Genomic DNA, 57,671 nt, shown 5'->3' on the forward strand with positions numbered 1-57,671 from the left:
AATGGCAAAGAAAAGGCATCGATGGATTTATGATTTGGGAAGGCACAAAACATTTCAGAAAAACCAGAAATTATACCGATTACGAAATGCAATGGATTGGAGATTTTAATCCAAGAATGATTAAAATTGCCGAAAATTTAGAAACGAAAGTCACGAGAAAACTCGCGACTTATCGTTATATTTTTGACCGAAATCTTTCGTTTGAAAGACATAAAATGCTTTAGTCTTTAAACACTTCAGTAGCAATTCTTTTTACCACTTCACTTTTTCCCATAGAATAATAATGAAGAACTGGAGCGCCATTTTTCATTAAATCTTTGCTCTGCTGAATGCACCAGTTGATGCCGATTTCTTTCACTTCTTTGTTGTCTTTTGCTTTAGCAATTGCAATAACCAACTCATTAGGTAAATCTACCTTGAAACGATGCGGAATCATGCTCAGTTGAGACTTGGTAGTAATTGGTTTTAATCCAGGAATAATAGGAACATTAATACCAGAAGTTCTGCATTTTTCTACAAAATCGTAATATTTTTGATTGTCGAAAAACATTTGCGTCACGATATAATCTGCGCCTGCTTCTACTTTTTTCTTGAGGTGGTAAATGTCCTGTTCTAGACTGGCTGCTTCCATGTGTTTTTCAGGATAACCCGCAACACCGATGTTAAAATCAGTGCAGGCAGAATTTTCTAAACTTTCGTCTAGGTAAGTTCCGTGATTCATTTTCACGATTTGCTCTACCAAATCTTTGGCAAAAGCATGTCCGTTTTTCTCGGGTTTAAAATAGGTTTCCGTTTTCACCGCATCTCCTCTTAAAGCCACTACATTATGAATTCCCAAAAAATCGATGTCAATTAAGAAATTTTCGGTGTCTTCCTTAGAAAATCCACCGCACAAAATATGCGGAACAGCATCTACACCATATTTATTCTGAATGGCAGCACAAATTCCCACGGTTCCCGGTCTTTTTTTTACCACTCGTTTTTCCAGAAGTCCATCTTCACGTTCTACATATTCATATTCTTCACGATGGTACGTAACATCTATAAATGCAGGATTAAATTCCATCAATGGATCAATCGCATCAAATATTGACTGTATATTTTGACCTTTTAATGGTGGTAAAATCTCAAAAGAAAAAAGTGTTTTTCCGTTGGCGTTTTGTATGTGTTCTGTTACTTTCATTTGTCATTCCGAGGAACGAAGCAAGCTGTTCCTATTTTTTAAATATTTTAATTTTTTCTATTTTGGGCGTGTCTCGTAAAAATCCAAAACCTAATCCAAGCTATTTTTATGAGACCGCGCTTTTCGTTGCAATTCCTCACTCCATCGCTTTTTCCAATGCTTGTTGCGGGATTTCCACTGCAATCGCTCACGCGAAATTTATTTTCTAATTAAATTTTCGTTTACAATTTTTAAAATTGTTCCATAACCAACCACAACTCTGCCTTCACAAAATTTAAACTCCAAACCTTCATATAATTTATTTTCAAAAAGTTGAGGAGAAAGCATTGTTATTTCTGCCTCTACAGTTTCTCCAGGAGAAACCCATTCTTTATTTATAAAAATTTGTCTTCCAGAAGTTGAATTTTTTTCAAAATCAAAACAAAGTTGAGGTCTATATCCTGATTTAGCAGGAGTTGATCTTCCTCCTTCATCGAAAGAGTTATATTTTAAAAATGCTATAAAGTCAATGTTGTTTCTCATAAATTAATTAGCTAAATTCGGACTCAGCCATTTTCTCGCGAATTCTAAATCTATATTTTTTCTTTCGGCGTAATCTTTCAGCTGGTCTTCTGTAATTTTTCCTACTCCGAAATACTTCGCTTTTGGGTATGCAAAATAATATCCAGAAACAGAAGCTGTAGGGAACATTGCCAAACTTTCTGTCAATTCTAATCCAATGTTTTCCTTCACTTTCAATACTTCCCAAATCGTGGTTTTTTCCAAATGGTCTGGACAAGCAGGATAACCAGGAGCAGGACGAATTCCTACATATTTTTCGGAAATTAAATCTTCATTTTCTAGATGTTCATCACTAGAATAACCCCAAATTTCAGTTCTTACTTTTTTATGTAAAAATTCTGCAAAAGCTTCTGCCAATCGGTCTGCCAACGCTTTTACCATAATCGCATTGTAATCATCATGCTCCGCTTCATATTTTTGAGCCAATTCATCGGTTCCAAAACCAGTAGTCACCGCAAAAGCACCTATGTAGTCTTGTTTTCCTGATGTTTTTGGAGCGATAAAGTCACTCAAAGCCAAATATTCTTTGCCATCAGATTTTTTATGTTGTTGACGAAGCGTTCTAAAGATAAAAGTTTCCTCTTCTTTTTTCAATTCAATATCATCTTTCTCATTAGAATTAGCAGGAAAAATCCCGAAAATTGCTTTTGCAGTCAAAAGTTTTTCGTCTATAATTTTTTTGAGCATTTTTTGAGCATCTGCAAAAAGTTCTTTTGCGTGTTCTCCTACAATTTCATCTTCTAAAATCTGAGGATACTTTCCAAACAAATCCCAACTTCTGAAAAACGGACTCCAGTCAATAAAATCAATCAATTCTTCTAAATCTTGATTTTCAATAATTTGAACACCTAAATTTTTCGGTTTAAAGATTTCTTCTTTTTCCCAATTGATTTTGAATTTTTGATTTCTCGCTTCTTCTATCGAAATATATTCTTTGTCAACCTGTCTGTTTAAAAATTTCTCACGGAAATCTGCATAATCGGTTTTCAATTCCAAAACAAATTCTGCATTTCTATTGCTCAATAATGAACTTACCACACCAACTGCTCTGGAAGCGTCATTTACATGAACCACAGCATTTTTATATTTTGGGTCAATTTTTACGGCAGTATGCGCTTTAGAAGTTGTTGCACCACCAATCATCAATGGGAAATTGAGATTTTGACGCTCCAGTTCATTGGCAATATGTACCATTTCGTCTAAACTTGGCGTAATCAAACCGCTTAAACCAATCACATCTACTTTTTCTTCAATGGCTGTTTGAATAATTTTTTCGGCAGGAACCATCACTCCTAAATCTACAATTTCGTAATTGTTACAGCCCAAAACCACACTCACAATATTTTTACCAATGTCGTGAACATCGCCTTTTACAGTCGCCATCAATACTTTACCATTGGCTTTTTGTGCAGAATCTTTCTCCGCTTCAATAAACGGTTGAAGATAAGCCACCGCTTTTTTCATCACTCTCGCAGATTTTACCACTTGAGGAAGAAACATTTTTCCGCTTCCGAATAAATCTCCCACTACAGACATTCCTGTCATTAGATTACCTTCGATAACATCCAAAGGTTTTGCCGAAATTTTTCGGGCTTCTTCTACATCTTCTTCAATAAAACGGTCGATTCCTTTTACCAAAGAATGGGTAATTCTGTCTTGCAAAGGCTGATTTCGCCATGCTAAATCTTCTACTTTTTCTTTTTTTACAGATTTATGTTTTTCGGAATAATCCAATAATCTTTCCGTAGCATCATCTCTTCTGTCTAGCATTACATCTTCTACCAGCTCCAACAAATCTTTAGGAATTTCGTCGTAAATTTCTAACATTGCAGGGTTTACAATTCCCATATTCATTCCCGCTTTGATGGCGTGATAGAGGAAAACCGAGTGCATCGCTTCTCTTACCGTATCATTTCCCCTAAACGAAAACGAAACGTTAGAAACACCACCAGAAACCGAAACGTAAGGTAAGTTTTCACGAACCCATTTTGTTGCTTCAATGAAATCCAATGCGTTTCTGCGATGTTCTTCCATTCCAGTTGCAACTGGGAAAATATTTAAGTCGAAAATAATATCTTCCGCAGGAAAACGGACTGTGTCCGTCAACAGTTTATAACTTCTTTTACAAATTTCTATTCTGCGGTCGTAATTATCAGCTTGTCCATTTTCATCAAAAGCCATTACAACTACTGCAGCACCATATCTTTTGATGGCTTTAGCTTGACGAATAAATTCTTCTTCACCACCTTTTAAACTGATGGAATTCACTACGCATTTCCCTTGAACCACTTGCAAACCAGCTTCTAAAATTTCCCATTTTGAAGAATCTATCATCATTGGGATTCTGGAAATATCAGGTTCTGAGGCGATTAAATTTAAGAATTTAACCATGCAATATTTTCCGTCTAAAAGCCCATCATCAAAACAAATGTCTAAAATCTGTGCGCCACCTTCCACTTGATGACGAGCAATATCTAGAGCTTCAGAAAATTTTTCTTCTTTAATCAATCGGAGAAATTTCTTAGAACCTGCTACATTGGTTCTTTCTCCAATATTGATAAAATTGGATTCTGGAGTTATAATTAAAGGTTCTAGACCCGAAAGTTTTAAATATTTCATATTATAAATGAGATAATTAGTTAATTTGAAAATAAGATAATGCTTGTGAAAAGCATCACATTAACTCATCATCAAATTATCACATCAACTTTTCTTGGTTGATAATTTTTAACAATTTTAGCGATTGCAGCAATATGGTCAGGAGTTGTTCCGCAACACCCACCCACGATATTTACCAATCCTTTTTCTGCATATTCACGGATTTGTTCTGCCATAAATTCTGGTGATTCATCATATTGCCCGAAAGCATTCGGTAAACCAGCATTTGGATAAGCAGAAATGTAAAATTCAGAATTATTAGAAATGGTTTCTAAATAAGGCGTCAGTTGTTTCGCTCCTAAAGCACAGTTGAATCCTACACTCAATAAATTAAGATGAGATATTGAAACCAAAAATGCTTCTGCAGTTTGTCCGCTAAGCGTTCTTCCAGACGCGTCTGTAATAGTGCCTGAAACCATAATTGGAATCTGAATTATTCTTTCTTCTTGAATTTGGTCTATGGCAAAAAGTGCAGCTTTTGCATTCAAAGTATCAAAAATAGTTTCCACCAAAAGAATATCAGAACCGCCATCTAAAAGTGCTTCTGCTTGTTGTTTGTAAGCAATTCTTAACTCTTCAAAAGTAATGGCTCTGTAACCAGGGTCATTTACATCCGGAGAAAGAGATGCAGTTTTATTAGTAGGGCCAATAGAACCAGCAACAAATCTTGGTTTATCTGGAGTTAAAGCCGTGAATTCATCACAAACTTTTCTTGCAATTTTTGCAGATTCATAATTCAGTTCGTACACCAAATCTTCCATGTGGTAATCTGCCATTGCAATGGTAGTTGCAGAAAAGGTATTGGTTTCGATGATGTCTGCACCAGATTCTAAATATTTTCTGTGTACCGCTTCAATAGCATGAGGCTGAGTAAGAGAAAGTAAATCATTATTTCCCTTCAATGGAGATTGCCAATTTTTAAATCTTTCGCCACGATAGTCTTCTTCTGTAAACTGATATCGCTGAAGCATCGTTCCCATAGCTCCGTCTAGAACAAGGATTCTTTGCTGTAAATTTTGATAAAGTATGTCGCTATTTTGCATTTCAATGTGATTAAAAAAAATGAAATGCTATAAGAAAAGTTGAGGGAATCAACTGTTTTTATGTGTTATCTATCCCAAAAATGAGTAGAATGTAGCACCTTTTCTCGTTTCAGAAACGCGAGAGGTTGCCAAGGTTTCACAGAGTCTAATCTCTCCACCTTTCTTGATAACATTTCGATTATATGAAAGAACAAATCTTCTGCAAAGCTATATCATTTTTTTCACAATAAGAAATAGTCATTGAAAAAATTAATCTAAATGAAATTTCATAGTTTTTATTTTTTTCTACCTTCGCATCATATTATTTTAAAAATAATGATTATGAATGCTGAAAAACAACGATTACAAGATATAAATTATAGAACTTGGGGACCTTATGTAAGCAATAGACAGTGGGGAAACGTAAGAGAAGATTATTCCTTTGATGGAAATACATGGGGAGCAACTGGTCATGATGATGCAGAAAGCAGAACTTACAGATGGGCAGAAGAAGGAATCGCGGGAATTTCTGATGACAAGCAACGTTTGTGCTTCGCTTTTTCTTTTTGGAACAAGAAAGATAAAATGGTTAAAGAACGTTTCTTTGGATTGAGCAACCATCAAGGAAATCATGGTGAAGACATTAAAGAAATTTTCTATTATTTAGACAATACGCCTACTCATTCTTATATGAAAATGGTGTACAAATATCCGCAAAATGCCTTTCCTTACGAAGATTTAATCAAGACAAATGCAGAACGAAGCAATAAGGAACCAGAATATGAAATTATAGATACGGGAATTTTTGACCAAAATGAATATTTCGATATTTTTATAGAATATGCCAAAATTCACCATGATGACATTTTAATCAGAGTTACTGTCACCAACCGAAATACAGAAAAAGCACCTTTGGTGATTCTCCCCACACTTTGGTACAGAAATAATTGGAGTTGGGGTTATAATTCTTATAAACCTAATTTTACAACGCGCCATCGTGGTCAAATAGAAATAGAACATGAGAGTTTGGGCATGAAAAAACTTTATTCTCGTGATAAATCCGTGAAGATTCTTTTCTGTGAAAATGAAACCAATACCGAAAAAATATTCGGAGAAAAATCTGAAAATAAATACTTTAAAGATGGAATTAACCATCATATCGTTCATCAAAAAAACACGGTAAATCCTAAAAAATTTGGGACTAAAGCTGCTTTTGTGATCGATACGGAATTAGAAGGTGGCGAAACCAAAACTTTTGATTTCAGAATGTCTCCTCATAAAATGGAGAACGCTTTTTTTGATTTTGATGAGGTTTTTGAAGTAAGAAAAAAAGAATCGGATGAATTTTATGACGAAATTCAAAAAGATTTTAACTGTGAAGATGAAAAAAATGTTCAGCGACAAGCTTTTGCAGGATTGCTTTGGAATAAACAATTTTATCATTATAAAGTTGAAAAATGGTTAAATGGAGACCCAAATTTCCCTGTGGAAAGGAATTTTGAGCATCATGTAAGAAATGTAGAATGGAAACACATGAATTGCAAAGACATTATTTCTATGCCAGATAAATGGGAATATACGTGGTTTGCAACATGGGATTTAGCCTTTCACTGTGTGAGTTTTAGTATTTTAGACCCAAATTTTGCCAAAAATCAATTGCAATTATTGACCAAAGAATGGTACATGCATCCTAATGGTCAACTTCCTGCGTATGAATGGGATTTTTCAGATGTTAATCCGCCAGTTCATGCATGGAGCACTTTTAGAGTTTTTAAAATCGATGAAAAAATCAATGGAAAACCAGATATTCATTTTTTAGAAAGTGTTTTTCAGAAATTATTGCTCAATTTTACGTGGTGGGTAAACCGAAAAGATAAAAACGGCAAAAATGTTTTCGGTGGAGGATTTCTTGGATTGGATAATATTGGTGCTTTTGACCGAAATATGCAGTTCAAAAACGGGGAATACCTAGAACAGGCTGATGGAACTTCTTGGATGGCGATGTTTGCTCTGAATATGATGAGAATTTCTATGGAATTGGCATTGTATAATCCAGTTTATGAAGATATGGCGATTAAATTTTTCGAGCATTATCTCTACATTGCAGAAGCCATGGAAAATCTTGGAGAAGGAAAAAATGGACTTTGGAACGAAGAAGACGGATTTTTCTATGACGTTTTACAACTTAACGACGGAACGGGAATTTCTTTAAAATTAAGAAGTATTGTAGGTCTCATTCCAATGTTTGCAGTAGAAGTGATAGAACACGAAATGCTTCAAAAACTGCCTAATTTTACCGAAAGAATGGACTGGATTCTAAAAAATAAACCCGAACTAGCCAAATTGGTTTCGCATTGGGATGTAGAAGGAAAAGGCAGGAAACATCTCATGAGTATTTTGAGAAAAACGAGATTGACCAAAATTCTGAATAGAATGTTAGACGAAAAAGAATTTTTAAGTGAATTTGGAATTCGTTCAATGTCAAAAGTGTATGAAAAAAATCCGTTTCAGTTAGAAATTAATGGCATCAATCACGTTGTGCATTATACGCCTGCCGAAAGTGATAGCCGAATGTTTGGCGGAAACAGCAATTGGAGAGGGCCGATTTGGTTCCCGATTAATTTTTTAATCGTAGAAAGTCTTCAGCGATTTTATTTTTATTACGACGAAAGTTTGAAAGTAGAGCTTCCTACTGGAAGCGGAAATTTCCAAAATCTAAATTATGTAGCAGATCATTTGAGTCAAAGATTGTGCAATATTTTCTTACCAGACAAAGACGGAAATCGTGCTTTTAATGGGAATGTAGATAAATTAAACCATGACGAACATTTCAAAAATTACGTGATGTTCTATGAATATTTTCATGGTGATAATGGTCGTGGAGTAGGCGCTTCTCACCAAACTGGCTGGACTTCTACCGTTGCCAAATTAATACACCCTAAATTGAAAAATTAGATTTTTTTGATTTCTTCCTTTAAGATTGAAGTGAAAAATAAAGAATCAATCTTTTAAAATTTTCAAGCCAATACTACAATTCAAGCAGTTTTTGTATGAACATAAATGTTTATGATGATACAAAAACGCTTGGGTTTCTAATGCTGAACTAAATTTTACGTTCAGTATTTTCCATGAAGAGATGATGGAATTTTTTTCAGGGCTTAAATTTTTGTAAAATTCTAAAACTTGGTCAGTTTTTTCGGGATTTATATTTTTAAAATACGTGTAAATAATAGGCAAAACTGCATTGATGAGAAGAATTTCTATAAAATCGTCAGACAATTTTTTCTCTATTTTTTCTTCGGAAGTTTTTTCGAACGTGTAGTGATTTTGCCAAAATTCTGAAGTTTTTACTTTTTCGAAAAGTGATTTTAATTCCTGAATATTTTTAGCCTTTAAAATTTTAGAAAATAAATTGGGTTGAAGATGATACAGCATCGCCAACTGAGAAAGCCGAATCGTAGGAAAAGAAGGAGGCATTAACCGCATAAATTTTACTGGAAAAGTTTGTTCTGAAATTTTAAATTTAGTTTTCAGAAAATCAAATTCTCTCTCCCATTTTTGATTTGTTTCGGTTTCTTTTTCTAATAGATTTCCTTTTCCGAAAAGTAAACTTTCTAGCTGAAATTGATTTTGTGAAATTTTTTGAATGACTTTAAAATCAATGTTTTCTGCAATGTTTTGATAAATTTCTGCATTTACTTTTAGTCCAAAACTGTAGGCTAGTTTTTGAAATAAAACGGCTTCGTAATTATTTTTAGATTGAGACAAAAGATGTTCAATTTCTATAGATTTTTCATCTAATTTTTTGAGTAAAGTTTCTTCTGAAAAAAGAAATGGAATTTTTTGAGCATCAAAAATTTTTTCACACGGAATAAACTGATATTGATTTTCTAAAGTTTGATATTTTGCAAGAATCTCCTCATTAATGTACTCTTTCAGTTCTAAAGTAGGAATTCCAGCTTCTTTGAGTTCTGCAATGTCCGTGTCATTAAAATAAACGACGTGCAGAATAACTGATTGATAGTCTTTTTGAAGGTCATGATTGTGAAAATACCAGTCTGAAGATTTCACATGAATTTCTATGTTTCCTGATAAAACGATGTTTTTCGTTTTAATTTTTGCCAAAGAAAAATCTGGTCCAGAATTGGTGTTCAAGGTTCCAAAATCTAGAATTTCGATTGGGTTTCCATCGGTATCTTTGAAGTCCAATTTGGAAAATATCTTATATTTCCAAAGATATTGGAGTAAATTTTCGTTCATGGTTGGTTAGTTTTTTTAGTTTTATTTCTCGCAGATTCTACAAAAAGTAAATCTGCGAGAATGATTATTAAGCCATTTTATGAAATTCTGCTAGTGTTTCTTCATACATTTTTTCATAAATCGGAAGAATATTGACCAAGTCAAATTCCAATGCTCTTGCTTTAGCTTTTTTCTTAATTTCTGCGAGAAGTTTATCGTCTGAAAGCAATTTTATTGCATAACTTGCCATGGCTTCTACATTTCCTACTTCTGCTAAAAATCCAGTTTCTCCTTGAATATTCACCTCTGGGATTCCACCTGCATTACTCGAAATTACTGGCGTTTCTGCAGCCATTGCTTCTAATGCTGCCAAACCGAAACTTTCTTGTTCAGAAGGCAATAAAAATACATCTGCAAACTTCAAAATTTGGTATAAATTATCTACTTTTCCTAGGAGTTTAATTTTATTGATGAGGTGCGGATTTTCATTGATAAATTCATTGATGACTTCTACATCTGGACCGTCTCCCAAAATCAATAATTTAGATTTTACGGATTTTTCAACTTTGTTGAAAATGTCTAAAACATCTTTAATTCTCTTAACAGGACGAAGATTGGAAACGTGAATTAGAATTTTTTCATCTTCATTGGCAAAATGATTTCTTTGGCAAGTTTTTAAATCTTCAAATTCCGTATTGTCGATGAAATTGGTGATTACTTCAATCTCTTTGGTGATTTTAAAAAATTTCAAAGTATCACTTTTCAAACTTTCAGAAACCGTAGTGATTTTATCTGATTGGTTGATAGAAAATTCTACCGCATGTTTGTAACTTGGGTGTTGACCAACCAAAGTGATGTCTGTTCCGTGAAGTGTTGTAACTAACGGAATATCAGCATTTTCTTCTTTTAGCATTTGCTTCGCGAAAAAAGCAGCATAAGCATAAGGAATGGCGTAATGCGCATGTAAAATATCTAATTTATACAATTTCACCACTTGATAAATTGTGGAAGAAAGTGCAATATCAAACGGTTGATGTTTGAACAAAGGATAGGTTTGTACATTTACTTTGTGGAAGAAAATGTTAGGGTCTGTCATGTCTAATCTTGCAGGCAATTCAGATGAAATGAAGTGCACTTCATAGCCTTTTTTTGCAAGAGACATTCCGAGTTCTGTGGCTACGATACCGCTACCACCGTATGTTGGATAACAAAGGATTCCTATTTTCATTTTATTTTTTGTGAAACGAAGTTTTCCGTTTCGATTATTTTATTTAGTTTGTCATGCTGAAAGCATCTCTACAAAATTATTTAGATTGACTTCGTCGAACCATTTCATTAGGTTTCCTTCGGAATGACAAAGATGATGCTTTATCTTTATTATAAGTTTTTTATAAAAATATTAAAATTATTTCTCAATTCCGCTTCCTGCTTTCAAATTTTCATTGACAATTACAGGTAACTTTCCAGAAATTTTTGTTTTTCCTAAAAGTGCTTTTGCAGATGCTTTCATCGATAAATCATTGTTTTCATAACTTACCAAAACCGTAGAAATTTTAGTGATATCAATATCTTTCAAAGCGTAAGGCGAACCAAAAACATCTAAAATCACATTCTGTTTTTTGCTTAATTCCGCCAAAATATCTTTGCTTTCCTGCGAAATTTTATACGGTTTATACGCCGTAGAATTGTCTTTGTGAAACCCAATAATCACTGTAGAGTTTTCTGGAATTTGAGCAATTTCAGTTTTTGAAATGAGCTTTACTGTAGTCCCTAAATTCAAATTTTCTACAAAAGTTTGAAACGGCGCTTCTTCCAAAGGAAGATAATAATAGGTTTCGCTACAACTTAAAGGCAAAAGATTTTTTTCGTCTTTCAACAAAGTTATTGCGTTGGAATATAATTTTTCTGAAAGTTCTGCGTGAGAAGCGTTGTTTAAATCTTCTTTAATGTTTTCAGAATTTATGGATTTTAAATTTTGAAGTCCTAATAAATATTTGGTTTTCAGAATTTTCTTTACACTTTCTGCGAGACGGTTTTCAGAAATTTCACCTTTTTCTAAAGCTGATTTTATCAATGCTTTTCCGTTTGGAACGTCTTGGGAAAAAAGCATAATGTCATTTCCCGCTTTGAAAGCTCTCAAATCTAATTCACCTGCAGGAAATTTTTTCGCTACAGCATTCATATTCAAAGCATCGGTAATGATTAAACCATTATATTGATAAGAGTTTTTGAGCAAATTGGTAATGACTTCATAAGAAACTGAAGCGGGAATTCCCGATTGTTTTTCTAAAGCTGGAACGTACAAATGTGCCACCATTACGCCACCAATTTTTTTATCCAAAAGTGCTTTGAAAGGAGCTAATTCTACAGAATTGAGTCGCTCCAAATTGTGCGAAACCACTGGTAAATCTAAATGAGAATCTGTATCTGTATCGCCATGACCAGGGAAATGTTTCATAGAAGCGAGAACGCCATTATCTTGCAAACCTTGTGCATAAGCCAAACCTTTGGCAATCACATTATTGATGTCTGAACCGAAACTTCTGTTGCCAATAATAGGATTTGCAGGATTGGTATTTACATCTACAACTGGCGCGAAATCCCAATAAATACCCATTCTTTTACAATCTTCAGCAATTTTAGAAGTCATTTCATAAATGAGAGAGTTGTCTTGAATAGCTCCTAAAGTCATTGCCCAAGGAAATTTATGTGCGGCAGGAAATCTTTGGAACAATCCCCATTCTCCATCAATGCCAATCATCATTTTTACTCTAGATTTTCCTTGAAATTCATTCAGCAATTGGATGTGTTTTTCAGCGTTGTCTTGCATGAGAATCAATCCACCAATTTTTTCTTTTTCTACGAGATTTCTAATTTTCTGAATTTCTTCTTCTCCACGATTATTGTATAAAGCTACAATGTATAATTGCCCGATTTTTTCGTCTAAAGACAATTGTTGATACAGAGAATCAGCATATTTTTCGGCTTTTTGCTCTAAATTTTTTGGAGCGTTTTTGGGGAAATATTGTGCCGAAAGATTGGCGAAAATTAAAATGAATAAATAAGTGAATATATTTTTGATGAATTTCATAAAAGCAATGTTATTCAACAAAAATACAAACATATTTTTGTGATTGCTATAGAAATAATATATTTCTAAAATTTTAAATCATTAAAATTTAAGAATATGCTCGGAATTTAGCGTTTTTGAACCAATTATCTGTGATTTCTTTTCAAAAATTCTACCATTTTTGGAATAGAATTTTGCGGAAATTCGTGTCCTGCATTTCGGTCTTCTATGATGATTTCTTTATTTTCAGAAGTTTGATAAGTTGTTATTTCGCCTTCTGTTTGTGCTGTGTTTTCATTGGCTTCAAAGAATTTTAGATATTGCTTGGAAGAGAATTTCTGAATTTTATAAGGCACAATTTTATCATTTTTTCCAAAACTGATCCAAACAGATTTTTGTGGTGCAGATTTTAGCCAATTTCCGCCGGGACCAGCAACGGTAACGAAAGCGGCAAATTTTTCTGGTCGCATTTTCCATAAAACATTTACAAACCTAGCCCCATTAGAATGTCCTACTGCATAAATTCTGTCTAAATCAATGTTGTAATTTTTAGAAATTTGAGAAAAAACTTCATCAAAAAACTTCACATCTCGGTTTTGTAATTCGTCTGGATTCATTTGCCAACCGTTGTATTTTCCTTCTTTGTCTACGATAGAATTGGTAACTCCGGGAATTCCTTGCATATAAATGACTAACGCTTCGGGGAAATTTTGATGAAAATTAAGATTTCTACTGGCGTGTTTCGCATTCCCACCATGTCCATGAAAAACAAAAACCACTGGAATTTTTTCTGAATTTATTTTTGGCTCAAAAAAAATTGCTTTTCTTTCTACTCCATTAATTTGGTAAAATTTTTCGGTTTGAGCGAATAGTTTTATGCTGAAAATCAATAAGAAAGCGATGATTGTGTTTTTCATTTTAAATGCTTTGATTCTTTGATGAAAATTAAACAATAAAGTTAAAAATTTATTTTGGCACGCAACTTGGAATGTAAAAACCATTAATCAACAAATAATTACTGATATGAAAAAATATTTTACTTTAATGGTTCTTGCGATTTTCGGAGGATTATTGATGATGAGCTGCGAAATGAACGAAGTAGTAGATAGAGATATTCAAGATAATGATACGTATCCTATGATGAAGGATGTAACGGGAACTTTTAGTTCTACTAATAATTATGCCTTAGATCAAGCGATTGATATTCCTTCTTCTGATGTAGTTTTAGTGTATAGAAATATCAATTCTAACAGTTCAGCAAGTGCAATTTGGCAACTTTTACCTAAAACTTTTTACTTGAGCGATAACAGAGAATTAGATTACAACTTTATTTTTGATACAAAAAGAGTTCAAGTAAGAACAGAAGCTAATTTTGACCAATCTACAATGACCAGTACAGAAAGAGCTACTTATCTCAACAATCAAACTTTTAGAATTGTACTGGTTCCAGCTTCTAGAGCGAATAGAACTGCTGCTCAGGTAAATTACGAGGATTATAATGCAGTAGTGAAATATTTTAACTTAAAAGAACCAAAATAATCACTAAATCATTCAAAACCATCCATATATTAATTTTTCACAAAAAAGAAATCCTAGCAAAATGAATTGCTGGGATTTTTTGTTGGGTAATAAAAATCAGATTTTTTTCCCACAAAAAGTTCTTACCTTTGTTGTCCTTTTAAAATTAAAATTATGAGTGTTCACATCAGTGCCAAAAAAGGCGAAATTGCAAAAACGGTATTACAGCCAGGAGATCCTTTAAGAGCTAAATACATAGCAGATAATTTTCTAGAAGATGTAAGATTGGTAAGCAAGACTAGAAATATTTTTTATTTTACAGGTTTGTATAAAGGAAAAGAAATTTCTGTAGGAGCAAGTGGAATGGGAGTGCCAAGTATTGGGATTTATTCTTACGAATTATTTACAGAATATGATGTAGATACCATTATCAGAATTGGGACTTGTGGTGGTTATACTACAGATCTTAATGTTTTTGACCTGATTAATGTAGATGGAGCAGCAAGTGAATCTACTTATGCTAAATTTGCTTGGGAAATGGATGAAGAAATCATGTATCACCAAGGAAAAGCTTTTGACGTAATTAATGAAACGGCTAAAGAATTAGCTCTTGAAACTAAAGCGGCAAATATTCACACCAGTGATGTTTTCTACAGAAAGACACCAGGAATTCCTGCCATTGCAGAGAAATATAATTGTCCAGCAGTAGAAATGGAAGCTTTCGCACTTTTTGCTAATGCTAAATATTTAGGGAAAAATGCAGCAACGATTTTGACGGTTTCAGATATTATTCCAACAGGTGAAGAAATTTCTGCTGACCAAAGAGAAACTGCTCTTAGAACCATGATGACTCTGGCTCTAGAAAGTGGAATTAAACTTTAAATAATTTCAAATAGATACTAAAAAAACGCTTCGAAATTCTCGAAGCGTTTTTTTTATTTTTCTGTTTCGTCATCTAGAAGATGCCCGAAATATTCTTTTTTGGTTTTCAGATATTCTTTGCTGTTTTCATTGGCTTCCATCTGAAGTGGAATTCTTTTGTTGAGATGAATTTCACTGTTTTCTACAAATTTAATTTTATCAGGATTATTCGTTAAAAGATTGATTTCTTTTACGTCTAATAATTTTAAAATTTCAATCGCTACATTAAAATCTCTATCATCTGCAGGAAGACCTAATTGAAGATTCGCTTGAACGGTATCTAGTCCTTTTTCTTGTAATGCGTAAGCTTTAAGCTTATTGATAATGCCAATGTTTCTACCTTCTTGACGAAGATAAACGATGATGCCTCCGTTTTCTTGAATAAATTTCATGGCTGCATCTAATTGCTGACCGCATTCACATTTTTTAGAATGGAAAACTTCTCCAGTAATACATTCTGAGTGAAAACGAACATTGATAGGTTTAGAAAAATCTGTGTTTTCTGCAACCAAAGCGATATGAGGCATCCAGTCTTTTTCACTATCCGAAAAAGCCATTACTCTAAAGTTTCCAAAATCGGTAGGAACTAATGATTCTGCCTGTAATGTTATCATCTAATTTTTTATGTAAAGATAAGATTTACTTAGATTCTGTACTATCGAAAGAATCTATAAGACTAATGTTTGTTTTGATTTTAGCCAAATATCTATTCAGTAATTCTAAATCGTCTTTTGGAAGATTTGTTTTCAGCGTCTGAATTGTTTTATAAGAATTGGTGTAGTTGTTATAAGCCTTAGTTTGTTCCGCTTTGTTATTCTGTTTGATAGAATAAATGTAATCAGAAATATGCAGTTTCATTTTATAAATTTCTGCATTGAGTTTTTGATTTTTAAAAACTGGAAATTCTGTAAGTGTATTGGTGATTTCTGAGAGATAATTCACCCTTTCCATAGATTTATAAGTCTCTTCAGAAAAGCTAGTTTGGGTAGAATAACTTGAAAAACTATTAGACAAAGGAGATAAATTTACTTTTTCTACCGAGCACGAAGTCAATAGAAGCAAGGCGAAAAGTAAATTTATTGTATTTCTCATTTTTATGAATTAGATTTTTGATAAAGGATAGGGTTAAGACTTTCGTCATTATACATCTTCATTTGTTTGTATACCTTCATCTTAACATCGCCGTTTTCTATATCTAAAAGTAATTGATCAATCGCTTGGCTTAAATCTTCTTTCTGCTCTAGAAGTACATTGAGCTTTTCTGTACACTTTGCTCTATGTTCTTCTGTGGCAGATTCTCTAGTAGCTTCTTGGTTCATGTGGTACACTTTCAAAACAAGAATTGAAAATCTATCAATTGCCCAAGCTACTGTTTCTGTATTGATTTTAGCTTCTGGTTTAGGCGTAATATTTTGATATTTTTGGAAAAAATAACTGTCAATATATTCCACCAAATCAGTTCTTTTTTGGTTAGAAGCATCAATTGTTCTTTTCAATTGTAGAGCTTCTACCGGATCAATATTTTCGTCTCTAATGATATCTTCTAAATGCCATTGTACGGTATCTATCCAATTCTTAGTATACAAAAGATGTTCCAAACTGCCATTTTCGAATGGATTATTTATAGGAAAGTCTACGTTATCATGTAAATGATAATCTTCAACAGATTTGTTGAAGATATTCCAAGCGTGTTCGGTAAAAGACATGTTAAGAAGGGTTTTGAGATTTATCTTCTGGTTTTTTTTCGTCTTCTTTTACAGCGTCTTTAAATTCTTTAATTCCGCTACCAACTCCTCTCATTAATTCAGGGATTTTTTTACCCCCAAAAAGTAATAAAAGTACTACAGCAACAATTAGCATATGTTGCCAAGAAAGTGATAGTATAATAATTGGTGAAATCATTTTTGAAAATTTTTTACAAATGTAAGGATTTTTTAATACGAAACCCAATCTAATGGATTAACTGGATTGGCTCCATTCCAAATTTGAAAATCGAGGGCGAAATTCCCATCAAAATCAGTTCCAATGCTTCCAATGGTGGTTCCTGCAGAGACTTGTTGGTTTTTGGCAACGTTTACATTATCTAAGTTTCCATAGATACTGAAGTAGTCTCCATGTTTAACCAATACAGTTTTTGCGCCACCACTTACCAAAATGTTGCTCACAACACCTGGGAATACACATCTTGCTCTCGTTCCGTTTGGAACTACCACCTTTATTCCGTTATTTTCAATAGTAATTCCTTTGAAAACTGGGTGCGGTTGTCTACCAAATCGTTCGGTAACCTGACCAGAAGGAACAGGGAAAGACATTTTTCCTTTATTCGCTGCGAAGTTGCTTCCTGCGGTAATTGCTCCCACACCGAAGTCTTTCATTTTTTTCTCTTCTACAGCTGCTTTTTCTTTATCTGTTTTATCTGCTAATGCTTTTGATGCATTTCTAGCTTCATCAGCTTTTGCTTTAGCAGCATTTGCTTTTTCTTCAGACTCTTTTTTCTCTTTTTCTGCTTTTGCTATTTTTTCTGCATCATTTTTTTCTTTGGCAACTCTTTCTGCTTCCGCTTTTTCACGAGCTAGTTTTGCGGCTTTTCTTTCCTCTTCTTCTGCTTTTTTCTTCGCAAGAGCAAGAGCATCAGCTTTCGCTTTATTCTCAGCGTCTATTTTTGCTTTTTCTTTTTCTGCTGCAATTTTTGCTAGTCTTATTCTTTCTGCTTCTGCTTTTTTATCTGCTTCAGCTTTAGCTTTAGCCGCTTTTATCTCTTCATTGATGAGATTTCTGATGGCATTTTCTACCTTTTTATTTTCCGCTTGCTTGGTTCTAAGTTCTGCAACCAGTTTTGCCTCGTTTTTCTTAAATTCTTCTAGAAGTACTTCTTTTTGTTTTCTTTCTACTTGAATTACAGCGAGTTCTTGTTTTTGTTTATTAAGAAGGTTTTCTTTCTCTTTTACAGATTTTTGCTTTAAACCAATAGATTTTTTGATCTGATTAGCTTTTTGATTAATCTCGGCTGCTTTTTTATCTTGATATTCTCCGTATTGCTTGATGTATTGAACTCTTCTCAATGCTTCTCCTAAATCTCTGGAAGAAAGAATGAAAGTAACTTTGTTTTGTACGCCTTTGTTTTTATATGCTTTTACTAGAATATCAGCATATTCTTTACGAAGAACTTTTAGTTCACGGTTAAATTTATTGATTTCTAACTGACGGAGATAGATGTCATCTTCTATGAATCTTTTCTCTTTCTGAGTGTTATTATAAACTCTTTCTCGGAGCGCAATTTTTTTATTGACATCATTAAGGTAAGCAAGAGATAATTTTGCTTCTCCTCTAGCTTTTGCAAGAGTAGCATTAATGGCAGCAATTTGTTTTTTTAGCTCTGAATTTTGTTTTTGCAGTTGTTCTTTTCTTCCTTGTTGAGAAAAGAAAATGCTAAAGGCTAGTAATCCTAATAATAAACTCAGTTTCTTATGCATCATTTAATTTCTGTCTTTGTATAATTAGTAGGAATGGAAAAAGGAGTTTCCATCTTCAAAAATTCAAATTTCGTATTTTCTATTAAAATTTGGTCTGTTTTCTGTGCTTTTATAATTATTTTAACACTTTTTGGGAGTTTTTGTGAACCGAAAATTTCATAATCATTATAGCTTACTTCTAGGCTATTATTGTTTTTAATATCTTGTAAAAACACCTTTTTCAAAGCCAATTCAGGAGAATATTCTAGTGAAGTTTTGTACTCACTGGTTTTACCATTTACGGTGATGATTTGGTTTTTAGCAGAATTTAGCAAATAACCGTTTTCATTTTGCAAAAAAGTATAATCTTTTTCATTAACAGGAATGAATGTTTTACCCAAAAGTAAATTTTGTAAAGCGCTGTAATCTATGAAATTAACTTTCAAAAGATTATTGATGTAATCAAAATTAGAATCAATATACGTCTTATTTATCTTTTCGTAGGCTTTGATTCCAGCAGGTGTAATATTGGCTCTTGCTTGAGACATAAAAAGGAAAGAGAAATTTGCCCAAATTTTTTGGTCATTTTCTATATAAAATGTTCCATCAATAGTAGGGATAAATCTGTCTGTCTCTGCATTGACTTTGCTAGTTATTTTTAAACTTTCAAAAGCATCTTTTTTAGCTATTTTTTCAAAAAAAGCTTTGTTAGAAGATACATTCTCTGTAATCACAGGAGTTTGTTCTACTGTTTTTCTGGCTTTACAAGATAATAAAGCTAATGATGAAATAAGGATAAGTATATAATTTTTCATATTCTATGATTGTAAATGTTACTTGTATAAGAACATTACAATTTTAACGCCAAACCACACAAAATGTTTTGTGTGGTTTGGTTATTTATTTGATTTATAGTGGATTAATCATTTCCTTTTGATAAGAAATCTAGCACCGAATAATCTCCTAAGGAAATTTCTCTAGAAACGCCAAAGTACTGTGCGTTACTACCAATCATAGAGTTGCTTAAATTACCATGATTGATGACTGTTTTCTCTTGAATTAAAGAATTTTCGATATTAGAATTCTCTACGCAAGTTCCGTTTCCTAAAGAAACATAAGGCCCGATTTTAGAATTTTTAATTTTTACATTTTCCCCGATAAAACATGGCGGAATGATAAGACTGTTTTCTATTTCTGCCGATGCTGGGAAATTTGCAAATTCTTCTTTTTCGTATTGAAGAATTTTACCATTGGTTTCTACGGTTGCATTTTTATTACCACAATCCATCCAATCATCTACTTTCCCAAGAGAGAATTTAGCTCCTTTTTGACGAAGATTTTCAAGAGCAGTCGTCAATTGATATTCGCCACCTACTTTTATATCATTACTCATGATATAATTAATTTCTTCCATCAATTTTTCTGCAGACTTGAAATAATAAATTCCAATGATGGCTAAATCTGAGACAAAAGTTTTTGGCTTTTCAACAAAATCAGTTATAAAACCATAGTCGTCTAATTTAACTACTCCAAAAGCAGATGGATCAGCTACTTTTTTTACCCAAATTACCCCATCAGAATTGGTGTCTAATTTAAAATCGGCGCGGAAAAGGGTATCAGCAAATGCTACTACCACGTCTCCTTGCATTGATTGTTCTGCACATTTTATAGCGTGAGCTGTTCCTAGAGGTTCGTCTTGTGTATAAACGCTTCCTTTTGCTCCTAGTTTTTCTGCAATTTCTATTAAAGATTGTTCAACTTCTGGCCCGAAATCTCCTATGATAAATGCTATTTCATCTATTTTTTCGCCAGCTACTTTTGCTATATCTTCTACTAATCTTTGTACAATTGGTTTTCCTGCAATAGGAATTAATGGTTTAGGAACGGTAAGTGTGTGTGGTCTTAATCTAGAACCACGTCCTGCCATTGGAACTATAATTTTCATAGTTTAATTTGGTTTAAATTTATTTGTGTTTTTAATTGTTATTTTTTTGCGACTCCTGAACTGCCAAAACCACCTTCTCCGCGTTCTGTTTTTTCTAAAGTGTTTACTTCTTCCCAAGTTGCGGTTTCGTGTTTAGCAATAACCATTTGAGCAATTCTATCTCCATCATTTATGGTGAAATCTTCGGCCGATAAATTTACTAAAATTACTCCAATTTCTCCACGATAATCAGCGTCTATTGTTCCTGGAGTATTCAGAACGGTGATTCCGTTTTTTAGAGCAAGACCACTTCTAGGTCTTACTTGTGCTTCGTAACCTTTTGGCAATGAAATAAATAATCCTGTACTGATTAATCTTCTCTCTAAAGATTTTAGCGTGATGGGTTCAGAAATATTCGCATATAAATCCATTCCTGCAGAAAGTGCAGTTTGGTATTTTGGTAAAGCGTGTTTTGATCTGTTGATTACTTTTATGGTCATCTTTTTAAAATTCTTTTGATAATGGCTTGTTCCTTAAAGGCTACAAAACCTATGAATAATGCTAAAAATAAGTTTCCTACAATATAATTGGTTCTAAAATAGTAAAACGAAATCATAGAAAGTGAAACCGAAATGACGAGATAAAGGATTACTTTCCCGGTGTTATAAGGAATAGGATATTTTATTCTTCCCCAAATGTAAGAAATTACCATCATACTCGTAAACGTTACTAATGCAGCAGTTGCACTTGCCCAATATCCATATTCTGGAATAAAAAGAACATTAATGAGCACAGTAATAGCCGCTCCGATTATAGAAATATACAAGCCAACTCTAGTTTGGTCTGAAAGTTTGTACCAAATAGAAAGATTCAGGTAAATTCCTAAAAATAAAGCTCCTAACATCACCATCGGAATAATTTCTATGCCTTCATAATAAAGCGGATTTCTCAAATATTTTTCAGAAATCCATTGAAGGTTTACCATTAACCCCATGTAAATTAAGCAATTACAAATTACGAAAACATCCATTAAAACTGCATAAGTTTTGTGATTGTTTTTATCTTTGAAACTGCTGAAAAAATAAGGCTCAATTCCTAATTGATAAGCTTGTCTGAAAACCGTAATAAAAGTGGCGATTTTGTAAACAGCACCATAAACTCCAATCTGATGACGTGCTTCTTTATCAGGAAGTAAGTATTTAAGAAACTGTCTGTCAAGGGTTTGGTTTACAATTCCAGACAAACCTGCAATCATTACTGGCCAAGAATAATTCATAATTCTTTTCCAAAGTTGAAAATCAAATTTTTTGATGCTGAAATTCACAAACTCTTTGCCAACAATCGCTAAAGTCACAATGCTCTGAACCAAATTGGCAATAAAAACGTAACCTACCCCAATTTCTGGATTGTATTTTAGCCCAAGAATTCCCTCTGGAAATTTAGGCAACCATTTGATGAAAAATACCACTAGAAAAAAGTAAACCAATGAACCGATTACTTTAGAAAGCATGTATTGGATTGGCCTCCCTTCTAATCTTAAAACAGCTGAAGGAATGGTAGAAAAAGCATCAAATGATAAAATGAATAAGAAAATAACCAAAAAATTTACTTGGTCTGGCGTTTCAAAAGCATTCGCTAATTCTTGTCTGAAAACATATCCTAAAATCAAATAAATGAACCCAACCGAAAGAATACTAAGTGCAGTAGTAGAGATTAAGGTTTTTTTGTCAATATCATCTTCTTGCGCAAACCGAAAAAACGAAGTTTCCATTCCGTGTGTTAAAAAAACCGTAATAACTCCAGCAATAGAGTACCAATCTACAAATGGTGAAGATGCAGCTGGCCCAAATGCTCGTGTAACGATAGGAGCGATAAGAAAAGGAAAAATCCTTACTAATACTGAACTTAAGCCATAAATGGCAGTCTGTCCGAATAGTTTTTTATACAATTTTTTAGCGTTTTTAGATTGCAAAAGTAAAGATAAGATTTGAGATTTAATATTTTGGATTTTACAATTTTTAGAAATCAATTTATTGAAGTGTTAATTGGGTATTAAAAAACTAAATTTCTTTGGCTTTCCTCAAAAGTTAAATTAAATTTGTAAAAATCTAAAAGCAAAATGAAAACCTTAATCAAAAACGCACAAATCGTAAATGAAGGAAAGATTTTTAAATCTGATGTATTGATTGAAAATGATTTGATTGCAAAAATTTCCTCAACTATTTCCGAAGAAAATGCAGATAAAATTATTGACGCCAAAAATTCTTTTCTTATTCCAGGTGTGATAGACGACCAAGTGCATTTTCGTGAACCTGGTTTAACGCATAAAGGCGATATAGAAAGTGAATCAAAAGCCGCAATAGCAGGTGGAGTTACCAGTTTTATTGAACAACCGAACACCGTTCCGAACGCTGTTACGCAAGAACTTTTAGAAGAAAAATATAAAATCGCTTCGGAGAAATCTTACGCCAATTATTCCTTTTCAATGGGTGGAACCAATGATAATTTAGAAAAAGTTCTGAAAACCAATCCAAAAAATGTAGCGGCCATTAAACTTTTTTTAGGCTCTTCTACAGGAAATATGTTGGTAGATAAGCCCGAAATTTTGGAAGAAATCTTCTCTCAAGTGAAAATGCCGATTTGCGTACATTGCGAAGATGAAGCTACCATCAGAAGAAATACAGAAATCTATAAAGAGCAATACGGAGAAGATATTCCTGTAAAATTTCATCATCTCATAAGAAGCGAAGAAGCTTGTTATATATCAAGTTCAAAGGCAATTGAATTGGCAAAAAAAACTGGAGCGAGATTGCATATTTATCATCTTTCTACCGCAAAAGAAATGGAGCTTTTCCGAAATGATATTCCGTTAAAAGACAAAAAAATTACTGCGGAAGTTTGTGTGCATCACCTTCATTTCACCAACGAAGATTATGAAACCAAAGGTTCTTTAATCAAATGGAATCCTGCCGTGAAAACAGAAAAAGATAAAAACGGACTTTGGGAAGCGCTTTTAGATGATAGAATTGATATTATTGCAACCGATCATGCTCCACATACTTTGGAAGAGAAAGATAATAAATATTTGAAATGTCCTTCAGGAGCACCTTTGGTTCAATATTCTTTACCAGTAATGTTTGAATATTTCAAAAAAGGAAAGATTACTTTAGAAAAAGTAGTTGAAAAAATGTGTCATAATCCTGCTATTTTATTTAAAATTGAAAAAAGAGGTTATGTAAAAGAAGGTTACAAAGCAGATTTGGTACTCATTAATCCAAATAAAGAAATTACAGTTTCAAAAGAAAAAATTCTTTCAAAATGTGGTTGGAGTCCGCTAGAAAATGAGACTTTTCATTCAGAAATTACATATACTTTCGTTAATGGTTTTCTCGCTTTCGAAAATGGTAAAGTTTCTCCTGAAAAACACGGAGAAAGATTGCTTTTTGAAAGATAAAATCCTCCCTTTTCAAAAAATATGAATGTTTAAGAAACATTTTTACATTTTTTGCGTCTAATAGAGAAAAATTAATTCAATATGATTAGAAAGCTTACTTTGGCATTTGCTGCAGTCTTAGTTTCTGTAGTTGCTTTTGCCCAAAACCAGTTTCAGTGGAAAGAAGCTTCGAGTGGCGGTTACACCTATAAATATGTAACCAATGACCCTGCGAAAGCTCGTTTTTACACTTTGAAGAATGGTTTAACAGTTATTTTAAGTCCTACGAATAAGGACCCTAGAATCCAAGCGTATGTTGCCATCAAAGCAGGAAGTAAAACAGATCCTGCTACCAATACTGGTTTGGCGCATTATTTAGAGCACATGTTATTCAAAGGAACTGATAAATACGGTTCATTAGATTGGTCTAAAGAAAAAGTAGAATTAGAAAAAATAGACGTATTATACGAACAGTATAATTCTACCAAAGACGAAGTTCAAAGAAAAGCGATTTATAAAAAAATAGACTCAGTTTCTGGAGTTGCTGCAAAATATGCTATTGCAAACGAGTACGACAAAATGATGTCTGCAATGGGAGCTCAAGGAACCAATGCTTTTACAAGTTTTGAACAAACGGTTTATACAGATGACGTTCCTAGTGCTTCTTTAGATAAATATTTAGCAGTACAAGCAGAAAGATTCAGAAATCCAGTTTTGAGAATTTTCCACACTGAATTAGAAGCGGTTTACGAAGAAAAAAATAGAACGCTAGATAATGACGGAAGAAAAGTTTCTGAAACTTTATTCTCAAATCTTTTCCAAAAGCATAACTACGGTTTACAAACCACCATTGGTACAGTAGAACACCTTAAAAACCCTTCGTTAATAGAAATCAGAAAGTATTTTAATAAATATTACGTTCCTAATAACATGGGAATCATTCTTTCTGGTGACTTTAATCCAGACGAGGTAATTGCAAAAGTGGACAAAGCGTTTTCTTACATGCAACCAAAACCATTTGATAAATACACTTTCCAACCAGAAGATGCAATTACAGCTCCAATTGTAAAAGAAATTGTAGGTCCAGATGCGGAAAATTTAACCATCGGTTACAGATTACCTGGAAATAAAGACAAGGATGCTTTGTTAGCGGACTTAGTTGGTCAAATTTTAACCAATGGAAGAGCAGGTTTATTAGACTTGAACTTGGTTAAAAAACAAAAATTATTGAGAGCTTCAGCTTTCACCTATTCATTAATTGATTACGGAATCTTATATCTTTCTGCTGCGCCAACTTCTGGTCAAAGTTTAGAAGATGTAAAAGCTTTAGTATTAAATGAAATCGAAAACCTTAAAAAAGGAAATTTTGATGACCAACTTATCACTTCTATCATCAATAACATCAAGAAAAACAAAATCTACGAAACCGAAAAATACGGTGATAGAGCTAGTGTTTTGATGGATGCATTCACTTCTGAATTAGATTGGAGAGACCAAGTTGCGTATGTAAATGATTTGTCTAAAATTAAAAAAGAAGACATCGTAGCTTTTGCCAATAAATATTTTGGTGACAATTATGTAGCTGTTTTGAAAAGAAAAGGAGAATCTCCTGCAACTGTAAAAATTGAAAAACCATCTATTACACCAGTAGAAACCAATGCAGATAAGCAATCTTCATTTGTGAAAATGATTGACGAAATGCCTGCAACTGCTGCAAAACCGGTTTTCTTAGATTACAAAAAAGATATTCAGAAATCTAAATTAGGAAAAGCAGAAGTGCTTTACGTTCCGAATAAAGACAATGATATTTTCAGATTAAGCTACCGTTACAAAATCGGTTCTTTGAATGATAAAAAACAAGGTTTAGCTTCTCAATACATTCAGTTTTTAGGGACTGATAAAATGACTGCCGAAGAAATTTCTAAAGCATTCTACAAAATTGCATGTAGTTTCAATGTTTCTACAGGAGAAGAATACACTACGGTAAATATCGAAGGTTTACAAGAAAACTTCGAAAATGCAGTGAAATTGTACGAAGAAGTGGTAAAAAATGTAAAAGCAGATGACAAAGCTTTGGCAGCACTTAAAGCAAGACTAAATAAAGCCAGAAAAGATGCTAAAGCCAACAAAGGTGCTATTTTACAAGGTTTAACAAGTTATGCGCTTTATGGTTCAGAAAATAAATTCAATAATGTTTTGACCAATGAAGAACTGAATGCGGTAACTGCTCAAGAATTAGTAGACAGAATTAAAAACCTAAATAATTATGAGCAAACGGTAATTTATTACGGACCAACTCCTGTTTATAACGTTGTTTCTCAGTTGAAAACATTGCACCAAGTTCCTGCAAATTTTGCAGTAGCAGCTCCAGCAAAAACTTTCAAACAAGAAGTTCCTGCTAAAAATCAAGTGCTTTTTGCAGATTATGATATGGTTCAGGCAGAAACGAGATGGATTAGAAATACAGAAACTTACAACCCAGAAAAAACTACGATGGTTAATGTGTTCAATAACTATTTCGGTGGAGGTATGGGAAGTTTAGTATTCCAAACGATTAGAGAAAGTAAAGCTTTGGCTTACAGTACTTACGGATATTATGTGCAACCACAGAAAAAAGACCAAGATTACTATTTATTAGGTTATGTAGGTTCTCAAGCAGATAAATTTAATGATGCTACGGTTGCAATGAATGAATTGCTAACCAAAATGCCAGAATTGCCTAAAAATTTAGAATTGGCTAAAAATCAAGTGAAAAAAGATATTCAGACAGAGAGAATTACTCAAGATGGTATCATTTACAATTATTTGAATGCTAAAAATTTAGGTCTTACTGATGACATTAGAAAGAAAATGTATGAAACGGTAGATAAAATTACGATGGCAGATGTTAAGAAATTCCACCAGAATTATTTCTCAGGAAAACCTTACACTTATGCAATTGTAGCTTCAGAAAAAAGAGTTTCTATGGACGATATGAAAAAACTAGGAGAAGTGAAAAAACTTTCTTTAGAAGAAATTTTCGGATACTAGAAATTTTCAAAATATTTATAGAAAAGACCGCAATTTTGCGGTCTTTTTTGTGAATCATCTTCTTTACATAACAGATTTTTTTCTCGGAATTTTATAAATGCTTACTTTTAAGCATTAATTTTAAACAAGACTTGTCATGAATATGTATACACAACCTATGCTTCAAGAGAATGCATTAAAAGATAAAGTAGCCATCGTTACTGGTGGTGGAAGTGGTTTGGGAAAAGCCATGACTAAATATTTTCTTCAATTAGGAGCTAAAGTAGTGATAACTTCTAGAAATTTAGAAAAATTACAAGGAACTGCCGCAGAATTAGAAGCAGAAACTGGCGGTAAAGTACTTTGTGTTTCTTGCGATGTAAGAAATTGGGACGAAGTAGAAGCTATGAAAGAAGCTGCGATTAAAGAATTTGGTAGAATAGATATTTTGCTCAATAATGCTGCGGGAAATTTTATTTCACCTACCGAAAGATTGACGCATTCTGCTTTTGATTCTATTTTGGATATTGTTTTGAAAGGAACCAAAAACTGTACACTTTCTGTAGGAAAATATTGGATAGACAATAAAATTCCGGGAACGGTGCTTAATATTGTTACCACTTATTCTTGGACGGGTTCTGCTTATGTAGTTCCTTCAGCTTGTGCAAAAGCGGGAGTTCTAGCGATGACGAGGAGTTTAGCTGTAGAGTGGGCGAAATATAATATTCGTTTTAATGCAATTGCGCCGGGACCATTTCCTACAAAAGGAGCATGGGAAAGATTGTTGCCGGGAGATTTAGCCGAAAAATTTGATATGAGAAAAAAAGTACCATTGAGAAGAGTAGGAGAACATCAAGAATTGGCAAACTTAGCGGCTTATTTGGTTTCTGATTATTCAGCGTACATTAACGGAGAAGTAGTAACCATCGATGGAGGAGAATGGTTGCAAGGTGCTGGAGAATTTAATATGCTAGAACAAATTCCACAAGAAATGTGGGATATGCTGGAAATGATGATAAAAGCAAAAAAATCTAAATAGGATACGGAGTTTTTATTATATTTGGAAAAAAAATACCATGAAAAAACTAATTTTTTCCAATTTAATTGTGTTTTCTATAATCAGTTGTTCTAGTGACGGTTTGCAGAGTACTTCTACAACTACTTCTTTAAGTTATGATAATGGTTCTTTGGTAACTGGGAAGGTAAGTTCTACTGGAGTTCAAGCTCCTACAGGATTTTCTTTGAGTGAACTTGAAAATGGGTATATAAACTTAGGTTTTTATTCATTTACACATCCTACTATTCAAAATAGGAGACATTACATAGGAGATGATTTTGTAGTTCCAGTAAATGAAACTTGGAATATAGACGAATTTACTTTTTATTTTTTTAAAGGATTAGAGGAAGACGTGTTCCCAGTGAATGCTGTGATGTTAGAAATTTATGATGGAGATCCAAGATTAAATACCTCACGTAAAATATTTGGGGATTTTTCTACTAATTTATTTTTGAAATCTCAGGCAACAGATGTTTATAGAATTGCTTATAATTCTAATTCTCTGTCAGAAGCTCATCAGGTTTATAGTGTAAAAGCTAAAATTCCAAATTTAAATTTACCAAGCGGTCATTATTATTTTAAAATGACTACTAAATATGAAGGAGCGAACTTTTTTTATTTTGCACCACATTTGCCTCAGAGTAAAGTTAAAAATAACAATGGCTTCTACTTCGTAGTGAATAATTTGAATGAAACCTATTTTACTACAGACCCAGATTCTAAATTTGATTTTCCTTTCTTAATAAATGGAACTAAAACGATAAATTAATCCCGAAAATATTTCGGGATTTTTAATTTTAAATCCCTAATTTTATCTTCTCAAAAAAAGACAATAATGTCGTGGAAAAATTTTTTTAAATTTTCACTAATTTTTAGTTTGGTTTTTATTGGGAAGTTAAATGCTCAAGTCTGCGGAGGTTCTTTCGGAGCTCCAATTTTCGTAGAAGATTTTGGTAGGGTAAATAATTCTTATCAGACGGTTTCTCCAGCATTGGTTTCTCCAGCATTAACTAATTACACGTATACATCTACTTTTGCTCCTAAAGATGGTGAGTATACTATTGCTAATACTACAGAATATTCACCTTGGGGTTGGCAAAAATCATTAGATCATACCAATGATCCGTCTGGAACTTATGGAAATATGTTGGTGGTAAATGCAGATTATAGCCCAGGAGAATTTTATAGAAGAAGGGTTTCTAATCTTTGTTTTAATCAGGTTTACCGTTTTTCTGCTTGGATTATTAATTTGCACAGAGCAGGAGCGAATGTGATTAAGCCCAATGTAACTTTTCAAGTAAGAAGTACAACTACTGGAGCTATTTTAGGTTCTATTTCTACAGGAATTTTAACAGAAGAAAACGGAGAGGTTTGGAAAAACTTTTATTTAGATTTTAAATCAGACCCTTCTTCCTCTGATGTAGATGTAGTTTTAATTAATAATGCTCCTGGAGGAAACGGAAATGACTTGGCAATCGATGATATTAGTTTTTCACCATGTGGTCCATCTACATCTATCACTGCTACTTTAGGAAATCTTTTCACTACTGGAGTTTGTGATAATTCACAGAATTTTATCCTAACTGCACAAATGAGCTCTAATACTTTTCAGAATGTAAATTTCATTTGGCAAAAAAGTACAGATGGCGGAAATACTTGGGCAAATTTAACTGGCGCAACAAGTAATCCTAATATTACCATTCCGGCAGGAAGTTATCAGAATAATGATCAATTCAGATTTATTGTAGGTGAATCTACTAATATAAATTTGACTTCTTGTAGGGTAATGTCTGGTATTTCTACGGTGAAAATCAATGGGTATCCTAATGCGCCAAGCAATAGGAGTTTTAGTTTTTGTAGAAATTCTACCGCAACTCTCACGATTCCAGAAAATAATATACTTTGGTATACTTCTGCAACTGGTGGGATAGGAAGTGTAAATACTCCAATTATTGATACTTCTGTGGTTGGAGTTAAAGATTTTTGGATTACTCAAACGGTTAATGGATGTGAAAGTGCGAGAGCGAAAATTACAGTTAATGTTATTGATAATCCATCGGCTCCTATCGTTTCAAGTTATGAATTTTGTCAAAATTCCATTGCTTCATCTTTGTCAGCAGTTGGAACTGATTTGAAATGGTATACTACTTCTACAGGAGGTATTGGGAATACAATCGCGCCAATTCCTGATAATTCAATTGCTGGAGATTTTTCTTTTTGGGTTACGCAAACGGTAAATGGCTGTGAAAGTGAAAGAGCAGAAGTAAAAGTTAAAATTCTACAAGCTCCATTTTCCACTGTTTTAAAAGATACCTCTATTTGTGATGGAGAAAATATTGTTTTAGATGTAGGTGCCGGTTTTATTGCAGAATGGCAAACAATTCCACCAGTTGTGAGTCAGACGCTGCAAATTTCAAGTCCAGGAAAATATTCAGTAAAACTTACCGATAGTAAAGGTTGTGTAGCTATTCAAACAGTTGATGTAACTCCTGGTATTACTCCGATAATTACTCAAGTGAAAAGTGGGGAGAATTTTCTAGAAATTTTAGCAGAAAATGGGAATCCTCCATATTTATATTCTCTAGACAATGTAAATTGGCAAACTTCTAATATTTTTAAAAATTTGTCTGCTGGGATTTATCAGATTTATGTAAAATCTCAAACCAATAGTTGTACAGCGGTTGCAACTTCGGCGGTGCTTTTTATTCCAAATGCTTTTACACCTAATCAAGATGGTTATAATGATGTGTGGAGGGTTTCTAATATTGAGTTTTTCTCTAATGTGAAACTTAAAATTTTTGATAAATTCGGCATTCAAGTTTTCACGGCCGAAGATGTTTTAAAATTTAATTGGAATGGATTATATAATGGTAGATTGTTACCTTCAGGAACATATTGGTATGTAATGGAAATTGATGGACATTACACCAGAACTGGTTGGATACTTCTTAAAAATAGATAAGAAAATCCCAAGTCATTTTGACTTGGGATTGTATTTTAATAAATATTGTTGTTTAGTAAACTCTTAAACCAGCTCTTGGTCCAGAAGAAGCAACGGTTGCCTGAATTCTAGCTTTTTGCCCAGTCGAAAACATGAACATAGCTGCATCATCTACATAATCCATATAGTTCATAAACATTACAGATCTTTGTACGCCTCCACAAGTATTGTAAAGAGGGTAAGTTGGTTTACCATAATTAGCACTAGTTTGGGTTGGTGTATCAGATACTAAATCACTTCCGCAAGTTGCGTCTCCCCAAATGTGACGAAGATTTAAATAATGACCTACTTCGTGAGTGCCTGTTCTTCCTAGATTGAATGGAGAAGTAGCTCCGGTTTTACCGAAATAAGGAGCGGCAATTACTACACCATCTACAGCTGTACCAGCAGATTCTGGGAAAGTAGCGTAACCTAAAACTCCACCCATAGAACCTACTACCCAAATATTGAAATAACTTGCTGGTGAAGTTGCATCAATTCCGCCAGTAGAAGATTTTTTCATAGCGTCATTAGTGCTCCAAGAAGTTTTAGTGGTAGCTTTTCTTACCGTTTTAATTAAGTGAAATCTCACTTTAGTATCTCCTGCTTTGAGTGAAGAAAATTCGGTAGGGATTTTAGAAGCGTCCGTGTTTGTTCCAGCGAAGTCTGCATTTAAAACTGCAATTTGCTCAGCGATTCTTGTAGCTGAAACATTTTCTGCGGTAGTTCTGTATAATACATTTACTACTACAGGTATGTCTACAGAGCCATCAGCATTTATTCTTCCAAGTTTTAGAGCTTGTTCGAATTTGTTGGCTTTTTCTTCATTGGCGATGTATTTTGCCATGAGTTTAGGGTCGCTTTTTAATCTTTCTGCTCTTAATTTTTCAGAAGGGCAACTTCTTCTAGAAGCAATGCTGGTGTTTTCTGTTAGTGTTTCAGTTGAGTCGTTTGAATTACAAGCGATTAGTGTTCCGAGTGTAAATACACCGAAAAGTAGTTTCTTCATAGTTGATTTTATTTGATTTTTAATTTTTCAGACCAATAAAAAGGGATTGCCAAAACCATGACAACCCCAATATTTTTAAAGAATATAGATTATAAGTTTCTTAATCCTGCTCTTACTCCGCCTGCAGCTACTACAGCTTGCATTCTGTCTCTTTGACCAGCAGAGAACATATACATTGCAGAATCATATACATAATCCATATAGTTCATGAACATTACAGATCTTTGTACACCGCCACAAGTATTGTATAAAGGATAAGTTGGTGAACCACCATTAGAACCTGTTTGAGTAGGAGTGTCAGCTACGAAATCGTTTCCACAAGTTGCATCTCCCCAAATGTGACGAAGATTTAAATAGTGACCTACTTCGTGAGTTGCAGTTCTTCCTAAGTTGTATGGAGCAGTAGCACCTGTTACACCAGTGTATTTAGAAGCTAAAACAACTCCATCATTCCATTGACCAGCAGATTCTGGGAAAGTAGCATATCCTAAGATGCTTCCCATATCACCTACAACCCAAATGTTGAAGTATTGTGTTGGATCTGTAGCGTCAATTCCTTTAGTAGAAGCTTTTTTCATAGCATCGTTGGTTCTCCAAGATCTTACAGAAGTAGCTTTTCTAACTGTCTTTACTAATCTAAATCTTACTTTAGTGTCACCAGCTGCTACTGAAGCAAATTCAGCAGGGATTTTATTAACATCAGAGTTAGTTGCTCCGAAGTCTTTGTTAAGAACGTCGATTTGTTCTGCGATTCTAGCGTCAGATAGATTTTCTGCAGTAGTTCTGTATAATAAATTTACAACTACAGGGATTTCTACAGTTCCATCAGCTAATACTCTTCCTAATTTTTTAGCTTGAATGAATTTTTCAGTGCCCGCTTCAATTGCAGCATATCTTGCTCTTGCTTTTGCATCGTTTTTAAGTAATTCTGCTCTGATTTCTTCAGATGGACAAGATTTTCTAGATGCAGTTGCTGTTTTTGCGGTACCATCTGTTAAGTTTGCAGTTTCCTCAGTTGTGTTACATGCAGCTAACATTCCTAGCGCCATAACTCCGAATAGTAATTTCTTCATATCAAATTAATTTTTAATAAAATTGTTTTTAATTCACTGCTGCGAATATATAGAGTTGAAATTTAATGTGCAATATTTTTTTTAAATTTTTTTTCAAAAAGTGTTGATTTTTATTTAATAGATATGTTTTTTCTTTGATAAATGAATATTAAATTAACTTAAATCTTTGTGAATTATGTAATTTTATTAGGTTTTTTTTATTGCTGATTTTGTAATATTAGGGTGAAATGCTAGAAACTTTTTATTTTTTAGATATTTTTTTTGTAAAGTTATCAAAATAGAAAAATCCGCCTGAAAATTCCAGACGGATCTCCTATGAAAAACTTAAATGGTTAGTTATATATGAAAAATATGAATGTTATATTTCAACTGGTCGAAAAACCAGTCCGCTTTCTTCAAAATAATCTAAAGTGATTCTCTCTCCATCATTTATCTTTCCTGCGAGAATTTCTTTAGATAATCTGTTCAGTACTTCTTGTTGAAGCACTCTTTTTAATGGTCTTGCTCCAAATGTAGGATCGTAACCTTTATTGGTTAGATATTTTAAAGCGTCTTCAGTCGCAGTTAAGATGATGTTTCTCTTTTCTAGCATTTGATTAAATCCTCTTAATTGGAAATTCACGATTTTAGCAATTTCTGATTTGCTTAACGGTTGGAAAAGCACCACTTCATCTATTCTGTTTAAAAATTCTGGACGAAGAGATTGTTTCAATAATCCGAAAACTTCTTCTTTGGTTGTTTCTAAAGTTTCAAAATCGATATTGTCATCTTTGTCACGCTGTGCAGCGTCAAAACGTTCCTGAATAATATGCGAACCAAGGTTGGAAGTCATAATGATGATAGAATTTTTAAAATTCACCACTCGTCCTTTATTATCGGTTAATCTTCCATCGTCTAAAACTTGTAAAAGCGTGTTGAAAACATCTGGATGCGCTTTTTCTATCTCGTCCAAAAGCACTACAGAATATGGTCTTCTTCTCACTGCTTCGGTTAATTGTCCGCCTTCATCGTAGCCAACATAACCAGGAGGCGCACCAACCAATCTTGAAACTGAATGTCTTTCTTGGTATTCGCTCATGTCAATTCTAGTCATGTTGTTCTCATCGTCAAATAAGAATTCTGCCAAAGCTTTTGCCAATTCAGTTTTACCAACTCCAGTGGTTCCAAGGAATAGGAAACTTCCGATTGGTTTTTTCTCGTCATTTAATCCAGCTCTATTTCTTCTAATTGCGTCTGAAACAGCAGAAATCGCTTCTTCTTGACCTACCACTCTGTGGTGGAGTTCGGTTTCTAGATTTAACAATTTTTCTCTTTCAGATTGAAGCAACTTGGTTACTGGGATTCCAGTCCATTTTGCAATCACTTCTGAAATGTTTTCAGCGGTTACCTCTTCCTTGATGAGCTCATTCTGATGATTTTGCATTTCGAGTTCTAATTTTTTTAAATCTTCCTCTTTTTCTCTAAGTTTACCGTATTGTATTTCGGCAACTTTTGCGTAATCACCGATTCTAGAAGCTCTTTCTGCTTCTAATTTCAGAGACTCTATTTCTTTTTTAATGGCGGTTAAATCTTCAGATTTTTGCTTTTCGCCAAGCCATTTTGCATGGATTTCGTTTCTTTGTTCCTGGATTTTCGCAATATCTTCTTTCAGGTGATTGATTTTCAATTCATTTTTCTCTCTAGAAATTGCAGCGAGTTCTATTTCTAACTGCATTAATTTTCTGTCAAGAACATCGAGTTCTTCAGGTTTAGAATTGATTTCCATTCTCAGTTTTGCGGAAGCTTCATCGATCAAGTCAATAGCTTTATCTGGTAAAAATCTGTCTGAAATATATCTTTGAGACATTTCTACGGCAGCAATAATGGCTTCGTCTTTTATTCTTACTTTATGATGCGCTTCGTATTTGTCTTTAATACCTCTCAAGATAGAAATTGCAGATTCTGTGTCTGGCTCTTCCACCATTACTTTTTGGAAACGTCTCTCTAAAGCTTTATCTTTTTCAAAATATTTTTGATATTCATTTAAAGTAGTTGCACCAACTGCTCTAAGTTCTCCTCTTGCTAAAGCAGGTTTCAAAATATTAGCAGCGTCCATTGCGCCTTCTCCACCACCAGCTCCTACTAAAGTGTGAATTTCATCGATGAAGAGAATGATTTGTCCGTCACTTTTGATGACTTCATTTACTACAGATTTCAAACGCTCCTCGAATTCACCTTTGTATTTTGCGCCAGCAATTAATGCGCCCATATCTAGTGAATAAATGGTTTTGTCCATTAAATTTTCTGGAACATCACCTGAAATAATTCTATGAGCAATTCCTTCTGCAATAGCGGTTTTACCTACACCTGGTTCGCCAATTAGAATCGGGTTGTTTTTGGTTCTTCTTGATAAAATTTGTAAAACTCTTCTTATTTCTTCGTCTCTACCAATTACAGGGTCTAGTTTTCCTTCTGCGGCGAGTTCGTTGAAGTTTTTAGCATATTTATTTAAACTTTGATAAGTTTCTTCTGAACTTGCCGAAGTTGCTTTGCTCCCTTTTCTCAATTCTTTGATGGCGGCTTCTAATGAATTTTTAGTCACTCCAAAATCTTTTAAAATTTTAGAAACTTCAGAATTTACCTCTAAAAGTGAAAGCCAAAGATGCTCAATGGTTACATATTCATCGCCCATTTTTTTGGCAATATTTGGTGCGTCCAAAAGAATTTTGTTCGCTGATTGAGAAAGATAAATGTTTCCACCTTCTACTTTTGAAAGTTTTTCTAAGACTTCACGGTTTTTTTCTCTAATAAGATTAAGGTCTGCTTCTGATTTTTTCATCAGGAATGCAGAGATATTTTCATCTACTTGAAGAATTCCTTCTAATAAATGTTGAGGTTCAATGCTTTGATGGCCAAAATCAAGCGCGATTTGTTGTGCTTTTTGAATGGCTTCTTGTGATTTTGTGGTATATTGGTTTAAGTTCATATTAATGGTTTTGATTGGTATGCTTCAAAATGTATTCTAAAGTAATTTTTAGGTCAAAATTTCCTGATTTCTGTAATTTCTTAAAATTTTTATAGACAAAATTTCTGAATTTTATATATTATTGAGTTTGGATGTTGACATTGTTTCAGGTTTATGGTTAGGTGTTTGATAAATAAAATTCATAATTTTTATTTGTTTTATTATATAATGTTAATTTTTTTAGAAAATTTATATTGTATATTTGTGAAAAGCACAAATACCAATGAAGAATCTCACTCCGAGACAACAGGAAATACTAAATGTAGCTCTTGAATTGTTCTATAAAAGAGGTTTTGCCGATACCTCTATGAGAGACATAGCAGAAGTGATGAATGTAAAAGCTGCCTCACTTTATGCACACATTAAATCTAAAGAAGAAATTATGGAGTGGATTAGTAATGATGTGTCAAATAGATTTATGCAGAGAAATGATGATCTCAAAAATCCTAGCCTATCTGCTTTTGAAAAAGTTAGAATCTTAGTCGTCAATCATCTTACCGCAATGTATAATAATGTAAAGATGTTCGATGTTTTTTTTACCAATATTTATAGATTAAAAGTAGATTTTAAAGAACAACATAAATATTTTCAAAAGATTAATGATTATAGAGATCTTGCAGAAGAAGTCATCAAAGAATATTTACTTTCTTTGGGCTTAAAAGATGATGAAAATTTAATGTTGACCACCAAGTTTTCTCTCAATGTACTGAATAACGTTTACCGATACATTCCCGAAGAAAATTTTGATTTAGAAAAACATATGTATTTTCTTCAAAATGTTTTACTCTATGGCGTGATTGGGAAAAAATAAATTTATCTTTTATTTTTCGCATAAAATATTATATTTGTTGACATCGGGTTACTTCCGAAGAAATGAATTGATATGAACCATTTTTATACATTAAAAGTAGCTAAAATTCAGAAGGTTACAGATGAAGCAGTGAGAATTACCTTCGAAATACCTTCTTCTATACAAGATAAATTTAAATTTAAACAAGGGCAATATCTTAACCTCAAGTTTAATTTCGGGGAAGAAGAGTTTCGCCGTTCGTATTCTATAATAGATGCACCTTCAGAAAATTCTCAAACGCTTTCCATTTTAGTTAAACAGATGGAAAATGGCACTATTTCTACCTATCTTAACCAAAATCTTAAAGAAAATGACGAGGTAGAAGTGCAACAACCTATGGGAAATTTCTGTACCAATTATCATGGATCTAATCATAAAAATTATGTAGGAATAGCAGCAGGAAGCGGTGTTTCTCCAGTTTTGTCTAATCTCAAAGAAGCATTGTTTCAAGAGCCAAATGCTAAAGTTTTATTGTTTTTTGGCAATAAAAATTCTCAAAATATTTTGCTCAAAGAAGAATTAGATGCTTTGAAAGCACAATTTCCAGAGAGATTTCAGGTTACGCATGTTTTGAGTAGAGAGTCCCAAGAAGATGCTCTTTTTGAAGGGAGAATCACTACTGAAAAGTTAGGTCAACTTTTAGATAAAAATCCCGAAATAAAACCAGAAGATTCTACGTTTTTCATTTGTGGGCCAACCGAAATGATTAAGTCGACTTCGGATTTTCTGAAAAAAGAAAGAAAAGTTCCTGCATTGCAGGTTTTATATGAATATTTCTCTGCTCCAGATGATGAAGATAATGCAGAAATGAGCGAGGAATTCAAGAAAATACCCAACTTAGAAAGTTTTGTAACGCTGATTATAGATGATGATGAGTATTCTATTCATCTCAATTCTAAAAAAGAAAGTATTTTAGATAAAGCATTGAAAGAAAACCTACCAGTTCCGTTTGCTTGTAAAGGAGGTGTTTGTTGCACCTGCAAAGCTCAAGTGATGGAAGGTGAGGTTTTTATGGAAAAAAACTTTGCGCTTACCGAAGACGAAGTCGCAAGAGGTTTTGTATTAACTTGTCAGTGTCACCCAACTACCAATATCGTGATGCTGAACTATGATGTATAATTCATTCTAAAAAATTAAAAAAATGGTCAATTGGAAATTCGCAAAAGCCATCGATGAAAACGAAGAGTTTAAAATAAATGGCACAAATATTTGGAACCATTATTGGCATTGTGTCAACAAAAAAGTAGAAGTAAAAGGACCTTATGAAGGGCAAGTTTACTTTTTCAAAGAGTATGAAATTACCAACGGAGACCAAAAAATAAACTTCGTTGCAGGAGAATTTGTAAATTCTAAAGTAGGGATTTATATAAAAGACGATTTAAGCGACGGAAAATTATGATTTGGCTTATCGCTGTCTGCTTTCTGCAATCAGCTGAAAAGAGCTCATAATCAAAAAAATATTGTATTAAAAAATTTAAAAAATGCTGAAAGCAGATTGCCGAAAGCTGAAAGCAAAAATATGGATACAGAAAAATTTTTACAATACGTTCAAGCCGAAAATAAGGTAGAACCCAAAGATATGATGCCAGAAGATTACAGAAAACTTCTGGTAAGACAGATTTCTCAACATGCTCATTCTGAAGTAGTGGGAATGTTGCCAGAAGCCAATTGGATTACCAGAGCGCCAAGTTTGAGAAGAAAAATGGCACTTTTGGCAAAAATTCAAGACGAAGCAGGTCACGGTTTGTATTTATATGCCGCTACAGAAACGCTTAACAACGGAGAAATTGCCGCAGATAGAGATTCTACCTATAATGATATGCTTTCTGGAAAAGCCAAATATTCTAGTATTTTTAATTATCCAGCATTAAGTTGGGCAGATATTGGAGCGATTGGATGGTTAGTAGATGGAGCTGCCATTATGAATCAAGTAATGTTGATGGGAAATTCTTACGGCCCTTATTCCAGAGCGATGCTCAGAATTTGTAAAGAAGAATCTTTTCACCAAAGACAAGGCTACGAAATCCTGATGACGCTTTGCCGTGGAACCAAAGAACAGAAACAATTGGCTCAAGACGCTTTAGACAGATTTTGGTGGCCAGCTTTGATGATGTTTGGTCCGAATGATGACGCTTCTCCTAATTCTCAAAAATCTATGAATTACCGAGTGAAAAGAGAAAGTAACGATTCACTCCGCCAAAGATTTGTAGATGTTACCGTTCCTCAAGCAGAATTTTTAGGACTGAAAGTTCCAGATAAAAATTTAAAATGGAACGAAGAAACACAGCACTATGATTTTGGTGATTTACCTTGGGATGAATTTAATGAAATCTTAAAAGGAAACGGACCGTGCAATAAAAAACGCCTCGAAACCAAAAGAAAAGCACAAGCAGAAAACGCTTGGGTAAAAGAAGCAGCGATTGCGTATGCTGCAAAACAGGAAAATTTGAAAAAAAATAAAATATTATGAAGTTATACTCTGAAAATAATAAAAAATTAAAAATTATATTATTAAATATATGCATTTTGATGGTTTTCAAAAATTTTAGTATTAGTTTTAATGAAAGCGGGGCATATAATTTTGGATTTTTCTTTGGCCTGTTATTTAGAGCTTATATTGTTTATTTAATTACAAAGTTTTTTTTTAATAAATACCTCAAAATAATTATTTAAAATATTCATTAAGGCTTAAACAGATAAATGAAAATATATATGTTCTAAGTAACAAAATTTTTTTACGAAAAAATTAGTTTTAACAAAAACAGCTCCATAGAAGTCGTATTAGAGTATGAAATTTAAAAAAAAATAGTTGTTTTAAACCTTACCTAAAAACAAAATTAGTGTATCTGTGCGAGCGATGGTAGCGAAAAGTAGGCACTTGAATTAAAAGTAGCTATCCGAGTTTTCGTTTATGTGATTTAGAGGAGTACAACAAAAATAATTTAAAATCTAAAATTTATAATTTAAAATAATGAATAACCTTGATATGTGGGAAGTTTTTATCCAAACCAAACCAGGACTTTCTCACAAACACGCAGGAACGGTTCAAGCGCCAACTGCAGAACTGGCACTTCAAAACGCTAGAGACGTTTATACAAGACGCGGAGAAGGAACTTCTATTTGGGTAGTTCCCAGCAAATATGTGGTAACAAGTGAAGGAATAGACAAAGAAGCTTTCTTTGATCCTGCAGATGATAAACTCTATCGTCATCCTACTTTTTACCAAATTCCTAATGATGTGAAGAATATGTAAAACAGACAATTAGATTCAAGAATCAAGATGTAAGACTTTTTTATCTTGGTTCTCGGTTCTTATTTCTTGATTCTAAAAAAAAATGAAAAACTACCTCCTAAAACTCGCAGATGATTCCCTGATTATGGGGCAAAGATTGGCAGAATGGTGCGGAAAAGGTCCGTACTTGGAAGAAGATATTGCGGTCATTAACATCGCTCTTGATCAATTTGGTCAAGCCAATAATTTCTACAATTTAGCGGCAAATTTATTTAATGACGGAAGAACTGCGGATGATTTTGCCATGCTTCGTGTAGAAAAAGAATACCTCAATGCACAATTGGTAGAATTACCAAATGGAGATTATGCCAATACCATTATGAAGGCTTATTTCTTTGCGGTTTACCAAAATTTTTTGTACGAAAATTTAAGCAATTCTGCAGATGAAGAACTGAGGGCAATCGCTCAAAAATCTCTGAAAGAAGTAAAATATCACTACACTCACACCGAAACTTGGATGCGCATTTTTGCTCAAGGAACCGAAGAAAGCCGAAAAAGAATAGAAGCGGCTCTCGAAAATCTTTGGGAATACACAGGTGGACTCTTTGATGAAGTAGAAGAAGAGGAAAATTTAGTAGCACTGAATTTAATTCCTTCTTCCAAACAACTTCATGAAGAATGGAAAGCTAAAATCGTAGAAGATTTTGCCAAATTTGGTTTAGAAGTTCCAAGTTCAGAATTTATGCAAAAAGGGAGTAGAAAAGGAATACACACCGAATATTTTGGATATATTTTGTGTGAACTTCAGTATATGCAAAGAACGTATCCTAATTGTGTTTGGTAGAAAGTTGGAAGTCTGAAGTCAGAAGCTGGAAGTTTTTTAACATACTGTCATTCTGAATGAAACGAAGTGAAATGAAGAGTCTATTTTTATTTTTGATTGCCTTATTGTCAATTTTTTCTTGCCAAAAGAAAGAATTAAATAATGTTTATGAAATTCCAGATAATAAAAGTCTTGAAGAACTTTTTAGTTTAAAAAATTATAAGACACAGAGAAAACAAAAAATTAACGATTCTATTTTACATATTTCAGGAACAAATGGAACTTTTTTTCTAGAAGGTAATTTTAATACTAAACTTTCTGAAAAAACAGGTTTTTGGACTTTAATCAATAAGAATGACTCGAAAAAAATTGAAATTGATTATTTAGTTTTTGAGAAAAATAATATTCACAGAAATCAAGTAATCTTTTCAGATAAAGGGATAATTGATACACTCAAAAGTAAATTTTACCATATAGAATGGAAAGTAGAAAATGGAGTTAAAATCATGAAATTGAATTTTTATTCTCCAAGAAACAAAGAAGAAAAATTTATGAGAGCTGATTTAAATTACTTCATTTCCAATAATGGTAAGAAAATTAAGAAGTCTTTGATGGAAAATAATAACGGGAAATATGAGATAAAAATTCCTTTGGAATATAAAAAAGGTGATGAAATTATTGGATATTTTTCTGAACATATCAGCCAAAGCGTCAAAAAAGAGGACTCAGTTTATTTAGCTAATAACACAATTTATTTTTATAAAAAAGTTGAATAATCTTTTAGAAATACTTACTCAGATTCCAGACCCCGAAATTCCAGTGATTAACATCGTGGAGCTCGGGATTGTTCGTGATGCAAAAATGATTTCTGAAAAAGAAGCAGAAATCATCATTACGCCTACTTATTCTGCATGTCCAGCTATGTTTAATATCGAAGAAGATATTATCAAATTATTTAAAGAAAAAGGAATTTCTGCAAAAGTAGTTACCAAAATGTTTCCAATTTGGACTACAGATTGGATGACTGATGAAGCCAGAGAAAAACTGAGAGCTTACGGAATTGTTCCACCAGAAAAAGGCGCAGATGAAAATCATCTTCACATTCCCAAAAAATGTCCGAGATGTGGCAGTGAAAACACTACGCAAATCAGCAGATTCGGGTCTACACTTTGCAAAGCCAGTTATCAGTGCCAAGATTGTTTAGAACCTTTTGATTATTTTAAATGTCATTAGCGTAAAATTGTGGAACTGTAAAGTTGCAAAATCGCAGAACCAAAAAAAAATCACATAAAAACATTAGATTTGTAAAAACGACTTTACGATTTTACAAATTAACAATTCTAAAGAAAATGTACACTCAGATAGAAATAGAAACCCATTTCGAGGGTAAGTTGAAAATCGCTTATCTCAATCAGCCCGAAACCTATAATTCACTCAATAAAGTTTTACTCCAAGAGTTGAAAAATTTCATTGTAGCATGCAATGAAGATGAAAATGTGCGTTGTGTAGCACTTTCTGGCAGAGGAAAAGCTTTTTGTTCGGGGCAAAATTTGAAAGAAGCACTTTCACTCGGAAATGTAGAAGAAGAAAGAGTGATTCAGAAAATGGTGGTAGATTATTACAATCCTTTGGTTGAAGAAATAGCACATTGCAGAAAACCAGTCGTTTCTTTGGTGAATGGTCCTGCAGTTGGAGCTGGAGCAATGTTGGCGCTGATTTGTGATATTTGTTTGGCTACAGAAAATTCCTATTTCTCTCAAGCTTTTGTGAATATTGGTTTAATTCCAGATACAGGCGGAACGTACTGGTTGCCTAAATTATTAGGACGTCAACAAGCGAATTATCTTGCTTTTACAGGAAAAAAACTCTCGGCAAATGATGCTTTGAAACTGGGGTTAATTGCAGATGCTTTCGGTGATGCAGAATTTTCTGCAAAATCTATGGAAGTGCTGGAAACGCTTTCTAACTTGCCTACAAAAGCGATTGCGTTAACCAAAAAAGCATTCAACCATTCTTATGAAAACGATTTAAAAGAGCAATTGGATTTAGAAGGAATTTATCAACAAGACGCAGCAGAAACCCAAGATTTCAAAGAAGGCGTTACTGCATTTTTAGAAAAAAGAAAACCCAATTATACAGGAAAATAATAAAGATGCAAGAATCTATAATCAAGAACCAAGAGTCTAGAGTCTCGAATCTGGAATCTGGAATCTCAAAAATTGGAATCATCGGCTCTGGAACTATGGGAATTGGCATTGCGCAAGTGGCTGCAACTGCACATTGCAAGGTTTTTTTGTACGATGCCAACTTCTCACAAACCGAAAAATCTCTAAAAAATTTAAAATCTACATTAGATAAATTAGCAGAAAAAGGAAAAATTTCTGCAGAAAAATCCTTAGAAGTTTTTAGCCACATTAAGCCTTGCCAAGAAATCAAGGAATTGAAAGATTGTGATTTGGTAATAGAAGCCATCATCGAAAATAAAGAAATCAAGCAAAAAGTTTTCACTGAGTTAGAAACCTATGTTTCAGAAAAATGTGTTTTGGGATCTAATACTTCGTCTATTTCCATTACTTCGCTTCAGGCAGAACTTAAAAATCCTGAACGTTTTATCGGGATTCATTTTTTCAATCCAGCGCCATTAATGCCTTTGGTGGAGGTAATTCCAGGGTTGTTGACTGAAAATAATTTGGCTCAAGAAATCGTAGATTTAATGAAATCTTGGGGCAAATCTCCTATCATTGCTAAAGATGTTCCTGGTTTTATTGTCAACAGAATTGCAAGACCTTTTTATGGAGAAGCACTCAGAATTGTAGAAGAAAATATCGCCACTCCAGAACAAGTAGATGATGCGATGAAATCTCTTGGGAATTTTAAAATGGGACCATTTGAATTGATGGATTTAATCGGAATTGATGTTAATTTTTCGGTAACGAAAACCGTTTATCATGATTATTTTTTCGATCCCAAATATAAACCTTCCTTACTTCAGCAAAGAATGAGCGAAGCCAAATTACTTGGTAGAAAAACAGGAAAAGGCTTTTATGATTATTCTGAAGGAAGTGAAAAGCCAGTTCCACAAAAAGATGAAACTTTGTATGAAATGATTTTCATGAGAATTATTTCTATGTTGATTAATGAAGCGGTAGAAGCAAAAAGATTAGGAATTGCCAATGATGAAGATATAGAAACTGCGATGCAAAAAGGTGTAAATTATCCTAAAGGATTATTGAATTGGGGAAAAGAAATTGGTTATCCAAAAATTTCGGAAGTCTTACAAAATCTCTACGAAGAGTACCAAGAAGAACGCTACAGACAAAGTCCGTTGCTTAGAAAATTGAATTAATTTAAGAGCTGAATTTCATTATCAAATTGTCTCATTAACGCATTATCACATTCAAAATATGAATCCAAAACTAATTATTGCAATCATAAACGCAATTGTATCTTTCGTCATTATTGTTCCGATGAGTTTTTTCATGAATAAATTCATCAATAATTCTGAGGATACTTTTGTACAGTTTTTTCAAGATAAATGGTTGATTTTAACAGTATTTGTTTTAATTTTCACCATATACAATAGTTTTTTAAAAGGAAGAAAACTTAAATAAATCAACTACACAATTTTACAAATTAACGACTTTACAATTTTATACTAAATGACACCACTAGAAACCGCACAATATATGCTCAATCAAGATTTTTTCTCACAATGGATGGAGATAAAACTGGTTGAGGTTCGCGAACATTACTGTTTGATTGAAATGCCCATCAAAAAAGAAATGATTAATGGCTTAAAAACGGTTCATGGTGGAGTAACTTTTGCTTTTGCAGATTCTGCATTGGCATTCTCTTCTAACAATACGGGAGATGCAGCAGTTGCGCTCAATTGCATGATTAATTTTACCAAAGCAGTACGTTTAGGAGACACGCTTTTTGCCGAAAGTATTCTCATGGCAGATACCAGAAAAACAGCAGTTTATGATATTACGATTACCAATCAGCATAAAGTGGTGGTCGCAAGTTTTAGAGGAACTGTTTATAAAATTGATAAAAAAGTAGTTGATTTATAGATGTGTTAGTGTGAAAATGTGCTGATTTTTTGATTATCACATTTCCACATCATCTAATTATCTCATTAAAAATATGAAACAAGTATACATCATAGATTACATCAGAACACCGATTGCTAAATTTCAAGGAGGCTTATCAGAAGTAAGAGCAGATGATTTAGCAGCCATCGTTTTGAAGGAAATTGTAAAGAGAAATCCACAAATTCCCGCCGAAGAAATAGAAGACGTGATTTTAGGTTGTGCCAATCAAGCCGGCGAAGACAATCGAAATGTAGCAAGAATGGCTTCACTTTTGGCAGAACTTCCTGTAAAAATTGGCGGAGAAACCGTGAATAGATTATGCGCTTCTGGAATGGCAGCAATTACCAATGCGTACAGAGCGATTGCAATTAGCGAAGGCGAAATTTATTTGGCTGGAGGAGTTGAACAGATGACTAGAGCGCCTTATGTTTTGAGTAAATCAGCTCAACCTTTTGGCAGAGATGTACAGTTGTTTGATAGCAGTTTCGGGTGGAGGTTTATTAATCCCAAAATGAAAGAACTCTATGGAGTTGATGGAATGGGAGAAACCGCAGAAAATCTAGCTGAAATCTATAAAATTTCCAGAGAAGCGCAAGATGAATTTGCATTGCTTTCTCAGCAAAAAGCTACTTCTGCTCAAAATTCGGGAAGATTAGCTCAAGAAATTGTAAAAGTAGAAATTCCACAAAAAAAAGGAGAACCGAAAATCTTTTCAGAAGACGAATTTATAAAACCAGATACTACTTTAGATAAATTAGCGAAGTTAAGACCTGCTTTCAAAAAAGAAGGCGGAAGTGTTACTGCAGGAAATTCTTCTGGCTTAAATGACGGAGCTGCTGCCATGATTTTGGCAAGTGAAGACGCCGTAAAAAAATATAATTTGAAGCCATTGGCAAAAATTATTTCAAGCGCAGTGGTTGGTGTAGAACCTAGAATTATGGGAATAGGTCCAGTAGAAGCGACCAAAAAAGCACTTTCGAGAGCCAATCTTTCGTTGGAAGATATGGATATTATTGAACTCAACGAAGCTTTTGCAGCTCAAGCATTATCAGTTTTACAGGAATTAGGAATTGATGCAAAAGACGAACGATTAAATCCAAATGGTGGCGCGATTGCCTTAGGTCATCCTCTCGGAATGTCAGGAACCAGAATTGTAGGAACTGCCGCTTTAGAATTACAAAAAAAAAATAAAAAATATGCACTTTGTACGCTCTGCATCGGAGTGGGACAAGGTTACGCAATGATTATTGAAAACGTAAATCTGTAAAAATGAACATTTATTCATACCACGGTATAAAACCCATTATCAAAAAATCAGCATACATTCATCCTCAAGCGGTAATTATTGGGAATGTAGAAATTGGCGAAGAAGTATACATCGGGCCTAGTGCTGTTTTGCGTGGAGATTGGGGCAAAATCATGATCAAAGACGGCGCAAACGTTCAAGAAAATTGTACGCTTCATGTTTTTCCAGGAATTGCCACTGTTTTAGAAGAATCGGCGCATATTGGTCATGGTGCGATTATTCATTCGGCGCACATTGGCAAAAATTGTTTGGTTGGCATGAACGCCGTCGTAATGGACAATGCCAAAATTGGAGACGAATGCATTATTGGTGCGTTAAGCTTCGTTCCTACTGGTTTTATTTCGGAAAATAGAAAATTGATAGTTGGCAGTCCTGCGAAAATTATTCGCGAAGTTTCAGACGAAATGATTGCTTGGAAAACCAAAGGAACCGCTATTTATCAAGAATTAGCTCGTGAAGGAAAAACCGCCATTCAACCGTGCGAACCATACACAGAATTTGTTGAACAAACGCCCACCAAAATTGTAGATTACTCCGTTTGGACTAAATAATGGCGCCAAATTTCCAGCTTTCCACTATAATCTTTTATTTTTCAACTTCTGTCAGTCTGAGCGGAGTCGAAGACAAAGAAAAACAAGAGTATTTCCGTTGCAATCTGGGGCGCAATTTCGTTGCAATTTCACCATTTTCCAAAATTTAAAATTTGAGTATCTTAACCACGAAAAATAAATTCAATAAAAACGGGCTAAAGCCCGTTTTTTAAAAAAATAAAAAAGCAATTGGCTTTAGCCAAAATTTATAATGAAATTTTCAAAAAAAATATTTTTTGTAATTCTTGGAGTGATTTTTCTAATTGCACTAAATATTTTTGGGTTTTATCTAAATCAAGAAGGTTTGAGAATTTCAGATTCATTAGAACACGCGCAATCAAAACAACAAGAACAATTTATTAAAAATCAGGAATTTCCATTTTCAGAAATCATAATTTATTTAGTTTTTATTTTTGATTTGGCAATTATTCTATTTTTACTTTTTATGATATTAAAATTTATTTTCAAGAAACTCAAAACATCTAAAATCTAACATCCTCACATAAAATGAAACTAAAAAACTATATATCAGGACAATGGATTGAAGGAAACGGCCACGAAATTCCGCTTTATAATGCTGTAAACGGAGAACTGGTTGCCATTTCAGATACTTCGGGACTAGATTTTGAAGAAGCTCTTCACTATGGAAGAACAATCGGTTATAAAAACTTGTCTTCTATGACTTTTTACGACCGTGGAGAAATGCTTAAAAAAATTGCATTGTACCTTTTAGAAAGAAAGAAAAAATACTATGAACTTTCTTATAAAACAGGTGCCACTCATATTGATTCTTGGGTAGATATTGAAGGAGGTTTTGGTACTTTTTTCACCTATTCAGGTTTGGCGAAAAGAATGCTTCCCAATACACCATTTTGGGTAGATGGAGATACTCAGAAAATTTCTACCTACGGAACGCATCTCGGAACACATATTTTGACGCCAAGTGAAGGGGTTTCTGTACAAATCAACGCCTATAATTTTCCAGTTTGGGGAATGTTAGAAAAATTGTCAACATCGCTTTTGGCGGGAGTTCCAGCCGTTGTAAAACCTTCGCCGTTCAGTTCTTATCTTACGAATGAAGTTTTCAAAGATATGATAGAAAGTGGTTATCTTCCTGAAGGTGCAGTTCAGTTGGTTTGTGGCGAACATGGGAATATTTTAGATTTTGTAAAAGATGGTGATTCTGTGGTGTTTACAGGTTCTGCAAATACTGGTAGAAAACTGAAAGCGCTTCCGTCAATTTCTGGTAATGCAATTCGTTTTAATATGGAAGCAGATTCTTTGAACTGTTCTATTCTTGGGTTAGATGCCAAACCGGGAACTCCAGAATTTGATTTGTTCATCAAAGAAGTTAAAAATGAAATGACCACCAAAGCAGGACAAAAATGTACGGCAATCCGTAGAATTATTGTTCCTGAAAATTTAGTTGGTGATGTTCAAAATGCGTTATCAAAAGCTCTTGACCAAACAAAAATTGGAAATCCATTAAGCAGAGAAACCAAAATGGGCTCTATTGTTGGAAAAGAACAAATGCAGATTTTAGAAGAAAAAGTAAATCTCTTAAAAGCTGAAACAGAACTCATCTACGATGGAAAGCATGATTTGGTAGAAGCAAATTATGAAAACGGAGCTTTCTTTACTCCGAAAGTTTTCTATAATGATAAACCTTTTGAAAAAAATATATCTCACGAACTCGAAGCTTTTGGCCCGGTTTCTACAATAATGCCTTACAAAGATTCAGAAGAAGCTGCTGCTTTAGCAAAACGAGGAAAAGGAAGTTTAGTAGGTTCTATTGTTTCTCATGATGAGAAATTTGTAGCCGAAACTTCTTGGAAAATGGCGAGTTCTCATGGTAGAATTTTTGTTTTGAATAGAGATAATGCCAAAGAAAGTACAGGTCACGGTTCTCCGTTGCCAACTTTAATGCATGGTGGTCCTGGAAGAGCTGGAGGTGGCGAAGAAATGGGAGGTTTAAATGGACTTCATTTCTTCCTTCAAAAAACTGCGATTCAAGGTTCGCCAGATGTTTTGACGGCGATTACCAAAGTTTATACGCAAGGAGCAGAAAAGAAATTCAGTGATAAACATCCTTTCCAGAAATATTTTGAAGAAGTAGAAGTTGGAGATTCTCTAGAAACCGCAGGTAGAACTGTTACGGAAGCAGATATTGTGAATTTTTCTAATGTTTCTTGGGATCATTTTTATGCACATACAGATGCAACCAGCTTAAACGGAACTATTTTTGACAAAACCGTTGCTCATGGATATTTCATTCTTTCTGCAGCAGCAGGTTTATTTGTTTCAGGGAAAAAAGGGCCAGTTATTGCGAATTATGGACTGGAAAATGCAAGTTTCTTTAAACCAGTTTATGCTGGAGATACCATTACCGTTTATTTGACGGCGAAAGAAAAAATCAACAGAGGTGTAAAAGGTAGAAATATTCCAAGTGGAGTGGTAAAATGGTTGGTTGAGGTAGTGAATCAAAGAGAAGAGGTGGTTTGTGTAGCTACCATTTTGACTTTAGTGGCAAAAAAATCGCCTTTCATTGAGTTGAATAGAAGAAATATTCAAAAATTATTGAATGGTTTAACTGAAAATACAAAACCAAATTGGGGAAAAATGACTGCTCAAGAAATGTTGGAACATCTAGAAACAACTTTGCTATATAGTATAGGTGAACCAGAAGCTGAGAAATGCTTCACTCCAGAAGAGCATTTAGAAAAGTATCAAGATTCTCTATACAATCACCGAAAAATGCCAAAAGATTTTCCTGCGCCGTTCCTTCCAGAAGATGGAACTTTACCAGAGTTGAAGTATAAAAATCTGGAGCAAGCCAAAGAGAAATTTTTAGAAAATCTTCAGAAATATCAGATTTATTATAGAGAAAATCCAGAAGAGGAGCATATGCATTTTGTCTTTGGAAAGCTCAATAAAGAAATGATGGAGTTGATGCACAGAAAACATTTTACGCATCATTTTGAACAATTTGGATTATTGTAAAACTGATAAAATTTAGCTTAAAATATCAATAGCGAAAGCCACAGTAATGTAAATTTGCTTAAAATTTTAAAAAATGAAAAAAATAACAAAAATTTTCTTAGTGTTTTTAACTTTGGTGAGCTTATCGATGTTTTCTCAAGCTAAAAAAACTAAGTTTGTATACATAGATGGTCCGAATCTGTATACACCAAACCATGAAAGATTCTTGATCAAAGGAACTAATCTTGGAAATTGGCTTAATCCAGAAGGCTATATGTTTTTCTTCGAAGGAAATGCATCCAGTTATAGATTAATTAATCAGGCTTTTTGCGAAATGGTTGGAGAGGATTTTACAGCAAAATTTTGGAAGGAGTTTAAGAAAAATTATATCACCAAAGAAGATATTTTCTATATAAAATCTACCGGAATGAATACTTTGAGAATCCCGTTTCATTATAAATTATTTACCGATGAAGATTTTATGGGAGAAACCAAAAACCAAAATGGTTTTGAAATTTTAGATGAGGTAATCGGTTGGTGTAAAGAAGCTGGGATATACGTCATTCTGGATATGCACGATGCTCCTTGTGGACAAACTGGCGATAATATAGATGATAGTTACGCGTATCCTTGGTTAATGGAAAATGCTGAAAATCAGAAACAATTTATAGAAATTTGGACTAGAATTGCTAAAAAATATGCAAATAATACTACCGTTTTAGGTTACGATTTGCTTAACGAACCGATTGCGCATTATTTCAAAGATGACTTGCCAAGACTTAATCAAAATCTAGAAAAATTATACAAAGAATGTACTTTGGCAATTAGAAAAGTAGATAAAAACCACATCATTATGTTAGGCGGAGCGCAGTGGAACGGTAATTTTTCCTTTTTTACGGATTGGAAATATGATGACAAAATTATGTTTACTTGCCACCGTTATTGGAGTGGAACAGACAAACAAAGTATTCAAGATTTTATAGATTTCAGAGACAAGGTAAACCTGCCAATGTACATGGGTGAAACAGGTGAAAATACCGATGAATGGGTTGAAAAATTTAGAATTACTTTAGAAGAAAACAACATTGGTTGGACGTATTGGCCATACAAAAAAATGGTTCAAAAAAGCGGAATGATGTATATTCCAAAACCAGAAAATTGGGATTTGATAGTAGAGTATACCAAAAAAGATAGAAGTGATTTAGGAAAAGTGCGAGATGCAAGACCTAATCAAGAATTGGTAAAAAAAGCGATGCTTGATTTACTTGAAAATATGAAATTTAAAAACTGTGTAAAAATTGAAGGCTATACCAAAGCTTTGGGAATGAAGCCTTAATAAATTTATGGAAAAAGGATTTGTAACATCAGAAATTAAAAATAATATCTCCGAAATCACTTTCGGGACGCCAAAAAGCAACTCATTACCCAGCGAAATTTTAGAAAAATTAGCACAAACCATATTAGACGAAGCGGCAAAAGAAGAAGTGAAAGCCATTTTACTAAAATCTGAAGGCGAAAAAGCGTTTTGTGCAGGAGCAAGTTTTGAAGAATTGTTAGCAATCAACGATCTAGAAACGTCAAAAACTTTCTTTGGAGGTTTTGCCAAAGTGCTCAATGCCATGAGAACTTGCCGAAAAATTGTAGTGGTACGAGTTCAAGGGAAAACGACTGGAGGTGGAGTAGGAATTGCTTGTGCTGCAGATTATTGTTTTGCGACAGAGAATGCAAGTTTGGCACTCACCGAAATTAATTTAGGAATTGGTCCGTTTGTGATTGGACCTTATGTAGAAAGAAAAATTGGTAAATCACAATTCACTGCGATGGCAATAGATGCAGATTTCCGAAGCGCAAATTGGGCAGAACAGCATAATATTTACCATGCGGTTTCTCCTACGATTGCAGAAATGGATTTTGAAATTGCACAATTTTTAGAAAAATTGGCGAGTAGAAGTTCAGATGCTTTGGCTTTAATCAAAAAAGTTTCTTGGGAAGGAACAGAGCACTTTACAGAGCTTTCTCCAGAAAGAATTCACATGAGCGCAAGTCTTATTCTAGAAGATACCGCAAAGAAAAATATTGAAAAAATTAAAGAAAATCTGAGAAATAAATAAGAAAGAAACTGCAAATTAATTTTGCAGTTTCAAAATAAATATTAACTTTGTATTTCAAAGTGCTTTATTTATGAAAAATAAAAACTACCAAGAAGACTTGCAGCACATCAGAAAAATGATGGAAAAAAGCTCTCGATTTATTTCTTTGAGCGGAATTTCTGGCGTTTTTGCTGGTTTATTTGCTTTAGCTGGTGCTATTTATGTTTATTTCTTTTTCAAAAAAAATGGAGTAGATTATTTCGAAGGAACGGTAAAATACTATGAAAAAGACTTTATTGTTCACTTGGTTATCGTGGCGATGTTCATAATGGTTTTAGCGATTTCTTCTGGAGCGTATTTTACCATTAAAAAAAGCAAAGCCCATCATCTTCAAATTTGGGATGCTACCACCAAAAAATTGTTGTATAACTTTGCCATTCCATTGGGAATTGGAGGTTTATTTTGCGCAGGATTATTGTATCACGGTTTACATGGTTTACTTTCTCCAGCCACTTTAATTTTCTATGGATTAGCGCTATTTAATGCAGGAAATTACACTTTTTCTGACATTAAATATTTAGGATTGTGCGAAATGGCATTAGGAATTGTATCACTGTTCTTTTTAGGGTATGGTTTATTTTTCTGGGCAGTTGGTTTTGGAGTTTTGCATATTGTTTATGGTTTGATAATGCATAAGAAGTATAAGTAAAAATAATTAAAAGTGAAAAAGTTTTCCGAAATATTGATCTTTATTCTCATGATTTTATCGGGATTATATTATTTATATTTCACTTATGTTAATGCAAATGAATTCTTTATTTTTGATGGGTTTGTGTATTTTGTATTAATTCTAGTTTTTTTTATTTTTTTTGGATTTACTTTAAAGAATAATCTAATTCGATACCATAAAGATAAAAGCATGAAGAACTTTATTCCCACTTTCATTGGCGGTTTTATAATTTTTGGAGTCTTAGTCGTAAATTTTTATTTGTGGTATAGAGACAGTTCGGAAGTTATATTGCAAGCTAATTATGATGGAGATATTAATGGTTATTCATTTGAATTTAGAAAAGATGGTTCTTATTTATTTGAGAATGGCTCAGTATTAGGACGTTCTCAATTTCGAGGTAAATATAAAATTAAAGATAGTCTGATTTTTTTAGACAAAAATGAAATTGATAATGTTGTGAAAACTAATCAATTGGCAATTAGATATATAAGTGAGAATATTAATGGTAAAAATAAAGTAATTGTTCAAATTGATAAAAAGCATAATCGAATAGAAGACAAATATTTTGATTTTGTAATTAATATTGATAAAAGGTAGTTTATAAATTGAATTAAAAATTATGATTTCTCAACTCAACAAAGAATTTGAAAGCCGTGTCAGATTGGGTATTATGTCCGTTCTGATGGTTAACGATTGGGTTGATTTTAATGAAATGAAGCAACTTTTAGAAGTTACAGACGGGAATTTGGCAAGTCATAGTTCTGCATTAGAAAAATATAATTACATTGAAATAAAGAAAGAATTTGTTGGCAAAAAGCCAAAAACATCTTACCGAGTTACACAAACAGGAAGAAAAGCTTTCGAAGAACATCTGTCAGCTTTAGAAAAATTATTAGGGAAATAATTTTTTAAATTGAAAATTGAAAGTGGAGAATTGAAAATTTAAAACAAACAATAATTAGTCAAAAATCAAAAAGGAGCAATCCTTTAATTTTTTCAAAATTAACTTTGTATTTCAAAGTACTTTAAGTAAAATTTAAATTAAAAATTATGATAACAAACAAACAAAGAAGCTTCGTCATCTATGGATTGGCAGCTTTACTATTAGTTATTCCGTTTATTGGGATGCAGTTTACCAAAGAAATTAATTGGTCTGGTTTTGACTTTTTAATCGCTGGAATTCTTCTTTTTGGAACCGCATTTTGCGTAGATATGGTTCTGAAAATGGAGAAAAAGAATGCGAGAAGAATGTTTTACATCGTCTTAATTCTGTTAGCATTATTTCTGATTTGGGCAGAATTAGCGGTAGGAATTTTCGGAAGTCCAGTTGCTGGAAGTTAATTTTAGAAAATGTTTAATAATCAGTCTTATGTATTTCTCCATTAAACTTTTTAGAAAAATTTAATATGAAAAATAAATTTTTAAATTTTAGAAGCTTAGAATTTACCGATCAAGCAAAAGGAGTTTTTATAATAACTTTTATTTGTTCTACAATATTGTTTATTACAATCTCTCTAAACCTTAATTCATCGTTTGGTTATACTGTTTTTTATTTTGGATACATTTATGTCTTTTTGATTGGGTCATTAAATATAGTCGTCGCTGTTTATGAATTATATGAAGCATTTGTAGAAAAAAAAAGTTATTGGATGCACATTAATTCTTCTCTTTTAATTCTTTCAAATATCCTAATAGGAGCCATATACTTATTTCTAACAATTGTAATTGAAAACAAATTTTAAAATTATCATGAAAACACATCATTTAATCTTTTTAGTTACAGCAATGTTTGTTGTACTGTTTTATGACCAAGAACCTGGATTAAATATCGGAATTTTAGGAATTTTGGTAGCGACTCTTACTTATTTCAATACCGAAAAAAGATTCAAAACCCGAACTTTTTATTCAGTTTTGGCGACCAGCATTTTAAGCAGTATCGCTTTTGCTTGGTACGCTGATTTTGCCTCTTTTTTGGCCATTTTTACTTCGCTTTTTTTATTGGGTTTCACTTCCAAAAACAAAGAACTTAAATCCATTCTCGTGATTCCAGTTTTTGCTATTAATTTTGTGACCTTTATTTACCGTGTTTTTCAGTTCGAACAATGGTTGCCACAGAGAAAAACCGAAAGTTTTTGGCAAAAAGTTTTAGCGGTGGTTCTAATCCCAGCTTTTCTGCTGTTGATTTTCTTTGCGATTTATACACACGGAAGTTCACATTTTGCTTCGCTTTTTTCTGATTATGAATTAGATATTAATCTTTGGCAAGTTATCGCATTAAGTATTTTAGGGTTTTTCTTGGCTTTTAATTATTTCAATTTTTCGATTTATGAATTTTTTATCAAGAACAATCATTATTTGAAAAACGATTTTTTGAATGAAGACAAAAAACTGAAACCTACATACGATTTTCTAGACCTTCCTTTTGAAAGATTGAGTGGTGTAGTATCCTTTGTAGCATTGAATATTTTATTGTTATTCTTCATCATTACGTTTAATTATGAGCAGTTTGTAGAATTGCCAAAAGCTACGGCTAATCAACTTGCCGAAGAAACCCACGAAAGAGTAGGAGCGGTAATTGCGAGTATTGTGATGGCAATAGGTGTGATTATGTTCTATTTTAAAGGCAGTTTCAATTTTGATACACAAGCAAAATCATTGAAAGTTTTGGCAAAAATTTGGGTATTTCTGAATGCCGTTTTAGTGATTTCGGCTTTTGCGAAAAATTCAGAATACGTATTGAATTTAGGCTTAACCTACAAAAGATTAGGTGTTTATGCGTTTTTAATTTTAGCCATTATTGGATTGGTTTTTACTTTCATTAAAATTCATAAGCAAAAAACCAATGCGTATCTTTTTAACCAAATGGTTTGGTATTTCTACGGAACGATTTTGGTGTGTAGTTTTATCAATTGGGGAAATATTGCCACAGTTTACAATATTAAGAATGAAAAAGCAGATTTTAAATTTCTGTATTCTTTGAATTACAATGATAAAATTCTTCAAGAAAAATTTCCGAAAGAAATGAGTGAAAGAGCGAATTATGAAAAAGAGTTGAATGATAAAAAGCCGTTTTTATCAAAAATTCTTTACTACGAAACACTAAATTTTTAGAATTCTAACGAATTGTTACAACATTTACATCAAGCTGAATATTCTACAATTATTGAGTAACTTTGGTATAATATTAGCTCGCTAATGATAAACCAAATGATATGAAAATTTTAATTAATGTTTTGTGGAGTTCTATTTTAGGCGTGAGTTGTTGTTCCAGCAACGGAATTTCTCAAAATGCAAATACAACTACCACTAAAACAGAAATCATGGAAAATAATTCTTCTCAACCATCACAAGGAAGAAAAGGTGCAATGAGAACGGTAGAAGGTAATAAAATCATCAGAACTGTAGATGCTTCTCAACTTCCATTTACCATTGGTGAAGAGTTTACAGATGAGAACCAGCAATTTATTCTGGTGATTAAAAATTTTAATAGGCCCACTCTTTCTGCTAAAATTAATACCGTAGAGAAAGGTAGAAATCTCAGAATCAATCAAATTATTTTACCAGATGGTTCTGCGGATGGTCCTTTTTCGAGAGAAATGAAATATACTAAAAAACAAAGCGGAACCTATAAGATTGTTTTTGGCAAAAATCTTATGGCAGAAGGAAAACTGAAGGGAAATATCTCCGTGACAGTAGAATAAAATAAAAAAATGTAAATATGAAAAATTTAATTTTATCAGCTTTTGTAATTGCAGCTACTACAGTGAGTTGTGGTACAGTGCAAAGCATCGTGCAGAATACCGTTCCTTATACCACGAATGTTTTAGTTTCTTCTGGAGTGCCAGGAAATCAAGAAATTTCTGTAACGTCTTCTGCTACAAGTTTCGCTCAATATGTAGGAGCAGGAACCAGCATGGTTCAAGATATTAGAATTTCTAGCGCCAAAGCAACTGCTACCAACTTGAGTACGAATGGCGAATTGGGAATTTTTAAATCCATCAAAGTTTATCTTTCTGGAAATAACACTGGTGAAATTTTAGTGGCTCAAAGAACAGATATTGGCTCTAATATTGGGAATACGCTCAATTTAGATCCAGATACTTCTAAAATTTTAGACCAAATTGTAAAAAGCGGTTCTGTGAAAGCTAGAGTAGCTTATGTATTAAAAAATACGGCGACTAATGATACTAATCTCACCATTAGCATGAGATTTTCAAGTATTCCTGCGCCAAATCAATAGAAAAATAATCCAAGAATTTGGATAAAAGAATCATTTAAAAATATAAAAGCATCCTAAAAAAGGATGCTTTTTTTAATTTTATACTTCGTCGTCAGATTCGATAGTGAAAGATCTAGACTTAAAGTCTTTGTCATGTTTTTCAGAAATTACGTCCTCACCTTTTTGAGCGATGATAAAATCTGTAGATTCATTAAACATTTCTCTGAAACTTGCAAAATCTTCTTTGTATAAATAGATTTTATGCTTCTCGAAAGTTGCTTCTCCATTCTCACCAAAATTCTTTTTACTTTCTGTAATGGTAAGATAATAGTCTCCTGCTTTTGTTTCGCGCACATCAAAGAAATAAGTTCTTCTACCTGCCTTCAACACCTTTGTGAAAATTTCATTTTCGTTTCTCTCCTTGTAATCACTCATTGTTACTTATTTTAGAAATCCTATTGAACAAATATAAAAGATTTCTTTTAATCTCAAAATAAATTTTAAAGAAATTGAGATTTTAGCGTAATTTTTAAGTTTTTACGAAGTTTCCGTAGTATCTAAATCATTAAGATTTAATATGAAGTCTGCTCTTTTTGCGCTTGATTCTCTGTGAGTTATGGTAATAGAAGTGCAAGATTTAATGTC

55 protein-coding genes and 1 riboswitch (2 of these 56 cut by a window edge) are annotated in these 57,671 nt (G+C 33.2%); of the genes, 33 read left to right on the forward strand and 22 right to left on the reverse strand.

Annotated elements, in window-relative coordinates; translation table 11 throughout:
• Positions 1 to 224: the 3' end of a hypothetical protein gene (locus ACT53I_RS00265; protein WP_476077920.1), read on the forward strand. It extends 931 nt beyond the left edge of the window; only the last 224 of its 1,155 coding nucleotides appear in the window; its start codon lies beyond the left edge, outside the window; its stop codon occupies positions 222 to 224.
• On the opposite strand, the gene metF is transcribed toward ACT53I_RS00265, so the two are convergent.
• The 4 genes from metF to ACT53I_RS00285 all read right to left on the reverse strand — a co-directional run bounded on the left by metF (position 221) and on the right by ACT53I_RS00285 (position 5,445).
• Positions 221 to 1,183 carry a methylenetetrahydrofolate reductase [NAD(P)H] gene (gene metF, locus ACT53I_RS00270; RefSeq protein ID WP_476077921.1) on the reverse strand — a complete coding sequence of 321 codons (963 nt, stop codon included), beginning with the start codon at positions 1,181 to 1,183 and terminating at the stop codon, positions 221 to 223. The genes ACT53I_RS00265 and metF overlap by 4 nt on opposite strands.
• Before the next feature lie 198 nt (positions 1,184 to 1,381).
• The gene (locus ACT53I_RS00275; protein WP_476077922.1) at positions 1,382 to 1,705 is read right to left on the reverse strand and encodes an EF-Tu C-terminal domain-related protein; all 324 of its coding nucleotides are present in this window, start codon (positions 1,703 to 1,705) and stop codon (positions 1,382 to 1,384) included.
• 3 nt (positions 1,706 to 1,708) lie between these two features.
• The gene (metH, locus tag ACT53I_RS00280) at positions 1,709 to 4,363 is read right to left on the reverse strand and encodes a methionine synthase (protein ID WP_476077923.1); all 2,655 of its coding nucleotides are present in this window, start codon (positions 4,361 to 4,363) and stop codon (positions 1,709 to 1,711) included.
• A gap of 71 nt (positions 4,364 to 4,434) precedes the next feature.
• Entirely contained in the window at positions 4,435 to 5,445 is a 1,011-nt protein-coding gene (locus tag ACT53I_RS00285) for a homocysteine S-methyltransferase family protein (RefSeq protein ID WP_476077924.1), read from the reverse strand.
• Positions 5,446 to 5,507: 62 nt separating this feature from the next.
• A riboswitch (SAM riboswitch) is annotated at positions 5,508 to 5,618 on the reverse strand.
• A gap of 148 nt (positions 5,619 to 5,766) precedes the next feature.
• Between ACT53I_RS00285 and ACT53I_RS00290 the strand changes: the two genes are divergently transcribed.
• Positions 5,767 to 8,379 (forward strand): MGH1-like glycoside hydrolase domain-containing protein, encoded by a 2,613-nt coding sequence (locus tag ACT53I_RS00290; protein WP_476077925.1) that lies wholly within the window; start codon positions 5,767 to 5,769, stop codon positions 8,377 to 8,379.
• 45 nt (positions 8,380 to 8,424) lie between these two features.
• Here the strand turns inward: ACT53I_RS00290 and ACT53I_RS00295 are convergent, their stop codons facing one another.
• The 4 genes from ACT53I_RS00295 to ACT53I_RS00310 form a co-directional block, all read right to left on the reverse strand.
• On the reverse strand, positions 8,425 to 9,684 hold the full coding sequence (locus ACT53I_RS00295) for a DUF2851 family protein (protein WP_476077926.1): 1,260 nt from the start codon (positions 9,682 to 9,684) through the stop codon (positions 8,425 to 8,427).
• 67 nt (positions 9,685 to 9,751) lie between these two features.
• Positions 9,752 to 10,891 (reverse strand): N-acetyl-alpha-D-glucosaminyl L-malate synthase BshA, encoded by a 1,140-nt coding sequence (gene bshA / locus ACT53I_RS00300; RefSeq protein WP_476077927.1) that lies wholly within the window; start codon positions 10,889 to 10,891, stop codon positions 9,752 to 9,754.
• 177 nt (positions 10,892 to 11,068) lie between these two features.
• Entirely contained in the window at positions 11,069 to 12,754 is a 1,686-nt protein-coding gene (locus ACT53I_RS00305; RefSeq protein WP_476077928.1) for a glycoside hydrolase family 3 protein, read from the reverse strand.
• 125 nt (positions 12,755 to 12,879) lie between these two features.
• Entirely contained in the window at positions 12,880 to 13,650 is a 771-nt protein-coding gene (locus ACT53I_RS00310) for a CE1 family esterase (RefSeq protein ID WP_476077929.1), read from the reverse strand.
• Positions 13,651 to 13,756: 106 nt separating this feature from the next.
• Between ACT53I_RS00310 and ACT53I_RS00315 the strand changes: the two genes are divergently transcribed.
• Together ACT53I_RS00315 and deoD are read left to right on the forward strand one after the other, a co-directional pair.
• On the forward strand, positions 13,757 to 14,272 hold the full coding sequence (locus ACT53I_RS00315; RefSeq protein ID WP_476077930.1) for a hypothetical protein: 516 nt from the start codon (positions 13,757 to 13,759) through the stop codon (positions 14,270 to 14,272).
• Positions 14,273 to 14,425: 153 nt separating this feature from the next.
• On the forward strand, positions 14,426 to 15,133 hold the full coding sequence (gene deoD, locus ACT53I_RS00320) for a purine-nucleoside phosphorylase (RefSeq protein WP_476077931.1): 708 nt from the start codon (positions 14,426 to 14,428) through the stop codon (positions 15,131 to 15,133).
• 53 nt (positions 15,134 to 15,186) lie between these two features.
• On the opposite strand, the gene ribA is transcribed toward deoD, so the two are convergent.
• The 9 genes from ribA to ACT53I_RS00365 all read right to left on the reverse strand — a co-directional run bounded on the left by ribA (position 15,187) and on the right by ACT53I_RS00365 (position 22,496).
• A complete protein-coding gene (gene ribA / locus ACT53I_RS00325) occupies positions 15,187 to 15,786 on the reverse strand; it encodes a GTP cyclohydrolase II (protein ID WP_069800620.1) in 600 nt (199 codons plus the stop codon).
• A 25-nt stretch (positions 15,787 to 15,811) separates the two neighbouring features.
• On the reverse strand, positions 15,812 to 16,264 hold the full coding sequence (locus tag ACT53I_RS00330) for a hypothetical protein (RefSeq protein ID WP_476077932.1): 453 nt from the start codon (positions 16,262 to 16,264) through the stop codon (positions 15,812 to 15,814).
• Between the two features lie 2 nt (positions 16,265 to 16,266).
• On the reverse strand, positions 16,267 to 16,878 hold the full coding sequence (locus ACT53I_RS00335; RefSeq protein WP_476077933.1) for a DUF4254 domain-containing protein: 612 nt from the start codon (positions 16,876 to 16,878) through the stop codon (positions 16,267 to 16,269).
• A 1-nt stretch (position 16,879) separates the two neighbouring features.
• Positions 16,880 to 17,074: a twin-arginine translocase TatA/TatE family subunit gene (locus ACT53I_RS00340; protein WP_104794158.1), complete on the reverse strand. Its 195-nt coding sequence runs from the start codon at positions 17,072 to 17,074 to the stop codon at positions 16,880 to 16,882.
• 32 nt (positions 17,075 to 17,106) lie between these two features.
• Positions 17,107 to 18,648, reverse strand: a complete 1,542-nt coding sequence (locus ACT53I_RS00345; protein ID WP_476077934.1) for a murein hydrolase activator EnvC family protein — start codon at positions 18,646 to 18,648, stop codon at positions 17,107 to 17,109.
• Positions 18,645 to 19,439: a lipoprotein insertase outer membrane protein LolB1 gene (gene lolB1 / locus ACT53I_RS00350; protein ID WP_476077935.1), complete on the reverse strand. Its 795-nt coding sequence runs from the start codon at positions 19,437 to 19,439 to the stop codon at positions 18,645 to 18,647. Before lolB1 ends, ACT53I_RS00345 begins: the two co-directional genes overlap by 4 nt.
• A gap of 104 nt (positions 19,440 to 19,543) precedes the next feature.
• Entirely contained in the window at positions 19,544 to 20,569 is a 1,026-nt protein-coding gene (locus tag ACT53I_RS00355) for a sugar phosphate nucleotidyltransferase (RefSeq protein ID WP_476077936.1), read from the reverse strand.
• A 38-nt stretch (positions 20,570 to 20,607) separates the two neighbouring features.
• Positions 20,608 to 21,048, reverse strand: a complete 441-nt coding sequence (gene dut / locus ACT53I_RS00360; protein WP_476077937.1) for a dUTP diphosphatase — start codon at positions 21,046 to 21,048, stop codon at positions 20,608 to 20,610.
• Positions 21,045 to 22,496 carry a lipopolysaccharide biosynthesis protein gene (locus tag ACT53I_RS00365; protein ID WP_476077938.1) on the reverse strand — a complete coding sequence of 484 codons (1,452 nt, stop codon included), beginning with the start codon at positions 22,494 to 22,496 and terminating at the stop codon, positions 21,045 to 21,047. The genes dut and ACT53I_RS00365 overlap by 4 nt, the downstream gene beginning before the upstream one ends.
• A gap of 171 nt (positions 22,497 to 22,667) precedes the next feature.
• Here ACT53I_RS00365 and ACT53I_RS00370 point away from each other — a divergent pair, with 171 nt between their 5' ends.
• From ACT53I_RS00370 to ACT53I_RS00390, 5 genes are all read left to right on the forward strand, one after another.
• Positions 22,668 to 24,002, forward strand: coding sequence for a dihydroorotase (locus ACT53I_RS00370; RefSeq protein WP_476077939.1), 1,335 nt, complete (start codon positions 22,668 to 22,670; stop codon positions 24,000 to 24,002).
• An 81-nt stretch (positions 24,003 to 24,083) separates the two neighbouring features.
• Positions 24,084 to 27,011 carry a M16 family metallopeptidase gene (locus tag ACT53I_RS00375; RefSeq protein WP_476077940.1) on the forward strand — a complete coding sequence of 976 codons (2,928 nt, stop codon included), beginning with the start codon at positions 24,084 to 24,086 and terminating at the stop codon, positions 27,009 to 27,011.
• A gap of 136 nt (positions 27,012 to 27,147) precedes the next feature.
• On the forward strand, positions 27,148 to 28,029 hold the full coding sequence (locus tag ACT53I_RS00380; RefSeq protein ID WP_274779994.1) for an SDR family oxidoreductase: 882 nt from the start codon (positions 27,148 to 27,150) through the stop codon (positions 28,027 to 28,029).
• 37 nt (positions 28,030 to 28,066) lie between these two features.
• Positions 28,067 to 28,816 carry a hypothetical protein gene (locus ACT53I_RS00385; protein WP_476077941.1) on the forward strand — a complete coding sequence of 250 codons (750 nt, stop codon included), beginning with the start codon at positions 28,067 to 28,069 and terminating at the stop codon, positions 28,814 to 28,816.
• A gap of 66 nt (positions 28,817 to 28,882) precedes the next feature.
• Positions 28,883 to 31,009 (forward strand): T9SS type B sorting domain-containing protein, encoded by a 2,127-nt coding sequence (locus tag ACT53I_RS00390; protein ID WP_476077942.1) that lies wholly within the window; start codon positions 28,883 to 28,885, stop codon positions 31,007 to 31,009.
• A 52-nt stretch (positions 31,010 to 31,061) separates the two neighbouring features.
• Here the strand turns inward: ACT53I_RS00390 and ACT53I_RS00395 are convergent, their stop codons facing one another.
• From ACT53I_RS00395 to clpB, 3 genes are all read right to left on the reverse strand, one after another.
• On the reverse strand, positions 31,062 to 32,036 hold the full coding sequence (locus ACT53I_RS00395; RefSeq protein ID WP_476077943.1) for a zinc metalloprotease: 975 nt from the start codon (positions 32,034 to 32,036) through the stop codon (positions 31,062 to 31,064).
• Between the two features lie 89 nt (positions 32,037 to 32,125).
• A complete protein-coding gene (locus ACT53I_RS00400; protein WP_476077944.1) occupies positions 32,126 to 33,109 on the reverse strand; it encodes a zinc metalloprotease in 984 nt (327 codons plus the stop codon).
• Positions 33,110 to 33,467: 358 nt separating this feature from the next.
• Positions 33,468 to 36,074 carry an ATP-dependent chaperone ClpB gene (clpB, locus tag ACT53I_RS00405; protein WP_476077945.1) on the reverse strand — a complete coding sequence of 869 codons (2,607 nt, stop codon included), beginning with the start codon at positions 36,072 to 36,074 and terminating at the stop codon, positions 33,468 to 33,470.
• A gap of 262 nt (positions 36,075 to 36,336) precedes the next feature.
• Here clpB and ACT53I_RS00410 point away from each other — a divergent pair, with 262 nt between their 5' ends.
• The 24 genes from ACT53I_RS00410 to ACT53I_RS00525 all read left to right on the forward strand — a co-directional run bounded on the left by ACT53I_RS00410 (position 36,337) and on the right by ACT53I_RS00525 (position 57,047).
• Positions 36,337 to 36,924, forward strand: coding sequence for a TetR/AcrR family transcriptional regulator (locus tag ACT53I_RS00410; RefSeq protein ID WP_476077946.1), 588 nt, complete (start codon positions 36,337 to 36,339; stop codon positions 36,922 to 36,924).
• A gap of 72 nt (positions 36,925 to 36,996) precedes the next feature.
• Positions 36,997 to 38,082: a 2Fe-2S iron-sulfur cluster-binding protein gene (locus ACT53I_RS00415; protein WP_476077947.1), complete on the forward strand. Its 1,086-nt coding sequence runs from the start codon at positions 36,997 to 36,999 to the stop codon at positions 38,080 to 38,082.
• 22 nt (positions 38,083 to 38,104) lie between these two features.
• Positions 38,105 to 38,362, forward strand: coding sequence for a hypothetical protein (locus ACT53I_RS00420; protein WP_069800653.1), 258 nt, complete (start codon positions 38,105 to 38,107; stop codon positions 38,360 to 38,362).
• Positions 38,363 to 38,482: 120 nt separating this feature from the next.
• Positions 38,483 to 39,433: a 1,2-phenylacetyl-CoA epoxidase subunit PaaA gene (gene paaA / locus ACT53I_RS00425; protein WP_476077948.1), complete on the forward strand. Its 951-nt coding sequence runs from the start codon at positions 38,483 to 38,485 to the stop codon at positions 39,431 to 39,433.
• Between the two features lie 501 nt (positions 39,434 to 39,934).
• The gene (paaB, locus tag ACT53I_RS00430; RefSeq protein ID WP_104794144.1) at positions 39,935 to 40,216 is read left to right on the forward strand and encodes a 1,2-phenylacetyl-CoA epoxidase subunit PaaB; all 282 of its coding nucleotides are present in this window, start codon (positions 39,935 to 39,937) and stop codon (positions 40,214 to 40,216) included.
• 82 nt (positions 40,217 to 40,298) lie between these two features.
• On the forward strand, positions 40,299 to 41,039 hold the full coding sequence (paaC, locus tag ACT53I_RS00435; protein WP_476077949.1) for a 1,2-phenylacetyl-CoA epoxidase subunit PaaC: 741 nt from the start codon (positions 40,299 to 40,301) through the stop codon (positions 41,037 to 41,039).
• Between the two features lie 71 nt (positions 41,040 to 41,110).
• Positions 41,111 to 41,794 carry a hypothetical protein gene (locus tag ACT53I_RS00440; protein ID WP_476077950.1) on the forward strand — a complete coding sequence of 228 codons (684 nt, stop codon included), beginning with the start codon at positions 41,111 to 41,113 and terminating at the stop codon, positions 41,792 to 41,794.
• The gene (gene paaD / locus ACT53I_RS00445; protein WP_476077951.1) at positions 41,787 to 42,251 is read left to right on the forward strand and encodes a 1,2-phenylacetyl-CoA epoxidase subunit PaaD; all 465 of its coding nucleotides are present in this window, start codon (positions 41,787 to 41,789) and stop codon (positions 42,249 to 42,251) included. The genes ACT53I_RS00440 and paaD overlap by 8 nt, the downstream gene beginning before the upstream one ends.
• Positions 42,252 to 42,367: 116 nt before the next feature.
• Positions 42,368 to 43,165: an enoyl-CoA hydratase/isomerase family protein gene (locus ACT53I_RS00450; protein ID WP_476077952.1), complete on the forward strand. Its 798-nt coding sequence runs from the start codon at positions 42,368 to 42,370 to the stop codon at positions 43,163 to 43,165.
• A 5-nt stretch (positions 43,166 to 43,170) separates the two neighbouring features.
• The gene (locus ACT53I_RS00455) at positions 43,171 to 44,364 is read left to right on the forward strand and encodes a 3-hydroxyacyl-CoA dehydrogenase NAD-binding domain-containing protein (protein ID WP_476077953.1); all 1,194 of its coding nucleotides are present in this window, start codon (positions 43,171 to 43,173) and stop codon (positions 44,362 to 44,364) included.
• 58 nt (positions 44,365 to 44,422) lie between these two features.
• Positions 44,423 to 44,629: a hypothetical protein gene (locus ACT53I_RS00460; protein WP_371462299.1), complete on the forward strand. Its 207-nt coding sequence runs from the start codon at positions 44,423 to 44,425 to the stop codon at positions 44,627 to 44,629.
• 48 nt (positions 44,630 to 44,677) lie between these two features.
• Positions 44,678 to 45,091 (forward strand): PaaI family thioesterase, encoded by a 414-nt coding sequence (locus ACT53I_RS00465; protein ID WP_104794139.1) that lies wholly within the window; start codon positions 44,678 to 44,680, stop codon positions 45,089 to 45,091.
• Positions 45,092 to 45,164: 73 nt separating this feature from the next.
• Complete coding sequence (gene pcaF / locus ACT53I_RS00470) at positions 45,165 to 46,379, forward strand: 3-oxoadipyl-CoA thiolase (protein ID WP_476077954.1); 1,215 nt, start codon at positions 45,165 to 45,167, stop codon at positions 46,377 to 46,379.
• A gap of 2 nt (positions 46,380 to 46,381) precedes the next feature.
• Positions 46,382 to 46,969, forward strand: coding sequence for an acyltransferase (locus ACT53I_RS00475; RefSeq protein WP_476077955.1), 588 nt, complete (start codon positions 46,382 to 46,384; stop codon positions 46,967 to 46,969).
• Positions 46,970 to 47,515: 546 nt separating this feature from the next.
• Entirely contained in the window at positions 47,516 to 50,008 is a 2,493-nt protein-coding gene (gene paaZ, locus ACT53I_RS00480) for a phenylacetic acid degradation bifunctional protein PaaZ (RefSeq protein ID WP_476077956.1), read from the forward strand.
• Between the two features lie 73 nt (positions 50,009 to 50,081).
• Positions 50,082 to 51,323 carry a glycoside hydrolase family 5 protein gene (locus tag ACT53I_RS00485; protein WP_476077957.1) on the forward strand — a complete coding sequence of 414 codons (1,242 nt, stop codon included), beginning with the start codon at positions 50,082 to 50,084 and terminating at the stop codon, positions 51,321 to 51,323.
• A 7-nt stretch (positions 51,324 to 51,330) separates the two neighbouring features.
• Positions 51,331 to 52,098: an enoyl-CoA hydratase/isomerase family protein gene (locus ACT53I_RS00490; RefSeq protein ID WP_476077958.1), complete on the forward strand. Its 768-nt coding sequence runs from the start codon at positions 51,331 to 51,333 to the stop codon at positions 52,096 to 52,098.
• 70 nt (positions 52,099 to 52,168) lie between these two features.
• Positions 52,169 to 52,786, forward strand: coding sequence for a hypothetical protein (locus ACT53I_RS00495; RefSeq protein ID WP_476077959.1), 618 nt, complete (start codon positions 52,169 to 52,171; stop codon positions 52,784 to 52,786).
• A 210-nt stretch (positions 52,787 to 52,996) separates the two neighbouring features.
• The gene (locus ACT53I_RS00500) at positions 52,997 to 53,404 is read left to right on the forward strand and encodes a hypothetical protein (RefSeq protein WP_213195277.1); all 408 of its coding nucleotides are present in this window, start codon (positions 52,997 to 52,999) and stop codon (positions 53,402 to 53,404) included.
• A gap of 22 nt (positions 53,405 to 53,426) precedes the next feature.
• Positions 53,427 to 53,711, forward strand: coding sequence for a winged helix-turn-helix domain-containing protein (locus ACT53I_RS00505; RefSeq protein ID WP_476077960.1), 285 nt, complete (start codon positions 53,427 to 53,429; stop codon positions 53,709 to 53,711).
• Between the two features lie 146 nt (positions 53,712 to 53,857).
• Positions 53,858 to 54,148: a hypothetical protein gene (locus ACT53I_RS00510; protein WP_461377389.1), complete on the forward strand. Its 291-nt coding sequence runs from the start codon at positions 53,858 to 53,860 to the stop codon at positions 54,146 to 54,148.
• 408 nt (positions 54,149 to 54,556) lie between these two features.
• A complete protein-coding gene (locus tag ACT53I_RS00515) occupies positions 54,557 to 55,918 on the forward strand; it encodes a DUF4153 domain-containing protein (protein ID WP_476077961.1) in 1,362 nt (453 codons plus the stop codon).
• 101 nt (positions 55,919 to 56,019) lie between these two features.
• Positions 56,020 to 56,508 (forward strand): hypothetical protein, encoded by a 489-nt coding sequence (locus tag ACT53I_RS00520; RefSeq protein WP_476077962.1) that lies wholly within the window; start codon positions 56,020 to 56,022, stop codon positions 56,506 to 56,508.
• Positions 56,509 to 56,525: 17 nt separating this feature from the next.
• Entirely contained in the window at positions 56,526 to 57,047 is a 522-nt protein-coding gene (locus ACT53I_RS00525) for a hypothetical protein (RefSeq protein ID WP_069800696.1), read from the forward strand.
• 78 nt (positions 57,048 to 57,125) lie between these two features.
• Here ACT53I_RS00525 and ACT53I_RS00530 read toward each other — a convergent pair whose 3' ends face one another.
• Together ACT53I_RS00530 and ACT53I_RS00535 are read right to left on the reverse strand one after the other, a co-directional pair.
• On the reverse strand, positions 57,126 to 57,461 hold the full coding sequence (locus tag ACT53I_RS00530; protein WP_069800699.1) for a DUF3276 family protein: 336 nt from the start codon (positions 57,459 to 57,461) through the stop codon (positions 57,126 to 57,128).
• A 102-nt stretch (positions 57,462 to 57,563) separates the two neighbouring features.
• Positions 57,564 to 57,671, reverse strand: the end of a protein-coding gene (locus tag ACT53I_RS00535; RefSeq protein ID WP_476077963.1) for an ABC transporter ATP-binding protein. Its footprint extends 1,572 nt past the window's final position; only the last 108 of its 1,680 coding nucleotides appear in the window; its start codon lies off the right edge, out of view — the gene reads right to left on this strand; it ends in the stop codon at positions 57,564 to 57,566.

This window comes from Cloacibacterium sp. DMC96, assembly GCF_056313765.1.

Bases quoted from the DNA above. Each gene is read 5' to 3' on its own strand.
- ACT53I_RS00500 (WP_213195277.1), top strand. From the start codon at position 52,997: ATGAAGAACTTTATTCCCACTTTCATTGGCGGTTTTATAATTTTTGGA.
- ACT53I_RS00450 (WP_476077952.1), top strand. From the start codon at position 42,368: ATGTACACTCAGATAGAAATAGAAACCCATTTCGAGGGTAAGTTGAAA.
- ACT53I_RS00505 (WP_476077960.1), top strand. From the start codon at position 53,427: ATGATTTCTCAACTCAACAAAGAATTTGAAAGCCGTGTCAGATTGGGT.
- paaA (WP_476077948.1), top strand. From the start codon at position 38,483: ATGGATACAGAAAAATTTTTACAATACGTTCAAGCCGAAAATAAGGTA.
- metH (WP_476077923.1), bottom strand. From the start codon at position 4,363: ATGAAATATTTAAAACTTTCGGGTCTAGAACCTTTAATTATAACTCCA.
- paaZ (WP_476077956.1), top strand. From the start codon at position 47,516: ATGAAACTAAAAAACTATATATCAGGACAATGGATTGAAGGAAACGGC.
- ACT53I_RS00530 (WP_069800699.1), bottom strand. From the start codon at position 57,461: ATGAGTGATTACAAGGAGAGAAACGAAAATGAAATTTTCACAAAGGTG.
- ACT53I_RS00485 (WP_476077957.1), top strand. From the start codon at position 50,082: ATGAAAAAAATAACAAAAATTTTCTTAGTGTTTTTAACTTTGGTGAGC.
- ACT53I_RS00515 (WP_476077961.1), top strand. From the start codon at position 54,557: ATGAAAACACATCATTTAATCTTTTTAGTTACAGCAATGTTTGTTGTA.
- ACT53I_RS00305 (WP_476077928.1), bottom strand. From the start codon at position 12,754: ATGAAATTCATCAAAAATATATTCACTTATTTATTCATTTTAATTTTC.
- pcaF (WP_476077954.1), top strand. From the start codon at position 45,165: ATGAAACAAGTATACATCATAGATTACATCAGAACACCGATTGCTAAA.
- ACT53I_RS00310 (WP_476077929.1), bottom strand. From the start codon at position 13,650: ATGAAAAACACAATCATCGCTTTCTTATTGATTTTCAGCATAAAACTA.
- ACT53I_RS00460 (WP_371462299.1), top strand. From the start codon at position 44,423: ATGAATCCAAAACTAATTATTGCAATCATAAACGCAATTGTATCTTTC.
- ACT53I_RS00465 (WP_104794139.1), top strand. From the start codon at position 44,678: ATGACACCACTAGAAACCGCACAATATATGCTCAATCAAGATTTTTTC.
- ACT53I_RS00440 (WP_476077950.1), top strand. From the start codon at position 41,111: ATGAAGAGTCTATTTTTATTTTTGATTGCCTTATTGTCAATTTTTTCT.
- bshA (WP_476077927.1), bottom strand. From the start codon at position 10,891: ATGAAAATAGGAATCCTTTGTTATCCAACATACGGTGGTAGCGGTATC.
- deoD (WP_476077931.1), top strand. From the start codon at position 14,426: ATGAGTGTTCACATCAGTGCCAAAAAAGGCGAAATTGCAAAAACGGTA.
- ACT53I_RS00390 (WP_476077942.1), top strand. From the start codon at position 28,883: ATGTCGTGGAAAAATTTTTTTAAATTTTCACTAATTTTTAGTTTGGTT.
- ACT53I_RS00315 (WP_476077930.1), top strand. From the start codon at position 13,757: ATGAAAAAATATTTTACTTTAATGGTTCTTGCGATTTTCGGAGGATTA.
- ACT53I_RS00410 (WP_476077946.1), top strand. From the start codon at position 36,337: ATGAAGAATCTCACTCCGAGACAACAGGAAATACTAAATGTAGCTCTT.
- ACT53I_RS00355 (WP_476077936.1), bottom strand. From the start codon at position 20,569: ATGAAAATTATAGTTCCAATGGCAGGACGTGGTTCTAGATTAAGACCA.
- ACT53I_RS00420 (WP_069800653.1), top strand. From the start codon at position 38,105: ATGGTCAATTGGAAATTCGCAAAAGCCATCGATGAAAACGAAGAGTTT.
- ACT53I_RS00385 (WP_476077941.1), top strand. From the start codon at position 28,067: ATGAAAAAACTAATTTTTTCCAATTTAATTGTGTTTTCTATAATCAGT.
- metF (WP_476077921.1), bottom strand. From the start codon at position 1,183: ATGAAAGTAACAGAACACATACAAAACGCCAACGGAAAAACACTTTTT.
- ACT53I_RS00295 (WP_476077926.1), bottom strand. From the start codon at position 9,684: ATGAACGAAAATTTACTCCAATATCTTTGGAAATATAAGATATTTTCC.
- ACT53I_RS00400 (WP_476077944.1), bottom strand. From the start codon at position 33,109: ATGAAGAAATTACTATTCGGAGTTATGGCGCTAGGAATGTTAGCTGCA.
- ACT53I_RS00335 (WP_476077933.1), bottom strand. From the start codon at position 16,878: ATGTCTTTTACCGAACACGCTTGGAATATCTTCAACAAATCTGTTGAA.
- ACT53I_RS00290 (WP_476077925.1), top strand. From the start codon at position 5,767: ATGAATGCTGAAAAACAACGATTACAAGATATAAATTATAGAACTTGG.
- ACT53I_RS00495 (WP_476077959.1), top strand. From the start codon at position 52,169: ATGAAAAATAAAAACTACCAAGAAGACTTGCAGCACATCAGAAAAATG.
- ACT53I_RS00285 (WP_476077924.1), bottom strand. From the start codon at position 5,445: ATGCAAAATAGCGACATACTTTATCAAAATTTACAGCAAAGAATCCTT.
- ACT53I_RS00510 (WP_461377389.1), top strand. From the start codon at position 53,858: ATGATAACAAACAAACAAAGAAGCTTCGTCATCTATGGATTGGCAGCT.
- ACT53I_RS00375 (WP_476077940.1), top strand. From the start codon at position 24,084: ATGATTAGAAAGCTTACTTTGGCATTTGCTGCAGTCTTAGTTTCTGTA.
- ACT53I_RS00275 (WP_476077922.1), bottom strand. From the start codon at position 1,705: ATGAGAAACAACATTGACTTTATAGCATTTTTAAAATATAACTCTTTC.
- dut (WP_476077937.1), bottom strand. From the start codon at position 21,048: ATGACCATAAAAGTAATCAACAGATCAAAACACGCTTTACCAAAATAC.
- lolB1 (WP_476077935.1), bottom strand. From the start codon at position 19,439: ATGAAAAATTATATACTTATCCTTATTTCATCATTAGCTTTATTATCT.
- paaB (WP_104794144.1), top strand. From the start codon at position 39,935: ATGAATAACCTTGATATGTGGGAAGTTTTTATCCAAACCAAACCAGGA.
- ACT53I_RS00340 (WP_104794158.1), bottom strand. From the start codon at position 17,074: ATGATTTCACCAATTATTATACTATCACTTTCTTGGCAACATATGCTA.
- ACT53I_RS00455 (WP_476077953.1), top strand. From the start codon at position 43,171: ATGCAAGAATCTATAATCAAGAACCAAGAGTCTAGAGTCTCGAATCTG.
- clpB (WP_476077945.1), bottom strand. From the start codon at position 36,074: ATGAACTTAAACCAATATACCACAAAATCACAAGAAGCCATTCAAAAA.
- ACT53I_RS00330 (WP_476077932.1), bottom strand. From the start codon at position 16,264: ATGAGAAATACAATAAATTTACTTTTCGCCTTGCTTCTATTGACTTCG.
- ACT53I_RS00380 (WP_274779994.1), top strand. From the start codon at position 27,148: ATGAATATGTATACACAACCTATGCTTCAAGAGAATGCATTAAAAGAT.
- ACT53I_RS00345 (WP_476077934.1), bottom strand. From the start codon at position 18,648: ATGATGCATAAGAAACTGAGTTTATTATTAGGATTACTAGCCTTTAGC.
- ACT53I_RS00525 (WP_069800696.1), top strand. From the start codon at position 56,526: ATGAAAAATTTAATTTTATCAGCTTTTGTAATTGCAGCTACTACAGTG.
- ACT53I_RS00490 (WP_476077958.1), top strand. From the start codon at position 51,331: ATGGAAAAAGGATTTGTAACATCAGAAATTAAAAATAATATCTCCGAA.
- ACT53I_RS00370 (WP_476077939.1), top strand. From the start codon at position 22,668: ATGAAAACCTTAATCAAAAACGCACAAATCGTAAATGAAGGAAAGATT.
- ACT53I_RS00395 (WP_476077943.1), bottom strand. From the start codon at position 32,036: ATGAAGAAACTACTTTTCGGTGTATTTACACTCGGAACACTAATCGCT.
- ACT53I_RS00475 (WP_476077955.1), top strand. From the start codon at position 46,382: ATGAACATTTATTCATACCACGGTATAAAACCCATTATCAAAAAATCA.
- paaC (WP_476077949.1), top strand. From the start codon at position 40,299: ATGAAAAACTACCTCCTAAAACTCGCAGATGATTCCCTGATTATGGGG.
- ACT53I_RS00520 (WP_476077962.1), top strand. From the start codon at position 56,020: ATGAAAATTTTAATTAATGTTTTGTGGAGTTCTATTTTAGGCGTGAGT.
- ribA (WP_069800620.1), bottom strand. From the start codon at position 15,786: ATGATAACATTACAGGCAGAATCATTAGTTCCTACCGATTTTGGAAAC.
- ACT53I_RS00415 (WP_476077947.1), top strand. From the start codon at position 36,997: ATGAACCATTTTTATACATTAAAAGTAGCTAAAATTCAGAAGGTTACA.